Origin of the sequence: Flavobacterium frigidarium DSM 17623 (assembly GCF_000425505.1) — a bacterium.
GTDB classification, from domain to species: domain Bacteria; phylum Bacteroidota; class Bacteroidia; order Flavobacteriales; family Flavobacteriaceae; genus Flavobacterium; species Flavobacterium frigidarium.
The window spans coordinates 1-57,671 of the sequence record NZ_AUDO01000007.1; the positions used below are offsets into that span (position 1 = coordinate 1).

The window sequence follows — 57,671 nt, forward strand, 5'->3', positions numbered from 1 at the left end:
CTCTTTACATCTGAGGGATTGACAACTAGTACATTCCAACCCAAATTTAAAAAATATCGTGCTGCAGAGAAGCCACAGCAACCCGCTTCATAAACTAAATCAACGTCGTGATCTGGAAATGTTCGCTCCACATATAGATACAAATCCTCTGCATTTGAAGGCATAGAATAAGTCTTGTGAAAAAACAAATCTGTTTGGATAGAAACTGTCCAGCTTTTTTTGTGAATATCTAAACCAATGAATATCTTTGGTTTAGAAAAGGCATCTTGTAATTGCATAATCTTCGTTTTTAGTACTCTCAAAGTTATGCTTTTACATTGATGCTTTGAGCTAGCTGGAACTTAGTGGAATTATCGTTTCGCATCCAGTTTTCGTTAAGCCGAAAATTGAAGGGTTATAAACTTCCAGCCATCTGAAATAAGAAACGCATAAAATACAAAATATCAAACAAGGATAAAAAATACCATGGCTTGCAATTTATAGTATTCTAAGTGGTTGTAAGATGTCATAGTTTCTTGGCAAAGCACATGTTATGCATTCGACTTAGAAACGTTATTAAAACCTAAAACTTAATATAAGCTCCAGATTATGATGAAAAGTACCAGTTTAAAAATTAAAATGATCCTATTTACTATATTAGCGGCTGTGTTATCTTGCAAAGAGAAGCCGGCACAGGAGCATAAGAATCTAAAAGAAGTGAAGAGTCTTTCTAACAAACAAGTTGAAACAACAATACTTCCCACAGTAAATATTAAAGACAATGACAAGCTACTATCTCCCGCATTAATCAAAGTGAATTCTCAGGGAGTATGGTTTGCTAACGAAGGCTCCCTAGGTTACATAAAGTTGTTAGATGAGCTGGGTAACGAAATTGCAACTACCTTTTTATCGACAAATGAAAATTGGATGAAGGAAGGGTCGGTTAACTTTTCTGCCAACTTGATATTTGATGCCAAAGGTAGCAAGGTTGGTACACTCGTAATTCACAACGACCCCGGTTCAGGAGATGGCGATGAAGCTGGCGAGAAAATTAGTTTTACAATTCCAGTAACTTTTTAAATCATAACAGTTTCAAAAAGTCTTTTAGCAAAGGATTCCCATTTTTTTTATTCCATATTATAGAAAGTTTTGTTTTTTGAACTATTGTATCTAATTCTATAAACTTAATTCTGTAACCCGATTTTTTCGCCAGAGATTTTGGAACAATCGAAATACCAAAATTATTCTCTACCAGCTTAAAAATAGAGCTTGAATGTATGGTGTTGTGAGAAATTATGGGAGTGAAATTACAATCATCAAAAATCTGCATTACTTTTTCATAATATGAGGCGCTATATTTAGCGTCAAATAGTATAAAAGACTCTTCTCTAAATTGAGCTATGCTTTCAAAATTGTGCTCATTAATAGGATGATGTTTTGGTAAAACCAAGCAAAAATTCTCATCTAATATTGTCTTTATTTCTAAGGTGAGAGGCACTCTTTCTAATCTAACAAAACCAATATCTAAAGACAGTGACACTAAGTCTTCAATCTGCTTTTGATTGTCAATTTCTTTCAAATCAAATAGAATATCTGGATTTTTATCTTCAAATTTCAATAGCAAATTCGGAATCACATCTTGCATGGCTGAACCTACATAACCTATCTTCAACTCCCCTTTTTTGCCATCATGAATTAATTTGGCATTAGTTAAGGTGCTGTCTATAACCCTCAGTTGTTGTGTGAATTCAGTTTTCAAATATTCCCCTACAGTAGTCAATACTACCTTTCTATTGTGCCTTTCAAAAAGTATAATGCCTAGCTCCTCCTCAAGCAGCTTTATTTGCCTGCTCAATCCTGGCTGCGAAATAAATAATTTCTCGGCTGCTTTTCTAAAATGCAACTCTTCTGCAACAGCAAGAAAGTAACGCATGTGCCTTAACTCTATTTGATAACTCATAGTTCTTAATTGGTTATGTAATTGATATCATAAAGCATCAAAAGTAACCATAACTTTGATAAAACTAAAATTACTACAAGAGATGTTTAAATACGGAATAGATATACTGACATTAAAAAGCGTCAACGAGATAGCAAACGGCACTTTAAAAGCAATAATTAATGATGAAGCTAGAGCTAAAATCAATTCTTGTCGAAATAAAGTAGAGACAATTATTAAAAGTGACAAAGTGGTTTATGGAATCAATACAGGTTTTGGTCCCTTGTGCGATGTCCAAATCACCGAAAGCGAAACGAGCTTATTACAAAAAAACCTTTTAATTACTCACGCTGTGGGTGTGGGTGAAAATATTGACAAGCAGCTTTCTAAGATTATGATGATTTGTAAGGTACATGCTCTCTGTCAAGGATTTTCTGGCGTTAGATTTGAGCTTATCGAACGCATTATTTATTTTATAGAAAATGATTTATTACCCACAGTTCCCAAGCAAGGATCTGTAGGTGCCTCTGGAGATTTGGCACCGCTATCCCATTTATTTTTACCTTTAATTGGTGAAGGAGATTTCTGGATTAATGACGAAATCGTTCCTGCAAAAGGAGTACTGCTACAGCACAAAATTAAGCCGCTTGAACTGCAAGCTAAAGAAGGTTTAGGTTTAATTAATGGAACGCAGTTCATACTCGCTCACACAATTACCGGGCTTCTCAAAATGAACTATTTACTTGATTTAGCTGATGTTGCAGGTGCTATGAGTATCGAAGGGTACAAAGGAAGCTCCTCCCCTTTTAGAGAAGAATTACATCAAATACGACCGTTTAAAGGAAGTATTCACGTAGCATCAAGAATGCGAGCGTTATTTGAAGGTTCTCAAAATATTGCTTCTCACGAAAATTGCGAACGTGTTCAAGATCCTTATTCTATGCGTTGTATACCGCAAGTTCATGGTGCTTCTAGAAACGCTTTTTACCATTTATTAGAATTAGCTGAGATCGAAATGAACTCGGTGACAGACAATCCAATAGTGCTAAGTGAAACCGAAGCTATATCTGGTGGAAATTTTCATGGCCAGCCGCTAGCAATGGCATTAGATTATTGTTCGATTGCCGCTTCAGAACTTGGAAATATAGCCGACAGGCGTTGTTATTTATTAATCGAAGGTAAATACGGTTTACCCCGTTTATTAACAAAGGCTGGTGGATTGAATTCGGGATTTATGATTCCGCAATATACGACTGCAGCCTTAGTGACAGAAAACAAGTCCCTCTGCTTCCCTCCTTCTGCAGACAGTATTCCCACTTCTTTAGGTCAAGAAGATCACGTTTCTATGGGGAGTATTTCTGGTCGAAAACTAAACCAAATCTTAGAAAATTTAGAAAAAATACTGGCCATAGAGTTAATGTATGCTGCTCAGGCAATGGAATTTAGACGTCCTAACACCTTTTCTGAAATAATCGAAAAAAATCATGCTATCATAAGAGATAAAGTGGATAAGCTAGAAGATGACAGACTCCTAAAAGACGATATAAATAACATGATTCAATTAGTAAAAAACGAAAAATTAATTGTAAAAGTAAATTAGTTATGACTTTTAAAGAACAAATCTTACAAGGCATTCCAAGCACTTTGCCTGCAGTAAAAGGCTATCCTGAAGATGCAAATAGAGCGCCTAAAAGAAAAGATATTTTATCTCTTGAAGAAAAACAGCTAGCTATTAGAAACGCATTACGCTATTTTCCCAAAGAATGGCATCCAGAGTTAGCTACCGAATTTGCTAATGAGTTAAAGGAATTTGGTCGAATATACATGTATCGATTCAAACCAGACTATGACATATATGCTAGAGGAATTGCAGAGTATCCTGCAATAACACAACAAGCAGCAGCACTAATGTTGATGATTCAAAACAACTTGAATCCAGTAGTGGCCCAACATCCAGAAGAATTAATAACCTACGGTGGTAATGGTGCTGTTTTTCAAAATTGGGCACAATACCTAATTGTTATGCAGTATCTAGCCATCATGACAGAAGAGCAAACTTTGCATTTATATTCTGGACATCCTATGGGGCTGTTTCCTTCTAGTAAAAATGCACCAAGAGTTGTAGTGACTAACGGAATGATGATTCCTAATTACTCCAAGCCTAATGACTGGGAAAAATTCAATGCTCTTGGAGTAACACAATACGGGCAAATGACAGCAGGTTCTTTCATGTACATTGGACCACAAGGAATTGTTCATGGAACTACAATTACAGTGATGAACGCATTCAGGAAAATCTTGAAAAAAGACGAAAACCCGAATGGAAAAATATTCTTAACGGCAGGTTTGGGTGGTATGAGTGGCGCCCAACCAAAAGCGGGTAATATTGCTGGCTGTATCACCATTTGTGCAGAGGTGAATGCAAAAGCGGCTACAAAAAGACACGAACAAGGTTGGGTCGATGTTCTAATTGAGGATATCGATGAATTAGTAAAACGAACGCTAGAAGCCAAGAAAAACAATGAAGTAGTTTCAATCGCATTTATAGGAAATGTGATTGATGTTTGGGAAAAATTTGATCAAGAGAAAATTTTTATCCACATTGGATCTGATCAGACCTCTCTTCATATTCCTTGGACCGGCGGCTATTATCCTGCAGGTTTGTCTTACGAAGAATCGAACGTACTGATTAAAGAGAATCCGGAATTATTCAAAGAGAAAGTCCAAGAATCTTTGAGGCGACACGCCAACTCTATTAATAATCACACTAAAAAAGGAACTTATTTTTTTGACTATGGTAACGCTTTTTTATTAGAAGCGTCTCGTGCAGGTGCAGCTGTTATGGCGGAAAATAACATTGATTTCAAATATCCTTCTTATGTACAGGATATTTTAGGTCCTATGTGCTTTGATTATGGTTTTGGACCGTTTAGATGGGTTTGTGCTTCGGGGAATAGTGATGATTTAGATAAAACAGATGCCATCGCTGCCACAGTTTTAAAAGAATTGATGCAAAAATCTCCTGAAGAAATCAAATTGCAAATGCAAGACAATATCACTTGGATTCAAGATGCAAAAGCGAATAAAATGGTTGTTGGATCGCAAGCAAGAATTCTCTATGCCGATGCAGAAGGTAGAATTGCAATTGCAAAAGCATTTAATGATGCTATAGCAAAAGGAGAAATTGGACCCGTGATTTTAGGTAGAGATCACCACGATGTCAGCGGAACAGATTCACCATTTAGAGAGACATCTAATATTTATGACGGAAGTAAATTTACTGCAGATATGGCTATTCACAATGTAATTGGGGACAGTTTTAGAGGTGCTACATGGGTTTCTATTCATAATGGTGGCGGTGTGGGCTGGGGTGAAGTGATCAATGGTGGTTTTGGTATGCTACTCGACGGAACAACCGAGGCGGAAGAAAAATTGAAAAACATGCTTTTTTATGATGTTAACAATGGACTCGCAAGAAGAAGCTGGGCTAGAAATGATGAGGCTATTTTTGCTATTAAAAGAGAAATGGCTCGAACACCTAACCTTAAAGTGACATTGCCTAATTTAGTAGAAGATAACCTTTTAAAAGACTTATTTTAATGAATGTATTATTTGTAAATATTAAGGAATTACTGCAGGTAAGAGAAAATACAGTAGGCTTTCTTTCAGGGAAAGAAATGGGTCAGTTACCTACTCTTAAAGATGCTTTTTTACTAGTTAAAGATGGGTTGATAGCTGACTTTGGAATAATGAAGGAATGCCCCAAAGTAGATATAGAAACAGTTGATGCCACTGGCAGAATGTTGCTTCCTTCTTGGTGTGACTCACACACCCACTTAGTTTATGCTGGGAACAGAGAGAATGAATTTGTAGATAGAATAAACGGACTCTCCTATGCTGAGATTGCTGATAACGGTGGTGGTATTTTAAATTCGGCTAAAAGGTTACAGGAAATTACCGAAAGCGAATTGTATAATCAAAGTAAAAAACGCTTAGAGGAAATTATTCATTTGGGTACTGGCGCTGTTGAAATTAAGTCAGGCTATGGTTTAACTAAAGACGCCGAGCTAAAAATGCTACGTGTCATTAAAAAGTTGAAGGAAAATTATCCTATCGAAATAAAAGCTACATTTCTTGGTGCACATGCGGTACCTGCTGAATATAAAAATGATAAGGAAGGGTATTTGCACATGCTGATCACTGATATTTTACCTACAATTGAAAAAGAAAATTTAGCTGATTTTATAGATGTTTTTTGTGAAACTGGATATTTTTCAGTGGATGATACGCAGTTGATTTTAGAGGCTGGTAAAAAACACGGACTTCAAGGTAAAATTCACGTGAATCAATTTAACGCTATTGGTGGAATTCAAGTTGGAGTTGCTAACGAAGTTTTATCTGTAGACCACTTAGAAGTAATGAGAAACGAAGATATTGAAGATTTGAAGAACACCCGTACAATGCCGGTCGCATTACCTAGCTGCTCTTACTTTTTAAGTATTCCTTACACACCGGCTAGAAAAATGATTGATGCAGGATTACCGCTGGCATTAGCCACTGATTATAACCCAGGCTCTACTCCTTCTGGTAATATGAATTTTGTTATTGCTACCGCCTGTGTAAAAATGAAAATGACTCCTGAGGAAGCTATTAATGCAGCAACAATTAACGGCGCATATGCAATGAATGTACTAGATAAAGTGGGATCTATAACTAAGGGGAAATTAGCAAACTTAATACTGACTAAAGAAATAAACTCGTATAATTTTATACCATATTCTTTCGGTAATCATTGTATCGAAAAAGTATACTTAAAAGGACAAGAATTTGAAAAATGATACTATAAAAAAAATTGTAACCAATTGATATAATTACAATTGAAACAAAATATATAAAGTAATTATTTGAGTTTAAAATGAAATTTATTATTGCGAATTAAAATTGAGTTTCGAAGTTTAATTAAAAGACTATTAGTAAAAATCCAAATGCTTTTTGCACCTTTATTTCAATCGAAGTATACTATGTTTTAATCTAAATTAATGTGAGTTTGTGATGTTGTTTTGAGAGCTTTGGCTACAACGTGAAGCTACTTTATTGCATACGTTAAAGGTTTGCTTATATCTGCAATTTTGCTTTTGTTATGCTTTAAATTTGTGTGATAAACATTAAATAAAAAATCATGAGTAAAGCATTAATTATAATAGATATACAAAATGACTATTTCGAAAATGGTGCAATGGAGTTGGTACAGCCACTTCAAGCAAGTGAAAACGCAAAGCTTATTTTAACTAATTTTAGAGAAAAAGGATTAGAGGTTGTACACGTTCAGCACCTATCTTTATCACCTCAAGCCACTTTTTTTCTTCCTAATACAAAAGGTCAAGAAATACATGAAAGTGTAGTACCGTTACCATCTGAAAAACTAATCGTGAAGAATTACCCGAATAGTTTTAGAGATACTGATTTATTCTCTTATTTAAAATCTAAAGAGATTACTGAGATTGTATTTGTTGGTATGATGACGCACATGTGCATTGATGCCACCGTGAGAGCGGCAAAAGATTACGGATTTGACTGTACCGTTATCGCAGATGCTACAGCAACACGAGCACTAGAAATTTATGGTCAAAGTGTTGACGCCGCAAGTGTTCAAACAAGTTTTTTAGCTGGTCTTAGCTTTTTCTATTCTAAAATTATAAGTACTGCTGAATCTCTCAAATAAATCAACAAAAAAAAAACCACAGCTATAAACTTTAATTCATAGCCGTGGTTTTTTTATGCAACTTACTTTTTAAAATTGCGCTTCTTATTTCTCTTATACCTTAAATTTGATTTAACGCCCCAGAAATGAAGCGGCAGCCCCGATAATTTACTGGCTTATTTTTACTAATAGTAGAGAGCGACTGAAAGAAGCTCCTCTAGTATTTTGTAAAAATTGACTGGAAATAGAGGGCTATAGCAGAATACTGGAATAGGCGCCAAAAAACCATTCTAATTATTTAAAAGCACTAAATGTTATGTAATTTTCACGATTCTATTAATAGGAATTCCAACACCTTTTTTTAGCACTACGCTTTCATCGGTAAGCGCCCATACTGTAGTCTCGACCATTTTTTTAGAAATTTCATCTTCAAAATAGATTTGGATTTTCGAATGCTCTAAATTCCCCAATGATAAGGCTCTTTTTAATTCGGTTGTTCTTTGATCAATTGCTTTATCGTCATTTAAAATTTCGCTGTGAGGGAATTTTAAGTCGGCTATATTTTCTTTTTCTATGATTTGAAATTGAGTGTCCATACTGTAGTATTTAATATTAATTGAAACTATAAGAGTGATCAAAATTGCTTGTAAACGCCTATCATCACTCTAACAAATATAAAATAGATTTTTTATATTTATGATTTTTATTCAACATTTTAACAGCAATTTCACCTAACTAATTCCTAATCTTATTCTACATCAAGAATTTACTATTTAGTATGATAAAATCTATTCAGCAACGAATTAAATAGTTTGATTTTATTAAAAGCTACTACCTTTATAATCAACACACTTACTAATTCGATTCACTAGAAATGTACTTATATTTGAAAATCTCAGCTGATAAAATAGAAATACCAGCAATGAAAACTACTTCTTATTTATTTAAGCGTTTTTTTTAACTTGAATATAACACAATATCAAAGTGTATATTTTATTGCCTGACTTGCTTTTCTTATTTTTGGAACAATAAAAAAAACAAGTATGAAAATTAGAATATTTACAACAGCACTTATTGGACTTAGCATTATCTCTTGCAAAAATGACAAGAGCATGAATACTGCAGAAACTAGTACAGATACCATAACTGCAACGGTGCCAAAATTTGAAAATAAAGGGCATGAATTAGTTTATAATATGGTTCAAAAAGTAGGTGACTTGCGTAAATTATATGATAAAAAAGATGTTGTCTACACCTATACTTACCAAACGCCTGATGGTAAAACAGATGTTACTACGGAGAAATATATTTTTGATGGCGAACTTTCATACGGGGTTTATAAAAAACATGAGCGCACGCTACCTGAATCAAGCGGTGTAATTGAGCAAGGGTACGACGGGAAGGAATACTGGTTAAAAAATGACGGAAAAAGTATCGAAGATGAAAAGCTTTTAAAGATGGTGGCTTTTAACAGACCTACGAATTTTTACTGGTTTGCCATGATGCAAAAATTAATGGATGATGGTGTAAATTATGAATATTTGAATGAGAAAAATATAGGCGACGCAACTTATGATGTAGTTAAAGTCACATTTGATAGTCTTGATAATTCACCTAAAGATATTTACCAATTGTATATTAACAAGAGTACTGGATTAGTTGATCAGTTCTTGTTTACCGTAATGGATTTTGATAAAGCAGACCCGTTATTAATGCAGTTAGAATATGAAACAATTGACGGTTTAATGATTCCTACAAAGCGCAAATACAAAGCTTCTAATTGGGATGCTGAGGTTACAAACGAACCTTGGATCAATGTAAACTGGACAGATATCAAATTCAACAACGGATTAAAAGCTGCTGATTTTAAAAAATAAATTCAGAATAAATTTTAATATAGAGAAACCCAGCATAGCGCTATAGAACGCTACTGCTGGGTTTCTTGTTTACAGAGGTGTCACACTATTATTAATACTTATTTGTTAAAAAACAGCACTGTGGGGAAATCATAGAACGCTCTAGTTTTTTAGCAATTTAAATGATTAACATTTCATTGTGCTTTTTAAATTCGATAACTAACACATAATTCATAACTTAGCTAGACAAACATATGAATTCATCGTAAACATTTCGTAGTAAACAGATTAACTTATTTTAGAATTAATTAAATCTGTTATATAGCTTATAAATTTGTTTTTTATCGAAAGATTAAATCGCGAATAAAAATAGCGACTGTAGATGAGTCCTAAATACTTGTTTGTTTCTGAAAAAAGTCTAAAAAAGTGTTGTCACACTTACAAAATTTAAAATTATGTCAAAAAAAGTAGCCGATCAAATAGTAGAAATGCTAGTAAGTAATAACGTAAAAAGAATCTATGCTGTTACAGGTGATAGTTTGAACGAGTTGAATGATGCTGTAAGGAGAAGCGGAAAAATAGATTGGATTCACGTGCGTCACGAAGAAGTAGGTGCTTATGCAGCTGCTGCTGAGGCAGAACTAGACGGTCTAGCTTGTTGCGCAGGAAGTAGCGGACCCGGACACGTGCATTTAATCAATGGTTTGTATGATGCAAACCGTTCAGGAGTGCCTATGATTGCGATTGCCTCTACGATTAATACACCCGAATTTGGAGTCGATTATTTTCAATCGACAAATACCTATAAGTTATTTGATGACTGTAGTGTTTATAACGAAATTGCTACCACTCCCAACCAAGTTCCTAGAATGTTACAGGCAGCAATGCAAAATGCCATTCATAAAAAAGGTGTTGCTGTTTTTGGGTTACCAGGAGATGTATCTTCAATGCAAGCGGTAGAAAGTACAACGGCTATGTATAATTTTCATTCTCAAACAGTGAATAGGCCTGCAGATGAAGATTTGCAAGCCCTAGCCGATTTGGTCAATAAACATCCTAAGATTTCTATTTTTTGCGGAATTGGAGCTGGCGAAGCCCATGAAGATATTTTAAAATTAGCCTCTCTACTTAAAGCGCCTATTGGATACTCTTTTAGAGGTAAAATGAGCATGCAATATAATAATCCTTATGAGGTTGGAATGACCGGACTACTAGGCGTACCATCGGCGTATCATGCTATGCACGAATCTGATGTGGTGATTTTATTGGGAACCGATTTCCCGTACGAACATTTTATGCCAGTAGATAATAAAATAGTTCAGGTCGATGAAAAGCCTGAGCGATTGGGCAGAAGAGCGAAACTCGAAATGGGTTTAGCAGGTAAAATTGGAGATACAGTGGCGGCACTTTTACCATTAATAAAAAATAAAGAAGATGATAGTTTCTTAAAAGCACAACTAGAATTTTATGAAAAAGTAAAAGAAAATTTAAATGTGTACGTGAAGGACTCCGGTTCTCACGATCATATTAGCCCAGAATATGTCGCTTCTACCATTAATAAAATGGCACACAATGACACCATTTTCACTGTCGATACAGGTATGTGCTGTGTCTGGGGAGCACGTTATATAGAAGGAACTGGAAAACGAAAAATGCTAGGATCGTTTAACCACGGCTCTATGGCGAATGCAATGCCCATGGCGATAGGTGCGCAACTAGCTTACCCAGACAGACAAGTAATTGCATTTTGTGGAGATGGAGGATTATCAATGTTACTAGGAGATCTTGCTACTATAAAACAGTATAACTTACCTATTAAATTAATCGTTTTCAATAATAGATCACTGGGTATGGTACAATTGGAGATGCAAGTAGAAGGTTTACCTAATAATGAAACTGATATGGTAAATCCTGATTTTGCTATGGTTGCTCAAGCAATGGGATTCAAAGGAATTACCGTTACTGATCCTGCAAAGGTAGAAAATGCATTAGAGGAAGCTTTTATTCACGATGGCCCTGTTTTGGTTAGTGTATTTACTAATCCGCAAGCCTTGGCGATGCCACCTAAAATGGAATTTGACCAGATGAAAGGATATGCACTTTCTATTAGTAAAATGATTCTAGGTGGACGAATGGACGAAGTGCTCGAAATGGTAAAAACTAATTACAAACACATGAAAGAGGTTTTATAATTTTCGAAAAAAAATAATGAAGAGCAATGGCATTTTCCTGGAGAGTGTCATTGCTTCTTTATTTAGAATTAGCTACCAAAAAAGTAAAAAAGTTGAACAACAATTAAAATTGCAAAAATTGCTGTGATGGTTTTCTGCCAAAATAAATTAGCTATAAACAAACCTACGATTAACAGTAATGGTTCGCTGGTATTTCCTTGAATAGTACCTTTTCGAAAAGAACCACTGTAAGCAATCTTGATTCCGGACTCATTTGTGACTTGCCAATTGTCGCGCATTTTATCTGTATATTCAAAGGTGTAAGAATCTCCTTGAAATGAGATCGCAGCTTTAGTCAAGCTGTCGTAATAAATAATGTTTCCTATTTCTGTATCACTTTCCACATCAAACATCTTCGTCTCACGACTCCAGAAACCGTTTGTGATAAAACTGAAATTCCTGTTTTTTAACCTGCTTTTTGCAAGCAAAGAGGACATGTTGTGACTTAGATAGCCTACATCTTGGTGGTTTGAAAAAAGCTTGTATTGGCTAGAAAAAATACTTTTCTGCCATTTTATATTTGTTTGCATAATTAGTGGTCTATCTCAAATGGAATGATAAGCGTCTAATATTTAAACAATTACCCTTTTATATTATTTAATTGAAATTTTGAATCCTTATTTTCAAAGCTTTTTAATTTGCTATTGTTGTATAAAAATGCTATAATAAGGAAGAATAAGACTGCAATTTAGAAAATTAAAAAAAAGGATCTGTCAAAGTTTTTGAAAAAAGAATTACTTTAGTATCCTGGATGTAACTTTAAATATTTGGTGCTTTTAAAATTCTTTTTGATGTACTACACGACGGCGCGGTTGGCGTGATTATTAAATTACTCCACTATTAATGATTAAAATAAATAAAAAATGAGATTAGAAGATTTTGACAATGATGAGGATAAAATAATCCAAGACAGATTAAAGCAGAAAACTTGGAATGAAATAAGAACAAATGACAGTTGGGCCATATTTAAAATCATGGCAGAATTTGTGAATGGATATGAGACAATGGGACGTATTGGTCCTTGTGTATCTATTTTTGGATCAGCGCGCACAAAACCCGATCATGAAAACTACCTACTTGCTGAAAAAATCGCTTACAAAATCAGTAAAGCGGGATACGGAGTCATTACTGGAGGTGGACCTGGAATAATGGAAGCCGGAAATAAAGGAGCGCACCTAGGTGGCGGTACTTCGGTAGGTTTAAACATTGTTTTGCCATTCGAACAACATTTCAACCCATATATTGACACAGATAAAAACTTGAATTTTGATTATTTCTTTGTTCGAAAAGTAATGTTTGTGAAATACTCACAAGGTTTTGTAGTTATGCCAGGAGGTTTTGGTACAATGGATGAACTCTTTGAAGCAATGACATTAATTCAAACGAAAAAGATAGCTAAGTTCCCTATTATATTAGTAGGATCTAGCTTTTGGTCAGGATTAATGGACTGGGTTAAAACGGTATTAATTGAACGTTTTGAAACCGTAAGTCCTGACGATTTAAAATTAATCAAGATAGTTGACACCGAGGACGAAGTAGTTACCGTTCTTGATAATTTCTATAAGAAATACAATTTGAAACCAAACTTTTAACCACCAAGCTGTTTTTTAATTAAAACAGCTTTTTTTTTGTTTAAATTTCAATAATTCCCTTAATAACTGTATCTTAGAAAAGCATTTTAAAACTAGCCCTGTTTGAAATATCTTTACTTTTATCTTAATATTTTAGCGCTATTGCTGCTACCGATTCACCTTACTGCACAACATCAATCTTCGATAGTTGCTCAAGTTGATATGGAGCAAAAGATAATTAAGGTCGAACAAGAATTAATCTACAATAATGAATCAGCTATGGCTATTGATTTATTAGTTTTGAACGACTGGAACAATGCCTACTCCTCTAATGACACGCCGCTAGCCAAACGATTTTCTGACGAATTCTATAGAGGATTTCATCTAGCGAACAATGAAGAGCGCGGTTCTACCACGTTATTTTCTATTACTGATGACACTAGCTCTGTAGTGCAATGGCGCCGTCCCGCTGCTCAACCAGATTTAATATATGTTGATTTAAAAAAAGCAATCGAACCCCACCAAAAATTAAAACTTAAACTGATATATGAGGTGAAAATTCCGAGTGCTGCTTTTACGAAGTACGGTTATACCGAAGAAAATGGTATGATCCTAAAGAACTGGTACCTTACTCCTGCCCGATTCAAGAACAATCATTTTGTAACCTACAGCAATGAAAACTTAGATGACATAGCAAATGCCATTAGTGATTTTTCAATCTTATTGAAAATCCCTAACAATCAAACGGTGACTACGGATTTAAATATGATGCTACTTTCTACAGAAGCCGCCATGAAAATATATTCGTTATCAGCCAAAAATATTTTAAATTTCAATTTACTGTTAAGTCCGGAAACTCGTTTTGATAGTTATGAGGTACAAAACCAAGAGATTCTCACTGATTTGAAAGAAGATAAATTAACTAAAATTGAGCAAGAAAAACTTATTGCAGGCATTGTGAGTTTTGTTGCAAATGAGATTGGCCGCTACCCTCATCAAAAAATCGTGATCACTCAGGTTGACTACGACCGCAACCCTTTTTATGGATTGAACCAATTACCCGCTTTTATCAGTCCGTTTTCAGATGCATTTACTTATGAGTTGCGCTTTTTAAAAAGCTATTTAAATGCTTATTTAAAAAATAGTCTGCAATTAGACAACCGCAAAGAAAGTTGGATTTATGATGGGATTCAGGTTTATACGATGATGAAGTACATCGAGACAGTGCACCCCAACAGTAAAATGTTAGGAAGTACTTCTAAGTTTAAACTCTTAAAAAGTTACAATCTTACTAACTTGGACTTTAACGAACAATATAGTTACTTCTATATGTTAATGGCTAGAAAAAATCTAGATCAGCCGCTGGAAAATACTAAGAGTTCGCTAATAAAATTTAATGAGCAAATCGCTAGTAAGTATCGTGCAGGACTGAGCTTGCGTTTTTTGAATAACTATTTAGAAAAGAATATTGTTGCAAAAAGCATACAAGAATTTTACAGCGCCAATTTAAAAGAACAACAAAGCGCAGCCACATTTGAAGCAATTTTAAAATCCCAAAGTGATAAAAATATAGATTGGTTTTTTAAAACGATTATTCGATCAAGAGATTTAGTAGATTATAAATTTGGATCCGCGTCAAAAACTACTGATAGTGTATCATTTACCATTAAAAATCGCACGGCAGTAGCAGTACCCATTCCGTTGTATGGGCTAAAAAACAATAAAGTAGTTTTTAAAGAATGGCTGGAACCCATAAATACAGATAGTGTGTTTACGGTTGCCAGACGAACAGCTGACAAATTAGTATTGAATTATAAAAATGAAGTACCAGAGTACAATTTGAGAAACAACTGGAAATCGCTAAATGGCTTCTTTCCTAACAACAGACCGATCAAATTTGTTTTTATGAAAGATCTCGAAGATCCTTATTACAATCAAGTTTTGTATGTTCCTACAATTAGCTATAATCTCTACGACGGTTTGACTCCAGGCTTGCGTTTGCACAACAAAACTATATTAGAAAAACCTTTTACATTTGATGTTAATCCATCTTATTCAACAAAAGCAAAAACAATTTCAGGTTCGGGATCTATTGTGGTGAATCAAAATTACCGCAACAGCAATCTTTTCAATGTACGCTATTCGTTGAGTGGGTCCTACTTTCATTACGCTCCAGATGCTACTTATTTAAAAATAAATCCTACCGTATTGCTGCGCTTTCGCGAAGACGACTACCGAGACAATAAAAAGCAGGGCGTAGTTTTAAGACAAGTAATTGTCAACAAAGAGCAAAGTGCCATCGTTAGCAATCAAATTGCTGAAAACTATTCTGTTTTTAATGCGCGTTATTTTAATAGCCGAACAGAGATTATAAACCATGTAAGTTTGTCAACTGACTTACAGCTAGCTGGTAAATTTGGTAAACTTGCCGCTGAGGTTGAATATAGAAAATTATTCGAAAACAACCATCAAATCAATTTGCGCTTCTATGCAGGGAAATTTTTGTATAATCGAACAAATTCTGATTATTATAGCTTTGCCTTAGACCGCCCTACTGACTATTTATTTGATTACAATTATTACGGTAGATCAGAAGACAGTGGGTTTTTCAGTCAGCAGCTAATTGTTGCAGAGGGTGGTTTTAAATCTAAACTTAATGCTCCATTCGCCAATGATTGGATTACTAGCATTAATGGAAGTTATAACCTGTTTAATTGGTTCGAAATCTACGCAGATGCTGCTATTGTGAAAAATAAAAAATTTGAAGAACGCTTTTTATACGATAGTGGGATACGATTGAATTTTGTTCCCGATTATTTTGAAGTATATCTGCCTGTATATTCCTCAAATGGATGGGAAATAGGACAAAATAGATATAATGAAAAAATTAGATTTATAATTACATTATCTCCTAAAATACTTATCAATTTATTTAATCGCAAATGGTTTTAAATCCATTAATATGACGCAATAATTTTAGATAATAACCAATAATAAGCAGTTAAAATTACACATTAAACAAAAAATGATATTTATACTGAAAATTATCTAGTATTATTATATTTTATTTTGTCGTTTGAATTATGAAAATAGCTACTTTTTAAGTAAATTTGCACCTTAAAGTTATACTACTTAATTATGATAAAAGAAAAAGCTAATACTACCTTGACATTTGAAGACTTTAAAACGGAAGTTTTAAACGATTACAAGACTGCTATGATTAGTAGAGAATGTAGTTTGTTAGGACGTAGAGAGGTTTTAACTGGTAAAGCAAAATTTGGAATCTTTGGTGACGGAAAAGAAGTTCCGCAGCTAGCGATGGCCAAGTTTTTCAAAAATGGTGATTTCCGCTCTGGGTATTATCGTGATCAAACTTTTATGATGGCTATTGGGGAATTAACTATTGAACAGTTTTTTGCCGGTTTATATGGTAGCACTAGTATAGAAAAAGATCCTATGTCTGCAGGGAGACAAATGGGTGGGCATTTTGCCACTCATAGTTTGAATGAAGACGGTTCTTGGAAAAACTTAACACAACAAAAAAACTCAAGTGCAGACATCTCTCCTACTGCTGGGCAAATGCCTCGACTTTTAGGGTTAGCACAAGCTTCTAAAGTATACCGTCAAGTAGACGGAATCAAAAATAAAGAAAACTTTACTGTTAACGGAAACGAAGTGGCGTGGGGAACAATAGGAAATGCCAGTACTTCAGAGGGGTTGTTTTTTGAAACAATTAATGCAGCTGGAGTTTTACAAGTTCCTATGTTAATTAGCGTTTGGGATGATGAATACGGAATTTCGGTTCATGCAAAACACCAAACAACAAAAGAAAACATCTCAGAAATCTTAAAAGGATACCAACGTGATGAAAATGCAAAGGGATACGAAATTCTAAGAGTAAAAGGTTGGGATTATACTGATTTGATTGCAACTTATGAGAAAGCTTCGGCAATTGCTCGTGAGCAACACGTTCCTGTATTAGTGCATGTTAATGAATTAACGCAACCCCAAGGGCATTCAACTTCTGGATCTCATGAGAGATATAAAGATGGTGATCGTTTGGCATGGGAAAGAGAATTTGATTGTATCAGACAAATGAGACTTTGGATGATTGCTATAAATATTGCCTCTGCTCAAGAATTGAACGAGATTGATGCTGATGCAAAAAAACAAGTTCTTGAAGGTAAGAAAGCGGCTTGGGCTGCCTTTATCAACCCTATAGTTGCTGAGCAAAAAGAATTAATAAGCTTAATTGAGAAATTAGCTCCTACAAGTACTAATAAAGAAGCAATTTTAAATTTAGTATCTCAATTAAAAGGAACGAAAGATCCTTTGAAAAAAGAATTATTAATTACAGCACGTAAATCGTTGCGATTATTGCTTAACGAAAACGGTCAAGCAGAATTAGCACAATGGATCACAGAATATATTGAGAAAACACAACCTAATTTTAGCAGCCATTTACATTCAGAGTCTGATTTGAATGTATACTCTGTTGCTGAAGTGTTGCCTACATACAATGAAAATTCACAAGACGATGCGGATGGTCGCATGATTTTGCGTGATAACTTCGATGCAATATTCACAAAATATCCTGAAGCACTTATTTTTGGTGAAGATTCAGGAAACATTGGTGATGTAAATCAAGGTTTAGAAGGAATGCAAGAAAAGTATGGAGAACTTCGTGTTGCTGATGTTGGTATTCGTGAAGCTACAATTATTGGTCAAGGAATAGGAATGGCCATGCGTGGATTAAGACCAATCGCTGAAATTCAATATTTGGACTACTTGCTTTATGCAATCCAAATCATGAGTGATGATTTGGCTACACTTCAATATAGAACTTTAGGAAAGCAAAAAGCGCCGCTTATCATTCGTACACGTGGACACCGTCTAGAAGGAATCTGGCATTCAGGTTCACCTATGGGGATGATTATTAATGCTATTAGAGGTATTCACGTTTTAGTTCCCAGAAATATGATGAAGGCAGCAGGATTTTACAACACTTTATTAGAGTGTGACGAACCTGCCTTAGTAATCGAATGTTTAAATGGATACCGATTAAAAGAAAAAACACCCACTAATTACGGTGAATTTAAAACACCAATTGGAGTTGTAGAAACAATCAAAGAAGGTAAAGACATCACATTAGTCTCTTACGGATCTACATTAAGATTAGTAGAGCAAGCGGCCAGAGAATTACAAGAAGTAGGTATTGATTGTGAGGTTATCGATTTACAATCATTATTACCATTTGACATCAAACATGATTTGGTAAAAAGTGTAATGAAAACGAACCGTTTATTAGTAATCGACGAAGATGTTCCTGGTGGTGCTTCAGCATATATCATGCAACAAATAGTTGAGCAACAAGATGCTTATAAATATTTAGATAGTAAACCACAAACATTAGCAGCAAAGGCACACCGTCCTTCATATGGTACAGATGGTGATTACTTCTCTAAACCTTCAACCGAAGATATTTACGAAAAAGTATATGAAATGATGAATGAAGCAAATCCTGCTAAATTCCCTAAGTTATACTAATAACATATTATTTATCATCAAATCCCAAACAGCACTTGTTTGGGATTTTTTGTTTCAGGCAACTCCCCTTTTAAACCATTCTAATTCCTGTTGTGATTATTTTATGATGAACAAACGTTAAACTAAATTGTAGCGAATACAATAAAGCGTAATTTTAGTATTCGAAAAAAAAAAACACTATGGAAAAATATGCCTTATTAGGAAGATTAGAAGCTAAACCTGGAAAAGAACAAGAAGTTGCAGCATTTTTAAAAAGTGCGCTTCCAATTGCTGAAAATGAAAACGCTACCGTAAAATGGTATGGTCTACAATTTGGACCATCTTCTTTTGGAATCTTTGACACTTTCGAAACAGAAGCAGGTAGAAAAGAACATTTAGAAGGTGAAATTGCAGCCTCATTAATGAAACATGCTGGAGAATTACTATCGCAAGATCCAATAATCGAATTTGTTGAGTTGCTCGCAGTGAAATAGTATCACATCCTTATTTAAATTTAGCGATGTATTAAGCACATAACAGCTACCGTTAATTTAAATGAGCTAAAAATGATTTTTTAAAGCCAACATATATTTTTTATGTTGGCTTTAATTTTTTTATTTTAGCAATCTAAACTACATTAAATAATGACCTTATTAGAAAACATACTACATACTATTGAAGATGCATCAGTAATACCCACTGAAGTATCTCTTAATAAATACACTTCTTTAGATTTATCTGTAACTAATGAAGAGTTAAAAACAGCTTCTCTAAACAACGCAATTGATTTCGAACTTTTTATCGAAAATAAATTAGCTGAGAATAATGCAAAAGTAGCCTACGGAGGATACAATGAAGAGCGTAACTTATATAAAAGAAGTACAATCTTTAGAGATGATGCAACAGAGGAACGCAATATGCATATTGGACTTGATTTATGGATAAAAGCTGGAACCGAAATTATATGTCCGGTAGATGGCACCATTCATAGTTTTAATGACAATGCTGGTTTAGGCGATTATGGTCCTACAATTATAATGAAACACGAACTTAACAAGGAAATTTTTTATACCTTGTATGGACATTTGTCTAGAGCAAGTTTAGAAGGATTAATTATTGGAGCCACATACAAAAAAGGCCAGCAATTAGGAACCTTAGGAGATGCAGCAGTAAACGGAGACTATGCCCCTCACCTGCATTTCCAAATTATAAGCGATATACAAAAATACTCGGGCGATTATCCTGGAGTATGTAGTAAAAAAGAATTAGCTTACTACTTAGAGAATTGCCCTGATCCAAATATATTATTAAAACTTAATGCATAATCATCATGAAAAAATTTATCATCCTTCTTAGTTTAATGGTTTTAGCAAGTTGTAAAACAAATAAAATTGTAACTACTAGTTCAAGTACTAGCATTAGCGAACCAGCAAAAACAGGTATCCAGCAGTTGCCACTTACATCTGTAGATTTAGCACATAAAACCAGAGCATACGAATTAGGAAAAAGAATATTGAATACATGTAATACTTCAAAATTCAAGCCTTTTACATCAGATGAAGCAACGCAAAGTATTATCAATAACATTACTTTAGAAAAATTATCTAAGACATGTAACCGATACCGACAATCTTACGGAGACTTCAAAGATTTACAATTGGCTGAAATTTATCAAGATTACGATGATTCCACTACAGTGTTTAGATACAAAGCTTTGTACACAAAAGAAGTTGCTAATAAAGAACTACGTGTGTATATGAATAATGAAAATAAAGTATCAGGAATAAAATCAATGGATTGGGAAACCACCTTCGAACGTAAAAAATAAACAACAGTGTCAATATATTTAAAGCCAGTATAAGAAGTAACATTCTTTTACTGGCTTTTTTTGTTCCGATTAGCTTATGACAAAAAACATACCAAAGAAGGAATTTCAAAAAAATTAACTACAGCCTTTATCAGTAGTTATTGGTAAACACTAGATTCACAGTTAAAACGCTACATATAAATATTTTACGGGTATATAAATGTTAAATTTTAGCATTATATTAATAGATTTAAGATTGGATTTTAACTTAAAATTGGAACAAGCACGTTCAAGTTAACTGTACCTTTATAAAACAAAATTTAATCAGCTAGTGCTGCCACTTTAAATTGATTTACTATTTAAAGTTATTTTAAGGCTAATGCGAAATAGATTAAATTATTTATTAATTAAAATTTTACATATATATGTCTATTAAAACAACAAACCCCGCTACAAATAAGGTCGAAAAATCATTTGATGAAATGACCGATAAACAAGTTGATAATGCAATTGAATTATCAAATAAAACGTTCCAAGATTGGAAAAAAACCAGTTATAAAGAACGCGCAACCCTACTTCATAAGGTAGCAGATTTAATGCGTGAGAAGAAAACAGAATTAGCCAAATTGATTACTCTAGAGATGGGAAAAGTTATTGCCCAATCTGAAGGAGAAATTGATTTGAGCGCAAGCATATTAGATTATTATGCAGATAATGCAGAAAAATTCTTGGCAGATAAAAAATTGAGTCCTGAAGAAGGAAAAGCCTTCGTAAGAAGCAGTCCAATTGGAGTGTTATTTGGAGTAATGCCATGGAATTTCCCATTCTATCAGGTTGTGCGTTTTGCAGCTCCTAATATTATGGTAGGAAACACCATTTTATTAAAACACGCTTCAATCGTACCACAATGTGCTATTGCAATTGACGAATTATTTAAAGAAGCAGGAGCTCCTGAGGGATTATACACTAACTTGATGATTTCAGGAAAGAGAAGTACTGCCCTAGTTGATGATACAAGAATTAAAGGAGTGTCATTAACAGGTAGTGAAGGTGCAGGTGCTAGTATGGCCGCAGCTGCCGGTAAAAATTTAAAAAGATCTGTATTGGAGTTAGGAGGTAGTGATGCTTTTATCGTTCTAGCAGATGCAGATATTGATCAAACAGTTGATTTGGCTATTTTTGGTCGAATGAACAATAATGGACAAAGTTGTGTCGCTTCAAAACGATTTATCGCTGTTGAAGAAGTAGCAGATGAGTTCTTAGAAAAATTCACAGCAAAAATTAAAGCGCTGAAAGTTGGTGACCCTATGGATCCAAGTACAGATGTGGGACCATTAAGTAGTCAAGAAGCACTAGACAACATTTTAGATCAAGTTAAAAGATTTGAAGCTGCCGGTGCAAAAATTGTAGTTGGTGGAAAAAGAGCTCTAGATGAAGGTGCTTTTATGCAACCAACATTATTGACTAATTTAAATAGAGACGAAGAAACATTCAAAGAAGAATTATTTGGACCAGTTGCTTCATTCTATAAAGTTAAGAACGAACAAGAAGCTATTGACTTAGCTAATGATTCACCATTTGGTTTAGGAGGATCTATCTACACTAAAGATATCGAAAAAGCCATTAAAATTGCTGATCAAATTGATTCAGGAATGGTTTTTATTAACTCTCCTACTTGGACGCAAGCTGATTTACCATTTGGTGGGACTAAAAGATCAGGTTATGGTAGAGAGTTATCAGAACAAGGAATACACGAATTTGTAAATAAAAAATTAATACGTGTAAGCTAGTTTGTAAGGTTACTAATTTACAACTTATTAATTATTTAAAGAGCGGTAGCTGTCATTAGACAACTACCGCTCTTTTGCGTTTATTACGTTTCAAAATAGGCATCCGTAAATACTGTAACTTTTGAAAGCAATTCCATAAATAGAAAAGCCTACTGCTGTTTTATCTTTGTAAATGTAATTACTGCAGTAATAACAAGCACTAAAACAAAATAAAGATGAACTTAAAAAGAATATTTGGAGCCTTACTAACCTTACTAGGATTAGCTGCTTTAATCTATACAGCAATAGCATTTACTAATGGCTCTAGTGAAGGACAAGATGTCAAAACGATGATCGTTTATGGTATTTTAGGTTTGGTCTTTTTTAGTTCAGGAATTAGCTTAGTCAAAGCCACAAAGGATGAATCTTAAGAGGCATCAATAATTGAATAACCAAAACCATTGTGATACGCTTTTAAATTTTCGAAAAGAAAAAAAAGTCATTCGCAATTTAAATTGAAATTATATGAAATCAAGATCAATAGGAATCGCAATAATAGTTATAGGAGCAATAATGGTGTTTTACACAGGATTTAACTACGTAACTAAAGAAAAGGTAGTAGATATTGGTCCGATAGAAATCAATAAAGAAGAAAATCACCCAGTACAATGGTCCCCTATTGTAGGTGTCGCGCTTCTTGTAGGAGGCATACTATTAGTAGTTGCTGATAAAAGAAAATAAACAATAATTGAATAAATAATAGAATCTAAATAAAAAATAATATTATGAAACCACATATTGGAATAGCAGATAAAAAATTAGATAGCAGTATAACCTTATTATCAGCGGTATTAGCTGATGCAGTAACACTGTACACAAAAACAAGAAAATTTCACTGGAATGTATCAGGAGAAAGTTTTATGGAAATCCACAAATTGTTTGAAAACCAATACAAGCAATTAGAGGTTAACATTGACGAAATAGCAGAGCGCATCAATAAATTAGGTGGGAAAACTATTGGGACAATGAAAGAATTCACAGATCTAACAAGATTGAAAGAATCTCCAAATGTGTACCCGTCACAAAAAGATATGATTAAAGAATTACTTGGAGATCATGAAACAGTAATCCAACAATTAAGAAAAGATATCGATACTGCTGAAGAGGAAAATAATGATGTAGGTACAGCAGATTTTCTAACTTCATTGTTACTAGGACATGAAACAATAGCTTGGATATTAAGAAGATATTTAAGCTAGAAAAATAGCGATTTTTCTTGAGTAAGTACTATTCAGGATAATTGGTATATAAATTGGTTTTTTGGTTTGTAAAAAGGGCTGTCTTTATATAAGGCAGCCCTTTTTCGGTGCTTTTCAATATGTAAATACCATAATATAATTGAATTGAAACGTAAATAATTTAAGCTTAAAATTCAGAAATTTACATCAGCTTATAATTGCTTATTTGCAATGAAAAAGCCAAGTTTAACCTTAACAATTGTAACATGAGTTTTAAATTAAAACATAGCTTTGAATTATTAAAAACTACTTTTAAAAGTTGGAATGACAAAGATCCTTTTAGACAAAGTGCTGTAATCGCCTACTACGCTATTTTTAGCATCCCAGGATTGTTAGTACTCATAATCACTGTTGCAGGATATTTCTATGGTACGACAAATGTTAACGACAATATTATGGGACAAATATCTGATACTATTGGTCCAGATGCTGCGCAACAAGTGAGCAACATGTTAGAAAAATCAACCGCCGAAAAATCAACTGTTTGGGGTAGTATAATAGGAGTTGCAGTATTGTTATTTGGTTCAACCGCAGTATTTGTTGAATTACAGAAAACGTTCAATCAAATTTGGAAAGTAGAACTTAAAGTTCAAAAAGAGGGCATAATGGCACTTGTAAGGGCTAGATTATTTTCTTTCGGTCTTATCTTGGCGATCGCTTTTTTACTTACTATTTCGTTAGTTATTTCGACCTTGCTTTCTTCAATGGGAACGTGGTTAAAAGTATACACCCATGATTCTACAATTATTTTATATAACATCATCAACTTCGTGTTTTCGCTAGCAATTATATCTGTGTTGTTTGCTTTGATGTTTAAAATACTTCCAGATGCCAAAATAAAATGGAAACACGTGTGGATGGGCGGTATTGTTACGGGATTGCTATTTACAATCGGTAAAACACTACTGGCTTATTATTTTAGTACTTCTGATCCAGGATCAATCTACGGAGTAGCCGGATCCCTAATTTTAATTTTATTATGGGTTTCTTATTCTTCGATGATTTTATTTTTTGGCGCTGAATTTACGGCTACTTATGCTCGAAAATATTCAGGTGATATAGAACCTACAGAAATTGCAGTTGCATCGCGAGAAGATCAAAAACTTATTGAAAGCAAGACTTCGAAATAGTAAGTGAGCGTGATTTTCGAAATAGAATAAAGCGAGAAGTAATCAATTAACAGTGCAATTCTTCATAAAAACTACCACGCCGATTTTCATAATATTAGTATAATTATATGTTAATATTATAATTTAATCTCAAAGTATTGATACATAAAATAGCTGCTTCTAATCGACCTTTACATTGTGATATAAGTTAAATATTTAATTACAAAATAGACAAAGATGAATACAGAATCAGCCATAAAATTACTAAACTCTTTTATCATTATTAATAATGATAGAATCGAAAGATACAAACTTGCAGCACAAGATATAGAAAGCTATAGTTTGAAAAATGCATTTCAAAATTTCCAAAAAACGAGTCAAAAATGTAATGCAGAATTGAGTAACGAAATCATTAAGTTAGGTGGTACTCCTTTAAGCACAGAAAGCAATTTTAACGGCATCAGTAAAATGTGGTTAGCAATAAAAAATAACTTTATATACAGAGATTTAAAAAAGTTGATTACGAGTATCGAATTTAGCGAAAATGAAATAATGCAAACGTACTACACGACTATTTCAAACAATCGTGATGCGCTAAGTGAAAATCAACAATTAATGTTGAGCGAACAATACTTTTCAATAAATACAGAGCATTATGAGATCAAATCTTTGAAATCACTTTTGTAAGCTGTACTATCAATTCAAAATAAAGGAAATCTTTAATAGAACAACAATACTTAATATTCATTTTAAATAAAAGTGCTTTGACTTCAGCCATAAAAAATTATTTTAACGATGTAGGTGTCTTGTCGTTATTCATCGCGAGGTTTTTTAAGGAGTTATTCATTCCTCGATATGAATTCAAGGAATTTCTTAAACAATGTTATAAGATAGGATACAAATCAATCCCGCTAGTAGCAATTACAGGATTTATCATGGGACTGGTACTTACATTGCAGTCACGTCCTACCCTAGTCAGTTTTGGTGCCGAGTCTTGGTTGCCAGGAATGGTTGCTTTATCTTTAATTAGAGAAATAGCACCTGTTATTACAGCCTTGATATGTGCCGGAAAAATAGCTTCTGGAATTGGAGCCGAATTGGGTTCGATGAAAGTAACAGAACAAATAGACGCTATGGAAGTAGCTGCTATAAATCCATTTAAATACTTGGTTGTTACTAGAGTATTAGCCACCACTTTGATGGTTCCTTTATTAGTTGTCTTAGCTGATGTAATAGGTGTTTTTGGTGGTTATATGGGAGTGAACATCCATGGAGATATGTCTCTTTACTTATATATAACTAAGGTGTTCGACATATTAACCTTTTCTGATTTACTGCCCGCAACGATTAAAACATTCTTCTTTGGTTTCTTTATAGGAATTATAGGTTGCTATAAAGGTTTTAACGCAAACAGCGGAACAGAAAGTGTGGGAGTTGCAGCAAACTCAGCAGTAGTGACTGCTTCACTAAGCATTTTCATAATCGATATGCTAGCTGTTCAATTAACCGATTTATTATTTTAATATGGTAGCACAACAAACTCTTAACAATAGTACCGAAGATAAAAATCCGGTAATCGAAATAAATAATTTACATAAAACCTTTGGCGCAGACAACCATGTTTTAAAAGGTATTAACCTTACACTTAATAAAGGAGAGGATCTTGTCGTATTAGGAAAATCAGGTACTGGAAAATCTATTACAATTAAATGTATTGTAGGATTGATTAAAGGAGACGAAGGTGAGATCAAAGTTCTAGGACAAGACATCATGAATCTCAATACTAAGGAACTCAATAAAATCAGAGTTAAAGTAGGATTCTTATTCCAAAGCGCTGCGCTTTACGACTCCATGTCGGTTAGAGAGAATCTTGATTTTACTTTACGCCGACATAATGCAGACATTTCTGAAGAGGAAATAACTTCAGAAATTGAAGAGGTTTTAGAAAGCGTAGGATTAGCGGAAGCGATAGATAAAATGCCTTCTGAATTATCCGGTGGAATGCGAAAAAGAATTGGTTTAGCCAGAACGTTAATCTTAAAACCTGAGATTATTTTGTATGACGAACCAACAACTGGTTTAGATACGGTAACTTCAAAGGAAATTAGCGAACTGATACTTAGCATTCAAAAAGAACGCAAAACTTCCTCAATAATTATCACGCATGATATGGCCTGTGCCAAATTAACTGCAGATAGAATTTTGATCTTAAAAGAAGGAGTCGTCTATACAGAAGGTACGTACGAAGAATTAGAAAAAAGTGAAGATGAATGGGTTCGTTCATTTTTTATATAAAACATAATAAATCAAGCAATCATGAATACGCAATCAAATCATACTTGGAAATTAGGAGCTTTTGTTGTAGGAGCACTACTTGTCTTTGCAGCGACCATTTTCTTTATTGGAAAACAGCAAAACCTTTTTGGCGATACCCTACGTATACAAGCCAACTTTAAAAATGTAAGTGGATTAATAGTGGGTAATAATGTTCGATTTTCTGGAATTACCGTAGGGACTGTTGATGAAGTGCAGCTAGTTTCAGATTCTACCGTGGTCGTAGTAATGTCTATTAAAAAGGAAGTTCAAAAATTTATTAAGACAGATGCAAAAGCAAGTATAGGATCAGACGGTTTAATGGGTGACAAAGTATTGACAATCTCTCCAGGGACCCATTCGAAAAAAATGATTGCCGAAAATGGAAGAATTGGATCTGTTGCAGCTGTAGAAATGGATGAAATTATGCAAAGCGCAAAAACCACTATGGAAAACGCAAGTGTTATTACAGATGAATTAGCACAGTTTAGCTATGATATGAATAATGGTAAAGGTGCTTTATCTAAATTATTGACTGACGAATCCTTTGCAAATAGCTTAGATAAAACGATGGATAACCTGCAAGAGGGAACTAAAGGTTTGAGCGAAAATATGGAAGCAGCAAAACACAATTTTCTTTTGAGAGGCTATTTTAAAAAGAAAGAGAAGGAAAAAGAAAAGAAAAAAGAAGCTACTGAAGAAGCTAGAGAAGAAGCTGCAAAAGCACAAGCAAAAAAAGACAAAAAATAATTGACATTATAATAAATCCTAGCCCCTCACTGTATAAGTGAGGGGCTTTTTTTATGTACAGTATATTCACAAATCTTGGTTATTATATTGTAAAGTATTGCTTTAAGTCAAAATATGTAAATACCGCAACTTATGAATGTAGTATTATAACACATTACCAGTATAATGTGATGATATTTGTATTAACAAAACGATTAAAAATTCAAACCACCAATTATGAAAAAATCAATTTACACACTAGCCACTGCCCTACTTATTACTGGGACAACATTAGTTTCTTGTAAAGAAAACACCGAAAACAAGGGTGAAGAAGTTGAGGTTATTACTAATGATGAAGGCAATTCCTTGATGGTAAAAAGTGCGACTCAAAATAAAGAGTGGGAAGCATTCAAAGTTAATACAGACAGCCTTATCAATAAAAACGATATGCGCATCGCAGAGCTTAAAGTAAAAATGAATAACACGGGCAAAGCAGCGGATTCTACCTATAAGAACAAAATTGCTCAATTAGAGGAGCGAAATGCAGCGATGAAAGTCAAAATTCAAAACTATAAGGACGATAGCTCTCAAAACTGGGATTCGTTTAAAACAGAATTTAACCACGATATGAACGAGCTAGGTTCTGCTTTAAAAGACCTTACTGTCGATAATAAAAAGTAGGAACATTTTTAATTATAACAGTGATTTTGCAACGAGGTTTCGAATATCAAAATTCTTTTTTAATCGAAAATGTAAATCCCATAACTTTTGAATAAAGTTATATAACACAAGCCCTCACAAAGATCACGACCTTTGAAATATCAAAAACAAACATTAACAAACAAAATTTACAAAATGAAAAAATCAGGAAAAATAGCTTTAGCTAGCTTCGCATTAAGCTGCATCGCATTCACTAACGTTCAAGCACAAAGTACAATTTCGAGACAACCTACTTTTGGAATTAAAGGGGGAGTTAATTTCTCAACTCTTTTTAGTGATGACAATGCAAATGAAGATAATATGCTAACTGGATTTAATGCTGGTTTATTTGCGAAATTCCCAATTTCTGATCAAGTAGCTATCCAACCAGAGGTGTATTACACAACAAAAGGGGCAAAAATGACTTACGATGGTTTAATAGATGGTGAATCAAAATTTAAATTAAACTACATCGAAGTACCAGTACTTGCAGTTATTAACTTAACTGACCATTTTAATGTACACGCTGGACCTTATGCAGCATATATGGTAAGTGGAAAAATTAGTAATGATACTAACGTAGGATCTTCAGATACTGATTTAGATACAAATGACTTTAAAAGATTTGAAGCTGGAATTGCTGCAGGTGTTGGAGTTGATCTAGAAGTATTAAGCTTTGGTGTTCGTTATAACTATGGATTAACCAAAGTAGGAAAAGAAAGAACTATTGGTGCATCTACTGTAACACTTCCAGATGCTAAAAATGGTACAATCAATGCTTACGTAGGATTCGCATTAAATTAAACCAAACAATAACTAACTGAAACAGTAATAATAAAAAACAAAGAAATTATGAGCAATCTACTATATACACTAGCAGTAATCTTAATTATTTTTTGGGCAATTGGATTCTTCGCTTATAGCGCTGGAGCAATTATTCACATACTTCTAGTAATTGCAATTATCGCAATTCTATTAAGATTAATTCAAGGAAGAAGCCTATAACTAGGTGAAATTAAAACAAATCAATTAACAACAAAATATCAATATTATGAAAACAGATAAAGTATTATTAGGAGTTTTAGGTGGATTAGCTGCAGGAGCAATATTAGGAATCTTGTACGCACCAGAAAAAGGAAACAAAACAAGGTTGAAAATCAAAGATAAAAGCACTGACTATGCTGACAACCTTAAAGAGAAGTTTGACACAGCACTTGACACTATTTCAAAAAAGTATGATGATTTAAAATCAGAAACGAAAACAGCTTACGCTGATGGAAAAGAGAAAGTTAAAGACGCTGCTAAACAAGCTGAAAACGAAACAGAGCGTTACAAAGCGCAGGTATAATTTGCATAAAAAATTAAATTATGAGTAACAATGCATCATCAATAGAAGTTCTGTTAGAAAATGTACAGGACTATGTAAAAACAACTTTAAAGCTTACTAAGCTTAATGCTATTGCACAATCCTCAGATGTAATTTCATCTGTAATTTCAAAAATAGTAATTTCTATTGCTGCTGCAATGTTCATTTTGCTTCTAAGTTTTGGCCTTGCCTTCTTGATTGGAGATTTAATGGGTAATGCTTATTGGGGATTCTTTATAGTTGCTGCATTTTATTTGCTGCTAGCTGTACTAATCTATTCGTTCAAAGATCAATGGATTAAAGTACCCGTGAGTAACAAAATTATTACAAAACTTTTAAAAAATATGGAGTAATGAAAGAGTTAAATCCCACCGCCAGTCTAGATAGACAAATTATAGCCTTAAAAGAGCAGCAAAGAGAAGAGCATTTAGCGCTAAATCAACAAGTCAAAATTGTTTATGAGAGCTTCAAGCCTTCTAATTTAATCAATTCAGCAGTAAATGAAATGGTGCAAACACCTAATTTAAGAAATAACATGTTGAACAACTTGATAGGTTTATCAACAGGTTACCTTTCTAAAAGGATAATGGTAGCAGGTTCTACCAATCCTCTTAAAAAAATCTTAGGAACTGTAGCACAGTTTTTAATTACAAATGTAGTTTCTAAACATTCAGATGCTATTACCAATAAGTTTTAAGAGACTTGTACCATAAAAACAAATCAAAATCGAGAGACCTTAGTTTCTCGATTTTTTTTATGATCAAAAATTTATGAGGATTTTTGGAGAGTAGTCTGCTAAAAATAAATACATTTAGCCATATACTTAAAGTCATGAACGAAAATCAAAAAACACTTCATAAATTCTACGCTGCCTTTGCGACGAGCAATTATCAGGATATGATTTCTTGTTATCATCCTAATATAGTATTTACAGATCCCATTTTTCACACTCTTGAAGCTAAAGATGCTTTAAACATGTGGAAAATGTTGTTAGAGAAAGGTGAAGGTAAGACGGTAATTGAGTATTCTAACATTAGTGCAAACGAGAATGAAGGTACGGCAAACTGGATTGCTACCTATTTATTTTCTGCTACAAATCGAAGAGTGGTCAACCGTGTCAGAGCTAAATTTATATTTCAGGACGGACTCATTATCAAACATACTGATACATTTGATCTTTATAAATGGTCGCAACAAGCTTTTGGATTCAAAGGATACTTGATGGGATGGACTGGATTTATGAAAGAGAAAATTCATGAGAACGCTGTAGCATCTCTTGCTTCGTATTCTAAAGAGGTGTTGTAGTCAATTTGCATTTGGCTATTGATAGCTGTATTGCAAATTATCAGTGATGCATTAAATTATCTAATATGAAACAAAATTCAATACAAATCATTTAGAGGTAATACACAAGACACGCTCTAAATATCTATAAAACAACCCGATACCTTTTTTTAAGCGAAATCGCACAAAAGTAGTGTATTTGTTAGTACAGCATTAGCAACAATAAGTAATGGTTAAACCTGAGAAGTATTTTGGGATTGTGTAGCATAATTGCTACCTTGCAATGCTAAAAAAATGTTAAAATAACAGAAAATAGAGTTTTAAAATGAAAGAAGTTGTGCACAAGAAATTGAACGAATTACAAGCAACAGCAATTTGCGGTAATGATATTAGTTCTTCCTGCTTATATGTTTCGGCGTTAACAATTATGTATGCTGGTCAATATGCCTGGATATCATTATTATTTGTAGCCGTAGTTTTATTTTTATTTAGAAAAATATATGGTGAAGTTGTAGGTGCATTACCCCTTAATGGTGGTGCTTACAATGTATTACTAAATACTTCATCAAAAAGATTAGCTTCAATTGCCGCAACACTAACCGTATTATCATATATGGCGACTGCAGTAATATCAGCTTCAGAAGGAGTACATTACTTAAGTAACATTATTCCTCAAATACACCATTCATTTAGCTTATTTTATATTGATATTAGCTTTATCACCATTGCTACCGTCATTATTTTACTAATTTTCACCACGCTAGCCATCATAGGTATCGGTGAATCAGCTATTGTAGCTGTGGTGATATTTATCACACATTTATCTACGTTAACTTTATTAGTTCTAGCTTCTGTATGGTTCATTTTCATGAATGGTTTTGATGTATTCAGTGTAAACTGGAGTCTACCTATTACATCAGGGACGATAGTAAATGCTTTATTTTTAGGTTTTTCTGCAGCAATGTTAGGAATTTCTGGTTTCGAAAGTTCAGCTAACTTTGTCGAAGAGCAAGAAATAGGCGTGTTTCCTAAGACACTTCGTAATATGTGGGCAATTGTGAGCTTTTTCAATCCTGTAATTGCCTTGTTGTTGATTTGTATTATCCCATTAGCTGAAGTTGGTGAACATCAAGAATCATTACTGGCATTTTTGGGAAAGAAAACGGGCGGATCTTGGTTAGCATACCTGATTTCGATTGATGCTGTTTTAGTACTTTGTGGTGCTGTACTTACTTCATTTGTGGGAGTATCTGGATTATTAAATCGTATGACCCTAGATAGAATTTTGCCTAACTACTTTTTGAAACAAAATAAAAGAGGTTCAAATTACAGAATCATTATTAGCTTTTTAGTTTTATGCGTTTCTGTATTATTTGTTACAAAAGGGGACATTATTGCTCTTGCTGGAGTTTATACTTTCTCATTTTTAGCGGTAATGGGATTATTCGGAATCGGAAATTTACTTTTGAAATTTAAAAGAAAGAAATTACCACGACCTGAAAAAGCGAGAGGAATATCAGTTATTGTTGCAGTAGCTTTGATTGTTACCGCTTTTATAGGTAACATGAAATTGAACTTGACATCATTTTATACATTCTTACAGTATTTGGTGCCAGCATTTGGTTTTGTTGCTATAATGCTAAACCGTTCGCTGCTAATTAGATTATTGATCGAAGGTTTAGAATATTTCTATACACCTTTACGTAAGATTGTAATTTTTAGTAACCGTTATTTATTAAAAATGAACTTAAAAATAAACTCTCAAGAGTTTGTATTCTTTACTAAAGGAGATGATGTTGCCATCATTAATAAGGTAATGCAGTATGTTCAAAATAACGAAACTACTAAGAAATTAAAAATTGTAAATATCAATAAAGATCATTACGATAACGAATTATTAATCAAAGATTTAAAAGTACTTGATCGTGCTTATCCAGAGATTGATATTGAATTTATCGAATTAGAAGGTGTATTTGGGCCTGATATCATCGATGAATTGTCAACCAAATGGAATATCCCTAAGAATTTTATGTTCATTGGCTCACCTGGAGATCGATTCTCTTATCGCGTGTCTGAACTAGGTGGTGTGCGTTTAATTATGTAATAACCCGTCCTAGTAAAAGTTTAAAAATGTTTAGCTTTAGTATTCTGATAATTACAGCAGGTACTAAAGCTTTACTTTTTATATAAAAGCTGTTAGTCTTAGCAAAATCAATTTTATTTTCGAATGATAAAACAAATTAACCTTTTTAAGAACCACACTAATAAATAGTCATTTATGGAAGAACAAATACAAAGTTACCTCTACAATCCTACGGTGGGCAAGATTGTTACTTTTTTAATTGGAGTCGCCATTATTTGGATTTTGATAAATCTCTTACAAAAAAGATTGTTTACTAAAATTAAGAGTAACGATAACAGATACAAGGCAAAAAAAATAAGTAGTTTTATAGGTTATGTATTAACCATCATCTTTTTAACTATCGTTTTCAGTGACAAATTAGGCGGTTTCACGGTTGCACTTGGTGTTGCTGGTGCAGGAATAGCCTTTGCATTGCAAGAAGTAATCGCATCCTTTGCAGGTTGGCTAGCCATCATGTTTGGTGGTTTTTACAACACTGGAGATCGTGTACAATTAGGCGGAATCAAAGGTGATGTCATGGATATAGGTGTTTTGCGAACAACCATTATGGAAACGGGTCAATGGGTTGATGGCGATTTATATAACGGTCGCATTGTACTTATTGCCAACAGCTACGTTTTTAAAGAGCCTGTCTTTAATTACTCGGGAGATTTTCCTTTTTTATGGGACGAAATTAAAATTCCAATCCAGTATGGGAGCAATTATGAGATAGCGCAAGAAATTATCATGAATGCTGGAGATTCCATCGCCGAAGAACTCACCGAAGCATCAAAGCAGCAATGGCACAGTTTACAAAATAAATACCGTTTAGAAGAAGCACAAACTGAACCTATGGTTTCGCTTGTAGCAAATGATAATTGGGCCGAATATACTTTGCGTTATGTAGTGGGCTACAAAAAAAGACGTGTAACTAAGACTATCTTGTTTACTAAAATCATGAAAGACATCGAAGCTACAAACGGAAAAGTAAGCATGGCTTCAGCAACGTTTCAGCTTGTTCAAGCACCCGACTTTAACATTAATATTAAAAAATAATACATGGATTTCTTTCACCTTTTTTCGATTCTTATCGTACTATCAGCAGGATTTGCTTATATCAATTTTCGTTTTTTGAGATTACCTAATGCTATCGGTTTAATGTTTGTATCGCTACTTTTTTCTTTAGTAGTACTTGTTTTAGGACACTACTTTCCCGCTTTTAAAGAAAGTATCGCACAACAAATGGAAAGCATCAATTTTAGTGAATTATTACTAGAGGGAATGCTAAGTTTCATGCTTTTTGCCGGAGCAATTCATATAAAATTTAAGGATTTAAATAACGAGAAGCTAAGTATCCTACTATTCTCAACAATAAGTGTCCTGATAAGCACATTTGTAATAGGTTTTGTTAGTTTCTATTTACTTAATTTTATGGGTATCAAAGTTGATTTGATTCACGCTATGCTTTTTGGAGCACTGATCTCCCCTACTGACCCTATTGCCGTTTTAAGCATTTTAAAAACAGCAGGAGTAACCAAATCACTAGAAACTAAGATTGCTGGAGAATCACTTTTTAATGACGGTGTAGCAGTAGTTGTCTTTATAACAATTCTAAAACTCGCTAAACCGGGTACCGATTTTGACATTCAAAAAATAGCCATGCTTTTTGGACAAGAAGCTATAGGTGGTATTGTTCTAGGACTAGCAATAGGATATATAGGTTTTAAACTAATCGCAAGTATAAACAATTACCAAGTAGAAGTTTTAATCACTCTAGCCATAGTAATGGGTGGATATACTTTAGCGCATTATACACATGTTTCAGGGCCATTAGCCATGGTAGTTGCCGGTTTGATTACAGGTAATCAAGGAAGGCGTTTGGGGATGTCTGATGTGACTGCTGAATACGTAGATAAATTCTGGGAGTTAATTGACGAAATTTTAAATGCCGTTCTATTTGTCTTAATAGGTTTAGAATTACTAATAATACAAACTAGTCAAAAAGTACTTTTTGCTGCAGTAATATTACTATTTGTCACATTAATTACAAGATATATCTCTGTTTATATTCCTTCAATTGCAGTTCGATTGAAAGAAAAAATTACTCAAAAAACAATTCTAATTCTTACTTGGGGTGGTTTACGAGGTGGTATCTCAATCGCACTTGCTCTATCAATCGCTCCAGAATACAACAAAGATGTTTGGGTAACTATTACGTATGTAATCGTTTGTTTTTCTATCCTAGTTCAAGGAATGACTATTGGTAAATTTGCAAAAAAAATGCAGTAGTACACTACTTTAGTTTTAGATAAAAAATACAAAAAAGCGCTTTTTACTAGTATGTAAAAAGCGCTTTTTTATGCAATTTAATTTCAGGTTTATCGAGCATCAATCAAGTTAAATCGTAGCAAAATCAAAGTCCCAATTCACCTTTTCATTGTACCACAATTGTCCCTGAGAAACCGTTAATGGGCAATCAAAATTATTAGTGTAAAGTGCTCCAGTCCCTAAACCTTGAGGCATCGTATTTTGCTTTAAAAATGTCCATTGTGCGATGGCATTTAATCCTATATTACTTTCTAATGCTGAGGTGATCCACCATCCAATCCCATGCTTTTCAGCTAGCGAAATCCATTCGTCTGTTCCTTTAAAACCTCCTATAAAATTAGGCTTTAAAATGATGTATTGTGGCTTCACTTTTAGCAATAGCGCTTCCTTATCTTCGTAATTAAAGACTCCAATCAACTCTTCATCTAAAGCAATTGGCAAAGGCGTCATTTTACACAACTCTGCCATACTGTCAGTCTGATTTTTTTGAATAGGTTGCTCGATACTATGTAATTCAAAACCAGATAGTTGTGATAATTTATTTAAAGCTTCATTTAAACCAAAAGCGCCATTGGCATCTACTCTGATTTCAACTTTTTCTGGGCTAAAATTCTCTCTAATAAATCGCAAAAGCTCCAATTCTTTATCGAAATCAATGGCACCAATTTTCAATTTTATACAGTGGAAGCCCTGCGCTAGTTTTTCTTCGATTTGGTGCTTCATATATTCGGGTTCACCCATCCAAACCAAACCGTTGATCACTATCGATTTTTCATTGCTTGTAAAAGCTGACGGAAACAGTAAAAAAGGCGTTTCACTAGCAAGAGATTTGAATGCCATTTCGACTCCAAATTGTATCGATGGAAACTCGATTAAAGCATCCCAAAGTTGGCTTTCGCCCAAATGAATATTATCACAAGTCCATTGTAATTTCGCCTCATAATCTTCTCGATCATCAACGCTTAAACCACGTAAAATTCCGCACTCTCCTACTCCTTTTTTGCCCTCATTTTCCAGAACAATAAACCAAGTTTCTTTTTGAGTTAAAACACCTCTTGAAGTTCCTGACGGTCTTTTAAAATCAAGGATATATTTATGATATGTTGCTTTCATTTTCTGCTGTCTTTGTTTTACTTTTTTTTCAATAATTTCAATTAAGAAATCGTGATTTTTAGATAAAGTCCATTTTTTAGATTCATCATAATTACTATTAGAATTGAGCAAATAGTAAATATCTTTCTATTAATTTCCTACTTCATCAATTTTAATATTTTTTCAAAATCTTCAGAAGGCAAACCCAATTTTTTGAAAAGCTCAAAGTCTGCTTTTGTTTTTTCTACCCAACTAATCGTATCACTTATATTTTGATTGAAATATTCTTTGTACAAATTTCTAGCCGATCTAAAATCGTTGTTTAACAAATAAGCGTGAGCCAAATTAAGTTTAATAGCTAAATCCGTGTCGTCCAAACTTTCCCCTTCTTTCAAAAATTTAATCGCTTTTACATACTGCTTGGTCACAATCAGATCAAATCCAATTGCACTAAAATCAGCCACAGTCGCCTTGTTATCATTAATGATCAAGTTATACTGCGCTATAGCATTGCTATAATCGGCCTTTTTTTCAAAAACTGAAGCCTTAGTCCGGTACCCATCAATTAATGCCTTAGAACCGCCCGTTTCCTCAAAACAGATTGCTCCAAAATCTTTATAATTTTTTGCTTGTTCAATTGCTAGTAATTTTTGAAACTCTTGATACTTAAATTTCTTTTGTATTTTCTCCTCTACGCAGATACAAAAGTCATCTGAATCTGCCATTCTTCTAGCTAAGGCAGATGTTTTACACTGATTGATTACGGTCTTTCTATTTTCAAGAGTCCAACCTCTATTTAATTTTGAATCAATCCATGGCACAATTTCGAGAACAATTTTTTGCTTCATGATCCAGTTCGAACTTTGAAACCCAAAATAGAGTCCGTTTTTAAGACCTTGGACACAAAGTGACTTCTCAATCGACAATCGCTTTGCTTCTTTACTTAAAGCTGTATTTTGAACAAAACAAGCTTGATCAGTTTTTCCCGTCTTTAAATATGTTGCTGCCACATCACTTGCAGTAAAAATGGCGTACTTACATTTGTCCTGACCAGAAATTTTAGACATTAAAAAAACAGCTCCTGCAGAACCTTGACTAATTCCTGTGGGATCTGGAATTGCTTTTAGCAGCGAGACTAAACTAGTTGCCAGCTGTTGATTATCATCTAAAAGTGTGATTCTATAAATCAACTCTGTGGTTCCTATTGGGAAATCGTCTGCTTTAAAAACCACACGCTCGCCGGCAGAAACAATTAATTCTTGAGTGATAGCTCTGTCTTTGTCCCAATAACCGTCTTGCTGAGCCTGAACTTTTGGACAAAATATACTAATCAATACTATTGCAATTATCTTTTTCACGTACACCTCTTGTTTACAATTAATACTAGCCCAGATGGAAGTAGAAATCCTTTATTATATCTCGCTGATAAGCGGGAGACAATAAAGATTGCAACGTACAGCTGGAAATAGCTCCTAAAAAATTAAAGACCACTATTGTTTAAACATAAAATACCATTAAGAAAGACTAAAAAGCCTGTTTTCTTAATGGTATTTTAAGGAATATTACAACTCGATACTTGTTCCGATTTCAAGCAAAGTCAATTCTTTTCCTGCATTTGAGAATTTCTCAACAGCCTCTTTATGATCGATCTCGATGTAACCAAAAGTATCGTAGTGATATCCTAAAACCTTATTACACGCAACAAAATTTGAAGCTATAATCGCATCTTCGATATCCATAGTGAAGTTGTCTCCAACAGGAAGGATGGCCAAATCTAATTTGGTTCTCATAGGAATCAATTGCATGTCCATTGTCAAAGCCGTATCTCCAGCGATGTATATGTTTTTATGCGCAGTTTCTACGACAAATCCTCCTGGGTTACCACCGTAAGCACCATCAGGGAATGAACTTGAATGAATTGCATTTACATATTTTACTTTACCAAAGTCAAATTTCCAGCTACCGCCGTGGTTCATTGGGTGTGCCGTCAAACCTTTTGTACCGTAGTAACCAGCAATTTCAGCATTAGAGACAATCGTTGCGCCAGTTCTTTTAGCAATTGCTTCGACATCACCTACGTGATCTCCGTGAGCGTGAGTTACCAAAATATAATCGGCTTTTAAAGTCTCGATATTAATATGTGCTGCTTTTGGGTTTCCTGTAATAAATGGATCCACAAGAATATTTTTGCCTCCTACTTCGATACCTAGAGAAGCGTGTCCGTAAAATGTGATTTTCATCGTTTGAAATTTAAAAAAATTAATAATTATCTTCCACCAAGAAAGGTGTTCACAACAACATCAGAAAAAAAGTAAATCATACTCAGCGCTAGTAATATTGATAGCGCAAAGGTACTTAAAGCTAATTTTTTTAATTCTGGGTCTAATGCTCTTTTTTCTTGATTTTTATATACGTTGACTAAGTGTTTAGTTAAAGGGAAATAAGCCAGTAAAAACAAGTATTGATCTATTTGGAAATTGCTAATAACTGCGAAGATTAACACCAAAACCATTGCAGTAATCACCAATGCAAAATGGTATTTTTTAGCATTTTCCGATCCCATTTTTACCACTAATGTATTTTTACCCACTGCTTTATCAGAATCTTCATCGCGCATGTTGTTCAAATTTAAAACTCCCACGCTCAGTAAACCAATTGCTGCAGCTGGTAAGAAAAGTTCAAAATCCAACTCTTGAGAATATAAAAAATTAACTCCTAGAGTACTTACAAGTCCGAAAAATACAAATACAAATATATCTCCAAATCCTTTATACCCATAAGCTGAACTCCCCACAGTATAACGAATAGCCGATGCAATTGCAACGATTCCTAATATCAAGAAGAATAGCGAGTAGAATAAATTAGTATCAGCAAATGCGTAGTAAATCAATAACATCGCAGAAAGCAACGTGAGCAACGAAGTAATTATAATTGCACGTTTCATTTGTGCAGGTGTTATCACACCACTTTGAATGGCGCGCATAGGGCCTACTCGATTAGCATTGTCGGTCCCTTTTACTCCATCGCCATAATCGTTAGCAAAATTGGATAGCACTTGTAATCCCAAAGTTGTTAAAATAGCAAACCCAAAGATTTTCCAGTTAAAAACCTCAGTTGGCGTCAATATATCTGCTGTAGGGTGTGCTAGCGCATAGATGCTTCCTACGATAATACCAGAAACTGATAATGGTAATGTTCGTAATCGCGCAGCTTCAATCCAATGTTTCATTTTAATTTATTTAATTTATTATCTGTCTTATTGTTATAAATGGCTTTAGAGTGCACTAAAGTAATGCTCTAAAATTTGTTTTATCTTGATCTAGATTATCTTAATACTATTTTTTAAAATCTTGATACTTTTCTCTTTTTCGAAAGAAAAAATTACATCCAGTTGCTATTTGAAATCTCAATTTTGTACAACCAAAGGTTTACGTAATCTTTAATCTTTGCGTAATCTCCTAACTGAAAAGACAAATCTCCTCCAGCAGTGTGAATTGTAACAGAACCAATATTGGCTTTTTTATGCCAAAATAATTGCGATGTTGTAATTGCCTGAATTTTCAGAGGTTCAATAATACTATTATCAACATCCCAAGCACCGCTTTGCTTAATGATAAAATCATCTGAAACATAAAGTCTGTTGTTTCTAAATCCAAAAACTAGAATTAGCAATAAAAACAAGCTATAAATTACCATCACATATTTATAGTCGAACACCTCCGGATCTACATAATAAGCAAAGCTCCAGAAAGCAGTGCATGGTAAAAAGATGAATAGGAAGAGAGAGAAAACTAACTTTCTGTAATTTGGTTTTAACATTAGCCCTTTTTCTGGTGCTTTATCAAACAACATTTTTAGAACGGCTTCCTTCTCAACTTCGTTACAACCCGGAATTTCGATTAAAGCCTTTTTTTCTTGTTTTACTCCACTGCTTGCCTGCTTGATTTTAAGCTCCAGTATGTTCATCTTCTTCTGGAAATAATTGCGAGTAATTGTCACAATTTGAACTCTTTCTGGTTTTATTATAGTACTCTTAGTGCTAAGCAAACCAAATGATAATAGTAAATTATCATGCTGCTTTTTTATTTGATAATCAAAATATTTGAAAATTACGCGAACAAGATTAACGACTAAAATAAGGACGATTACTATAAAAACCAATGCCGCAATATCTGAACTTCTAGTAAAAAAATGATCTAAATTTTTATTCTGCTTGTCTAAATCTTGCTCAGAGAAAATGTGTTTTCCGTTTTCATAGATTGTTGTAAAAAAAGCTAAAATTAGCGTAAATGTTTTTACATAGTTAGAAGTGATTCCAACTTTAAACAAGCTTCTAAAACTGATTTTCAAAAACAGTTGAGACTCACTTTCCATGCTAGATTCATCAACTAGAATATCCTCATCTGCCACAGTTGTACCAAGAAAATCTTTCTGCTGAGATTTTACTTCCAGCAATCTTGCTTTTAAGGCTAAAGCCAATTTGTGATCGACAGCTTTTATCTCGCCTTCCTTAGCATCGCTTCCTGCCGTATCAACATTTACTTCATAGACATTAATAAGTCTTTGCAATAAAGATTGATTAATGTTTACTTGCTGGATTTTATCCAACTGAATAATTGTTTTGGTCTTATTGAAAATTCCTTCTTGAATAATAAATTCTCTATTTTCATCATCAAGATAAAAAGTAAAATTTCTATATTTTAAATAAGCAATTAATACCGTTAAAAAAAGTACTACTGCAATAGCTGCATATCCGTATTGTTTAAATTCGGAGTCGTATTTAACAACAAACACTAGAAATAAAGGTCCCAAACCCCTAAGCATTTTTTGCAGTGTATTGAAAAACATAATTAAAACCCCAATAGCTGATTGCCTTTGCGGTAGGCTAAATTGTGGCTCCATTACAATTTCTTTTGAATTTTACCCATCAATAATTGCTTGATATCCTCTGCTTGCTCTAAAGCAATTCCCGGAATCGCTATATCACTTGAGCTACCTCCAGCTGTAAAAATATCTATTCGAGCCAAACCAAAAATTCTTGCTACAAAGCCTTCATGTAAGGCAACATGTTGCACTCTATTGTAAGGAATTACGATAGTATTTGTGGCGATTATTCCATGTTGATATATTACATCGTGCTCCCTAAAAGCGTAGGCTTTCTTGCGTAAGCTTATAAAAGAAAGTGTTACAAATACAGCAAAAAAAACAGCAAAACCAATCAACAATTGCGTGGAAAAAACTAGCAACTCTGGATTGAAATATAAAACTGCTCCAAGACCTGAACCGAAAATCAAAAAAGTAATAAGAATTGTAATTCCTACCACTGTAGTGTACTTAGGATCTAAGTGCGTTAGCGATACAGTCTCATATTTTGGAAGCGCTGCTATATCAATTACTTCATTTGTAAAATTCTCCATTGCTTTTATTTGGTTTTCAAGAAAAGTAAAAGTTTAAAGAATTTATACTCTTTAAACTTTTACAAACTGATTTATTATTATGGCAACCATTTTTTTTCAAAATTTGGCTTGCGTTTTTCCAAGAATGCATTTCTACCTTCTTTAGCCTCTTCGGTCATGTAAGCAAGACGCGTTGCTTCTCCAGCAAATACTTGTTGCCCTACCATACCGTCATCAGTAAGATTCATTGCAAATTTCAGCATTTTGATAGCCATAGGCGATTTCCCAAGGATTTCTTGAGCCCATTCATAAGCAGTATCTTCTAATTCTGCATGAGGAATCACTGCATTCACCATTCCCATATCCATAGCTTCTTGAGCTGAATAATTGCGACCTAAAAAGAAAATCTCTCTTGCTTTCTTTTGACCCACCATTTTAGCCAAGTAAGCTGATCCATAACCACCATCAAAGCTAGTCACATCAGCATCTGTTTGCTTGAATATTGCATGCTCTTTACTTGCAAGAGTCATATCACATACAACATGTAAACTATGTCCTCCACCTACAGCCCATCCAGGAACCACCGCAATAACAACCTTAGGCATAAAACGAATTAATCGCTGCACTTCTAATATATTTAAGCGGTGTTGCCCATCTTCTCCCACATATCCCTGATGCCCGCGTGCGTTCTGATCTCCACCACTACAAAAAGAATAAACTCCGTCCTTAGATGAAGGTCCTTCTGCTGAAAGCAAAACAACTCCTATCGAAGTATCTTCTTGAGCGTCATAAAAAGCTTGGTATAATTCGGCTGTTGTTTTAGGCCTGAAAGCATTGCGCACATCAGGTCTATTGAACGCAATTCGTGCCACACCATTACACTTTTTATACGTTATATCTTCAAATTCTCTAGCAGTTATCCAATCCATAGTATGAGTTTTTAATTTAATAGTGTAAAAATAAATCATTTTTTACAGTTTACAACGTTCCACATTAGCTAAACCTTAACTAAATGAAATAGTAGCAAGAACAAAATTTTCCTTTTCGAAAAAAAAACAAATATTTAACAGCTACCAATACTATTTTTTACTAATTTTATAACTGTTAATCAATGCAATACCTTTTGATTACAGAAATTTAACTGAATTATTAACCTAAAAAAAGAATGCTTTTGAAAAATTTAAAAAGTTTTACCACTCTTTTTTGTACGGTGTTCAAATTAAAAATCGAAGAAAAAGAGCCTAAAAGGAAATTATTAAATGAAATAAGGATATTTCAATAGTAACACCTAAGGTTAAAAGAGTAGATTACTATACTTGATTAAAGATTAATCTATAAAATGAAAAAGTAAAATCTACAGCAATAGATCAAACCAACGGTTCCGAATGTGAATTTGAGCCTCAATTGAATTTAATAGTTAAAAAACGGTAAATACAACATCGCAAAACAGCACATACACGGTTTTGCAATTACAATTTTATAATACCGCATTTTATTCAGGTATTTAAACGAGAAAGACTAATCATTACGATTAGTCTTTCTTTTTTATGGGGTAGTGAAATAATTTATTCTGTGATTAAATAGATTCCATCTTCTTTAATTTCGATTAATTTTTCTCTATATAAAGCACCTATTGCTTTTTTAAATGTTTTTTTACTCATTTTTAAAACCGTCTTAATATCCTCTGGATGTGAGTTATCAGTCAATCTTAAAAAACCACGACTGGCACGCAGTTCGTTCATGATTAAATCAGCATTGGGTTCGATACTTTGGTACCCTTGAATTTGCAGAGCAACATCAATTTTATTATCAGGACGTATATTTTTAATGTATCCACGCATGCGGTCTCCCGTGCGTATTGCATCATCATAGACTTCATCTTTATACAACAACCCTTTATGACGCTCGTTTATAATCACATTAATTCCTATTTCGGTAATGTGCGAAACGATTAATTCAACTTCCTCTCCTTTTTCAACAGTCAATTCCTCATTTTTCAAGAATTGATTCGTTTTACTCGAAGCGACTAAACGATTGGTTTTTTCATCCATATACAGGTAGACCAAGTAGCGTTTTCCTTTTTCCATAGGACGCGCTTGCTCTTTAAACGGAACTAGAATATCTTTTTCCATTCCCCAATCCATAAAAGCACCTACTTGATTCACATAATTCACACGTAAAAGTGCAAACTCATTTAGTAAAATATAAGGTTCAAGCGTAGTAGCCACTGGACGTTGTTCATGATCTAAATAAACAAAAACAATAAGCTCCTCTCCTATTTCAAATTCGTTTGGAACATATTTATTAGGTAAAAGCACATCGTGAATTCCTACAGGATCTGTTTCTGGAGTTCCCAAAAATAATCCAACTTGAGTATCTCGAAGTATTGTAAGTGTATTGTATTTTCCTATTTCAATCATTTTATTCAATTTTCTAAGCCGCAAAGGTACGAAGTTTGAAAATACTTCTATCATGCTTCTATATAATAACTAATCTTTTTATGTAGCAATAACATACACTGCTCTCAAGAAACCATTGTCCTGCTGTACGCAGTATCTTTTTGGCTGAACGCCAGCCAAAAAAGGATACACGCTTCCATCAGGGCTAGTTACAACAATCACAATATTATAGGACTTTCACAACTCAAATCGTTCAGAAGTTTATAAACATCATTCGCTTAAACAAGTATTAAAACTGTTGACGATGCACTATAATTTCACTTTTTTACTTATTTTTAAACTTTTAATAATTGAATGTGCACTAATCACTCCCTTATATTGGACGTCATTAGACTACAGCACCATATTATTAGGTTTAATACAATAATAAATAACACCAAAAAATGAAACCAAATCCTATTATTTGCCTACTGGCCTTGCTTTTTTTCTCACAGCAGTCAATAGCACAACGCACAATCGAAGATCCCGAAATCTCAAAAATGATTTCAGAAATTAAAGCTGACAATCTAGAAACTACCGTTAAAAAATTAGTTTCTTTTGGAACGCGCCATACCTTAAGTGACACAAAGAGCAACAGTCGCGGAATAGGCGCTGCTCAAAGATGGGTAAAATCAGAATTTGACAAATATGCTACCGCTTCAAATGGCAGATTAACAGCAAACATTGATTTTTTTGATGTAAAAGCAGATGGTCGTCGCATCGCAAATGATAGCAAGCTAGCTAATGTGATGGGGACTTTAAAAGGAACAGATGCTAATGATAACCGCGTTTTAATCGTTAGTGGTCACATCGACTCTAGAGTTACAGATGTAATGGATGCCAAGTCTGACGCACCTGGTGCAAACGATGACGGATCAGGTGTAGCAGCGGTGATGGAATTAGCAAAGATCATGAGTAAAAGAAGTTATCCTTTTACCATTATATTCGTTGCTCTTACAGGAGAAGAACAAGGATTGTATGGTGCAAAACATTTAGCTGAAAAAGCAAAAAGTGAAAATTGGAATATTGTTGCCATGCTTAACAATGACATGATTGGTAATAGCCTTTCTAGTGGAACCAATCTAAGAGACAATACTAAATTTAGAATTTTCAGCGAAGCTACTCCCTACTTAGAGACAGCCGATGAAGCTAAAATGCGAAAACTTACAAATCGCGATAACGATAGTCCGTCACGATTATTAGCACGCTATATTAAGTCGGTTACGGAGCAATATGTACCGCAACTTGAAGTAAATTTGGTTTACCGTAATGATCGTTTTCTACGTGGTGGTGATCACACACCTTTTAGTCAAAATGGTTTTACTGCGGTGCGTTTTTGTGAAATGAATGAGAATTTTGATCATCAGCATCAAGATTTACGAACAGAAAATGCCGTAAAATATGGCGATTTGCCTGAATTCATGGATTTTGATTATTTAAGAAAAATAACAGCTTCAAATTTGGTTACTCTTGCAAATCTTGCTTGGTCTCCAAACGCACCCACAGCTGTAGGTATTGAAGTAAAAGATTTAACTAATTTCTCAAATTTAGTTTGGAAAGCACCAGAAGGAAAAGCTCCTTATGGTTACCAAGTTCTCATTAGAGAAACATCTGATGCAGGATGGCAAAAATCAATTTTTGTAACTGATACTAAAGCAACCATTCCATATTCTAAAGACAACTTTTTATTTGCAGTTCAAGCAGTAGATGAATTAGGGCATAGTAGTTTACCTGTATTTCCTGTTCCCGTGAGATAATGCGTTGATTAAAAAATTATATGACACATATAATTTTTTAATCGAATTGCAAATTACTGATGAAATGTTTATTCATAGAAAAAGCGCCTTAAAAGGCGCTTTTTTTTATTTGTGCTAACTATTAACTAGTTGTAAACACTTTCTTTTTTAAAGTGAACTGCTAGTAAATAATATACTACAGCTCTATGTTTAGTTTTATTAGAACGACCATACTTTTCCATAACAGCATCGATTCCAGCATCTAGATCTTTACTATCTGTTAATCCTAACTTCTTGATTAAAAAGTTATTTTTCACCGTATCCAATTCAGATTGCTGGCTACCTGCAACTGTAGAAGAATCGGTGTTGTAAATTGATGGACCGCATCCAATTGTTACTTTGGTTAATAAATCCATATCTGGAGTAACTCCACATTTGTCTTTAAGATCAGCTGCATACTTTACAATCAATTCGTCTCTCTTACTCATAATTTTAAGTTTTTATTTGTAGTTATTATTTTCCCAAATTTAACTAAATATTATCCCTAAAAAATACGAAATTAAATTATTATCGTAAAAATAGACGAACTACTATTAAATCCGATGAAATTAACCCAAAAAGAAGTTCTAAATTTTAAAAATAGCCTTTTTATTACGATTTAATCATTTCGTTAACTAGTGAACAGTCCTAAATTAGGTTTTTAAAAAAGCTTAATAGTATTTTATCATTAACAATCATGGGGGTAAAAACTTCTAAAATTGTAGGAGCATCATTAGTTTCATACAATAATTTCAATGCAATTTTTAAACTTTCTTCATCACTTGCTACGCTGTAATTTAGTTTATACATCGCTGCCATATGTTCTGCAGTTAGACTGTGTGCCGTCTCAAAAAAGGTATTAAAAACAGGCGTTTCTTTATGACCAGGCAAAATTCTAAAAATACCACCACCTCCATTATTAATAAGGATGATTTTAAAATTTTTAGGAATATAATTGTTCCATAGCGCGTTACTGTCATATAAGAAACCAACATCACCAGTAATAAATACTGTTGGTTTTACTGACGCAACCCCCGCCCCTATTGCAGTTGATGTGCTTCCGTCAATTCCACTCGTTCCGCGGTTACAAAAAACCTCAATTGACGGATCAATATCGATTAATTGTGCATATCTAATGGCCGAACTGTTGCTTACTTGCAATTGAGAGTTTGCAGGTAGTGACGCGATTACTTTTTCGAATGCTTTAAAGTCTGAAAACGGAATAGTTTCTAAATAGTTTGCAGTTCTTATTTTTCGCAAAGCCACGACAGCTGCCATTTTATTCGAATAGTCACTAGTAATAGATTGATCTAGCAACGGAATAAATTTTTCAAAAAAGTCATTCGGACAAACTTCGAAATGTTTTGATAAGGCACCGAAAGTATCATAAGCGCGCAAAGGATCGATGTGCCAATGCTGCTGTGGTTTATAATTTCGAAAAAATGCTTTAATACGCTTTGAAACAATCATTCCTCCAAAAGTCAATAGAATGTTAGGTTGGAACGTTTCAAAATCATCCTTAGTAAATGGAGTTATTATCGTATCAATATTGTTTATAAAAGCAGGGTGGTGTAAGTTAGATGTTGTTTCTGTTAAAACAATTACTGTGGGATCATTTGCTAAATAATCACTGATGAATTGCTTTACAAATTCTGGAGGATTTACCCCTACTAAAACCATTTTTCTACTGGAGTTATTCCATATTTCAGCATATTCCACTAAATCAGTCGAAGTTAGAGTAACTTTTTGATTTTCATAACTGCTCATTTTTGGACTTATAGAAAGAGTATTTACCGTTTCATATAAGGGTTCTTCAAAAGGAATATTAATATGTACAGGACCATACTGATATTTTGCAGTATCAATAGCCCTATTTATCTCGTAATCATTTTTCTCTGAAGCTTCTTCGGTTAGATTGGCATTGTACAAACTATGATTTGCATATACATTTTCTTGACGAATCGTTTGACCATCACCAATATCGATTTTGTTTTGAGGTCGGTCTGCAGAAAGCACTATAAGCGGAATCTGACTATAAAACGCTTCTGCAAAGGCTGGGTAATAATTTAATAAGGCTGACCCTGAACTACAAACTAAAGCTACAGGCGTTTGTTTTTGCTGTGCAATTCCTAAAGCAAAGAAAGCTGCTGAGCGTTCATCGGCAATGCTATAACAATCAAATTCTGAGCGACTCGAAAAGCCTATTGTTAATGGTGCATTTCTTGATCCTGGAGAGATTACTACGGTGGTAATTCCTTTGGCTAAGCATATTTCGATTACACTTTGTGCTAAAGGTATTTTTGGATAAATCATTACTATTTAGTTTAGATTTTAATGCTTGAAACACTTGAAAATGGCTCTAACATCAATTACTACAAAGTTACAAACTTGCTTCCTCTTTTCGGTTTATTTTAACTGATTTTTGCTAAATTTGGAAACAAAATAAAACCTCATGGACATCAATATCAGAAACTATAAAACCGAAGACACACAAGCGATTTTGGACATTTTAAATTACAATATTCTGCACTCAACGGCGCTGTACGATTACAATGTTAGAACATATGAGGTTCAATTGGCCATGCTTGAGGATAAGGTAAAAAAAGGGTTTCCCATAATTATCGCTGAAGTTAATGGTGCTGTAGCCGGTTTTGGAATGTATGGGGAATTTAGATTCAAAGAAGCGTATAAATTCACTGTGGAGCACTCCGTTTATGTTAGTAATGATTTTCAGGGTAAAGGAATAGGCAAATTGCTGTTGAAAGAATTAATTGCCGCTGCAAAAGAGCAAGGAATTCACACCATGATTGCAGTAATCGATTCTGAAAATCAGAGTAGTGTTGATTTTCACGAAAAGTTCGGATTTGAAACTGTAGGACTCATAAAAGAATCTGGATGGAAATTTGAGCGCTGGTTGCACTCGGTTTTTATGCAATTGATTTTAAAATAATTATAAAACTTAAATTTTGAAACAGAAAGAAATCACCACTTATAAATTTGAGACTATATCGGTATTGGCTGTAGTCCTTTGTTGGTTTATATTGATGCTTTCATTTGTACTACTCTTTAATTTTGGTCAAAATTTATTTTTGTAACTCTTTTTTTTTGTCCTAGGTTTTATTTCAGGGTATGCTCTGTGCAAATATTTTACAGGAACATTTGAAATTATCATTAATGACCAACAAAAAACAGCAATTGTACGCTGGGAGAAAAAGGTAATTTTAACATTCATCAAGGAACAAACCATTGATTTAACTTCTCTAAGAGACTGTAAAGAATGGTCTGGACGGGTTAATGATCGTGTAAATTTGTATTTTATAGATGCAGAAACTGCCTTCTTAGATATTAGTAGCCTTTTTAACGCAAGTAAAAATCAGAAAGAACAAGCGGTACTAATCGCTCATATGAAAAGATATGTATATGAAAAATAAAAGAGCCACTTAAGGCTCTTTTATTCTTTAATATAGCTACGATTTTATCCAATCAGTAATTTCGGGATCTGTGGGTGATGTTTGTGGTGAAATAACTTTTTCTACTTCTCCATTTTCATTAATCAAGTATTTCTGGAAATTCCATTCAACGGTAGAATCTACAACACCGTTTTTTTCTTTCTTGGTCAAAAACTGGTAAACTTCACAAATACCTTCCCCTTTTACGGTAACCTTACTCATCATAGGAAAGGTGACACGATAATTGCGCTCACAAAAAGTAGCAATCTCTTCATTTGTACCCGGCTCCTGCCCTGCAAAATCATTTGAGGGAAATCCTATAATCGTGAATCCTTTACTTTGATATTCTTTATGAATTGCTTCCAATCCTTCAAATTGCGGAGTCAATCCACATTGAGATGCCGTATTCACAATCATCATTTTCTTGCCTTTAAGACTAGAAAAATCAAAGGTGTTTCCTGCTAAGTCAGTTGTCTTGAATTGGTATATTGTTTTATCTTCCATTTTTATGTTGTCGTTTTGTTATGTTATTTTATGATAAGGATTGAGCGTCGCTTTCGAAAAAAAAGCTTCTTAATTTCTAACTAAAAGTAATCAAATTTTCGCAACAGCGCATAAAAAAGCCCAGTAACAAACAAACAAAACTGGGCTTAGTAACAAAAACAAACAAATTATGAATTCTTTATTAGAACGTGTAGGTCACTTTTCCTTTCATGAAAAACGGTGTTCCAGGCGTGAAATGAATTTCTTCTACACTGGCAATCTCATTTTGCAAACGAGACTCTGTTGCAAATTGTGTTTCATTCCATTCTGTGTCAAATAAATTTTCCACTGAAATACCAAAAGTGACATTCTTAATTTTGTAATTTATATTAAAATCGGCTATCGCATATCCCTTTGCGACTATTGAATTATCTTCATTTGCAGGACGACTTTTTAATATGCGGTAACGCAAACCTCCTGAAAACCCTTTCCATTTTTGAAAACTCAAACCGGTAGTAGCGGTAAAATCAGGTGCTAACGGAATATAATCTTCTCCTTTTACTTCGTCAATACTGCGGGCATAAGTATAGTTTGCATCAGCGTCAAAATAAATATAGTCATTTAATTGGTAACGAAGTCCAAGATCTACTCCCATTCTTCTTGTTTTTCCACTTGGTTCAATTATTCCAGCGTCACCCACGTACGCAAACTCCTGCTGCAGGTATAAATACCATAACGCTGAATTAATTAATAATTTAGGAAACGGCTTCCAGATTGTTCCAAGGTCAGCTCCAATAGCTGTAGGCAAAATTTCCTTACCATTATTTTCAACCACAACGCGAGTGTCATTCGAGTGAAATCCTATTCCGCTTTTTAAGTAAAATTGTAAATCATTGCGGTGTGAATATATGAAATTTAATTTTGGTGACAACTTAACTTCCGTTTCTGTTTGCGTTTTATACCCATCTTGCAATTTATCCTGGTAGTTAAATTTAAAATAATCAATTCTGATTGCAGGGTTAATCATCAGTTTACCAAATTTGAACTCACTATTTACGTAACTAAAACCATTTGTTTGATCAATATCACCCAGCTTTATATTATCTAAAACTGTTGTTCTATTTAAGGTATGAGACAACTCAGTATCTACTGTAGCATCAGATCTAAACCCTATTCCAACTTGCAATAAAACGTCCCAATCGTCAGTTTTCAAACTCTTGTTCAACTCCGCGTGCATTCCGTAGATAGAGCGGTTGTCTTTTTGCTTGATTTGATCGCCATTTATAGGATCGTCTAAGAAGAAAGTGAAATTTGAATATAACTCAAAATCATATTTTGAATAATATGCATTTGCTTTTACAAAAGTGTTTTCGTCGATTGACTTGCTTAAAACCGCATTGATATTTGTTCGAGAAGTCTTCCCACCTTCTGTATCATCGACAGCTCCAAACCTTGAAATAAAACCAGCATCTACTAAGCGTTGCGGAATTTGTCCTGAAGCATCCCACTTACTCGAAAAATGGGAGGCCGTTATTGAAAATTTACTATTGTCATTTAGCAAAGCCGAATATTTACCCAACAGATTGACTCTATTAAAATTTTGGGGGGAATCAAAAGGTCCGTCTGATAGGATATATTCTGAGGCAATGTAAGCAGATTGCTTGTCATTTTTACCCAGTAAATCTAATAAAGCAACTGTTCTTAACGTATTGAATTGTCCAGCTTCTACACTGATACTACTTTTTTCAATTTTATCCTTAGTTTGGAAAGCAACATATCCTGCAGTTGCAAAATCACCTTTGCTCGCTGTGTACGGACCTTTACCAAAATCAATCTTATCAACTGTTTCTGGAATTACAAAGTGCAAATCAGCATAACCCTGACCGTGTGCATGTGATACCATATTTACTGGCATCCCATCTACATTAATAGCAATATCTGTCCCGTGATCAATATCAAAACCTCTTAAAAATATTTGTTCGGCTTTACCTCCACCGGCATGTTGTCCTATAAATAATCCAGGAACCTTTCTTAAAATTTCTTGCGAAGAATTCACCGGAGTGGTTTCTAAATCAATTTTTGAGACGATATTCATAGCATCTAACTTAGGTTGGATAACAATTTCATTCAACCTAAAAATGTCATCGTTCAAAACTATTATACTGTTGTTGCTTTCGACTAAAAAACTAATTCTTTTATAGCCAAGAGCTGTGATTTTCAAGGATTGATTCGATTCGGTTTTATCAATCGTAAATATTCCTAGTTCATTTGTATGAGCATGGGTATTTGTCGTTTCATTAACTACATAAGCATGATCAATTGGGTTTCCGTATGAATCGATAATCTTACCATTATGATGTTGCCCATTCATTACGATAAAGAAAAAGGAAGTCATTATAATAGTGAGGTAGCGCATATTATAAGGTTTTTATTCTCTGCTCAAAATTAGGGCCTAATTCGTACAAACTTCCTAATAATTCTTCTTTTATTGGAACAATTTTATCGTTCATTTTGTTGGCTTTGTAAATCATAGCCAAATGGTATTGCACTTTTGGCTCGAAAGATTTTCCAATAACATGCTCTTTGGCAATAGCCAAGGCTTTTTGGTTTTCGCCAACATTTAAATAAGACCAAGCTAATAGAGAATAGGAATCTGGCGTAGGACGATGATCCACTTCAATTTTAGCAATCTCTAGTGCTTGCGCTGCATTTTGTTTGGCATCTGCATAAATTAAAACGTTGTATTTATTGTACATTGCTCCATAATCATGTGTTTTCAGCATTGTAAAATAAGCATTTTCATCTTTTAAAGCCTCATCTTTATTCCCCTCAAATTGAGCTATTTGTGATTTCAATAAATAAAAGTCCGGTGTATTGTGTGCGACTTCAATAGCTTCGACAATTCTCTTTGCTTCTTTAGTATTGCGCTCATGCGAAAAAACTATCCAAGCAATTCCTTTTAAAGCATAGGAATAATTGGGATCTATTTTTAATGTTTTTAGGTAACAATCATAGGAATCTTGAACTCTTCCGGCGTGACCGTAAAAATCACCTAGATTTGAATAAGACCATATTTTTAATGTTTTATTATTTTCTTTTTCAGCGATATCTCTCGCTTTCTCCATGAAACCAATAGCAGTGTCTAAATCTCCTTTGTGATCATTCCATTTTGCAAGACGAATAAGATAATCATAATCATTCATATCTTTAATTGCATTCAAGTTTGCTAGCGCAAGATCAAAGTCGCCTAATTCCATTTGTACATCAAATAGCAATTTTTGAGTTTCGGCTTTGCCTTCACCTATTAGTAAAGCTTTATTTGCAAGTACAAGCGCTTCTTTAAAACGGTGTTGTGCAATATAATTGCGCGCTAATGAACGGAGTGTGTTTACTTTTGAATAATTATTTTCTTGGTTAGATTGTTCTAATAATTTTTCAGTTTTATATAAATAATCAATATTTCCAGTGTAGTCAAATAATGTCGCATATTTTGCGGCTATAATTCCCAAGTAGCTCGATTGATTAGGGGCTTTATCATATTTTGTTTGCCAAAAATTTATCTCGCTATTTGCAAAATCTACTGATGGGTTTTTATCCGTTGAAAGGTATTGCTCATAGTCAGCAACCTTGGTAATTTGTTCTGTTTTTTTCTCACAACCAAAAATAAATACAATTGTAAATAGTAGTGCGGGTATTATTTTGTACTGCTTCATAATCTTGGTGATTTACTTGTTTATTTGTTTGTTTTAATAATTTGCTTGTGATGTAAAAAGTAAACAGAGGCTTATTATATAAGCACTCTGTTAACTTGTACTTATTTTACCAAGCTGCTCCCATATAAGGAAAAGCAACTGTAAATGCTTTATCATTAGCATCAACGTGATCTGATGTTAACTGTGGATTGTCTGCTCCTTGAGGTCCACCAAAAATCAGTAGTAATTCTGTGTCAATTACATCATCTGCAAGTGCTCTTCCTGTAAGTACATTTGTACCATCGAAGAACGTTGTTTTACCTGTTGTAGCAACTCCTAAGATATCAGTCGCAAGTACTCCTGTAAATTGATCTGCTGTTAATGTCAAAGCGTTTGTAGTATACGCAGGATTAAGCGCTAACAAACGTGATTTAAAAATAGATTGGTAGGTAGCTCCCATTTGAGAAGGTATCGTACCATTGAAATCATCTTTTGGTTGGCCAGATGCTATAAACACAGTGTTTATCGCCGGGCGTGCCATTTGATCTTGTTGCACAAAAGTCCCTGAGAAATCTACGCTAGTAATTGGATCTACATTATTGTTATCATCATCATTACAACTTACTGTTGCTATTGCAACTAGTAAAACTGCTGCTATATTTTGTATCTTTATTGTTTTCATAGTTTTGCTATTTAAGAAGATTAATTATTGTTTTTTCTTAGTCTCTGACCATACGTTTATAGTTGCAGCATTCCCTAAACTACTTTTAGGCACTTCAACAACTACTGCAAGCACATTTGTACCAGCAAAAGTATCAGTCCCAGGATTATTGAATCCAGTAGCTGTTCCTCCTAATATTTTTTGGAACTGACCTAAATCAAAGAAAAAAGGATCGTCTCTAGGACCTGCAAAAAATTTCATTCCGTTTTCAGTCGATACATTTGCAGCAGCACCATACTTAGAAATAGCAACACTTCCTGATGCTTTACTCACATCAATAGTACTTGATAAACCTTTAGCAGCTGGAGCATACGGACCAAAGAAATACATCTTATCCCCTTTTCTAATGGCTTGAATTACTAAATCTTCTACATTGTCTCCTGTATTATCAATATTTACTTCGATAAGCATATTTTCACTAAACTCTGCAGCAGCTGTTCCTCCTGGACTAAGTAGCCCTTGCGTGTTGACTGCAAATACCATGTTATTAGTGTCCTGTCCTTGAAATGCATAAACATCTGTAATGTCTGCCGCATTTCCTGTTACTGATGGCGCATCAATATGGTCAGCTGCAACAAGAACTAATCCCGAAATAGCGACTAACGATAAGCCAATAATCATTTTTGTTTTTTTCATTTTGAAATAGTTTAAAAGGTTATATACAAGTAGTTACGGCAAATAGTTTGTTGTGGTTTTAGAAATAGTAAATAAAATCATAAAATTTCGACAATATAAACGCAATACGTTGATTACTAGTTGTTTAAAAACAAAATGAAATCTTAACTTTTTTCGTCTGCTGTTTTTTTACGTACAATTGTGATACTTAAATGATTTGTAGTTAAGTTTGTAACAACAAAACGACAAAATTATGAGCCAGGAAGAATTATTAGTCCTTATATATAAGAAGGACGAAAGAGCGTTTACACACTTGTATGATATGTATTCTAAAAGTTTGTTTTCGGTGATCAACGTTCTTGTAAAGAATCGAGAAGAGGCAGAAGATGTTTTACAAGATGTCTTTATTAAAATATGGAAAAACATCGACAGCTATAATGAAAGCAAAGGCCGATTTTATACTTGGATTTTAAATATAGCACGCAACACATCAATAGATAAATTGCGCTCTAAGGGCTTTAACAACAGTCAAAAAAACCTATCCTCAGATAATTTCGTATATCTACTTGACGACAGTAACAAACTGACGAATAAAGTAGACACGATTGGGATACAGGAATTTGTAAAAAAACTAAAACCTAAGTGTATACAAATTATTGATTTATTGTTCTTTAAAGGATACACACAGCAAGAAGCGTCAGAAGAGCTGGAAATCCCCCTTGGAACCGTGAAAACACATAATAGAAATTGTATAAATGATTTAAGAAACTATCTAAAAGTATAATGGAAAACGAAAACAGAGAATACATCGACTCCGGTATCTTAGAAATGTATGTTTATGGCTTATTAACTGAGAAAGAAAATGAAGAGATTGCAAATAAAGCCAAAGTAACTCCAGCAATTAACGAAGAAATAATTGCTATCGAAAAGGCAATTATTGCTTTGTCATCTAGCTTTTCACCTTTTCACTCAGTAGCAAACTACGAGAAGATTAAGGCCAAATTAGAATTGAAACATGCAGATGTTATCGAACTGCAACCTAGAAGTAATGTCGCACAATACTTAGGTTGGGCAGCCGCAATATTGTTACTAGTTGGTATTGGTTACCAATACAATGAATTAAATGTAACCAACAATCAAGTAGCCCTTACAGAGGTTCAAAAGACTAAATTAGAGCAAGAAAATAAAGCTTTGCAATTGCAAAATGCTACCACAGAAACTAACCTAGCAGTTGTTAGGGATGTCAACAACACTGTCGTGGAACTTGCTGGACAAGCAGCAGCGCCACAGTCATCTGCAAAGGTATACTGGAACAAACAAACAGAGGTTGTCTACATTGATGCTGCAAATTTACCTGAGCCACCAGAAGGCATGGTGTACCAAGTATGGGCTTTAAAATTGAGCCCACTTACTCCTACCAGCATTGGTCTACTAGACAATTTTGTTGCTAATAACCAACATATATTTGCAGTAGAAAAAACTGGAGATGCCGAAGCATTCGGAATCACATTAGAACCTAAAGGCGGAAGTTTGACTCCTACAATGGAACAACTATATACTTTAGGAAAAGTATAATATTTTTTTATTCGAAAAAAAGGCATTCACGTCACGACACGAATATTAGCATAAGTACCAGACTGTCTCACGATAGTCTGGTTTTTTTATGTTTTTCTTTAAATTACCACCGATCTTTTATTTTATAGAAATACGCATTTGCAACAATAGTGTTAAATGAATTCTTTGCACTATAAAGTATCTTATATTTGCATTTTTAAATATTAGATGAGCTATACCCTACTTTCCTCTCCTTTACAAGGATTTACAGATTTCCGATTTAGAAATGCACAAAACAAAATTTTTGGTGGAATTGATACATTCTATGCACCATACATTCGTTTAAACGGAAAAATGATTATCAAGAATTCGTATCAACGTGATTTACTGCCGGAAAACAACTCTGAATTAGAGGTGATTCCGCAAATTATCACTAACGACGCTGATGAGTTTTTATTTGTTTCTAAATATGTTCAAGAACTGGGATACAAAGAACTAAACTGGAATCTTGGTTGTCCCTATCCTATGGTTACCAAATGTGGTATGGGATCTGGACTTATAAGCAATACGGCAAAAATCGAGGAAATCTTACATAGAGTCAAAAACGAATCAGATGTTACAGTATCAATGAAAATGCGTTTGGGATATGATACCACCGAAGAAATTCTAGACGTACTGCCCATTTTAGAAAAATATGCTGTGAAAAATGTTGCAGTACATGCTCGATTAGGAAAACAATTATACAAAGGTGGCGTGCATTTAGACGCATTCCAAACCTGCATAGATCAAAGCAATGTAAAACTATATTACAATGGTGATATTACTACTG

At 33.9% G+C, this 57,671-nt stretch carries 53 protein-coding genes and 2 pseudogenes (1 of these 55 running past the window's edge); 37 read left to right on the forward strand and 18 right to left on the reverse strand.

From position 1 onward, the window contains the following. Nucleotides 1-278 (reverse strand): annotated as a pseudogene (locus H603_RS16415) (IS110 family transposase); the annotation flags it as partial. A 310-nt stretch (nt 279-588) separates the two neighbouring features. Between H603_RS16415 and H603_RS0103820 the strand changes: the two are divergent. Next, the gene (locus tag H603_RS0103820; RefSeq protein WP_026707335.1) at nt 589-1,059 is read left to right on the forward strand and encodes a hypothetical protein; all 471 of its coding nucleotides are present in this window, start codon (nt 589-591) and stop codon (nt 1,057-1,059) included. A gap of 1 nt (nt 1,060) precedes the next feature. Here H603_RS0103820 and H603_RS0103825 read toward each other — a convergent pair whose 3' ends face one another. Beyond that, complete coding sequence (locus tag H603_RS0103825; protein ID WP_026707336.1) at nt 1,061-1,939, reverse strand: LysR family transcriptional regulator; 879 nt, start codon at nt 1,937-1,939, stop codon at nt 1,061-1,063. A gap of 82 nt (nt 1,940-2,021) precedes the next feature. On the opposite strand from H603_RS0103825, the gene hutH reads away from it, so the two are divergent. From hutH to H603_RS0103845, 4 genes are all read left to right on the forward strand, one after another. Beyond that, entirely contained in the window at nt 2,022-3,518 is a 1,497-nt protein-coding gene (gene hutH, locus H603_RS0103830) for a histidine ammonia-lyase (protein WP_026707337.1), read from the forward strand. 2 nt (nt 3,519-3,520) lie between these two features. After that, nucleotides 3,521-5,518 carry a urocanate hydratase gene (locus tag H603_RS0103835; protein ID WP_026707338.1) on the forward strand — a complete coding sequence of 666 codons (1,998 nt, stop codon included), beginning with the start codon at nt 3,521-3,523 and terminating at the stop codon, nt 5,516-5,518. Continuing rightward, nucleotides 5,518-6,756 carry an imidazolonepropionase gene (gene hutI, locus H603_RS0103840; RefSeq protein ID WP_026707339.1) on the forward strand — a complete coding sequence of 413 codons (1,239 nt, stop codon included), beginning with the start codon at nt 5,518-5,520 and terminating at the stop codon, nt 6,754-6,756. The genes H603_RS0103835 and hutI overlap by 1 nt, the downstream gene beginning before the upstream one ends. A gap of 341 nt (nt 6,757-7,097) precedes the next feature. Next, entirely contained in the window at nt 7,098-7,640 is a 543-nt protein-coding gene (locus tag H603_RS0103845) for a cysteine hydrolase family protein (protein ID WP_026707340.1), read from the forward strand. Between the two features lie 293 nt (nt 7,641-7,933). On the opposite strand, the gene H603_RS0103850 is transcribed toward H603_RS0103845, so the two are convergent. Beyond that, nucleotides 7,934-8,215, reverse strand: coding sequence for a hypothetical protein (locus tag H603_RS0103850; RefSeq protein ID WP_026707341.1), 282 nt, complete (start codon nt 8,213-8,215; stop codon nt 7,934-7,936). Nucleotides 8,216-8,662: 447 nt separating this feature from the next. Here H603_RS0103850 and H603_RS0103855 point away from each other — a divergent pair, with 447 nt between their 5' ends. Both H603_RS0103855 and H603_RS0103860 read left to right on the forward strand, forming a co-directional pair. Beyond that, on the forward strand, nt 8,663-9,496 hold the full coding sequence (locus H603_RS0103855; protein ID WP_026707342.1) for a DUF6503 family protein: 834 nt from the start codon (nt 8,663-8,665) through the stop codon (nt 9,494-9,496). Nucleotides 9,497-9,930: 434 nt separating this feature from the next. Beyond that, complete coding sequence (locus tag H603_RS0103860) at nt 9,931-11,667, forward strand: thiamine pyrophosphate-dependent enzyme (RefSeq protein WP_026707343.1); 1,737 nt, start codon at nt 9,931-9,933, stop codon at nt 11,665-11,667. Nucleotides 11,668-11,735: 68 nt separating this feature from the next. On the opposite strand, the gene H603_RS0103865 is transcribed toward H603_RS0103860, so the two are convergent. Beyond that, nucleotides 11,736-12,236 (reverse strand): hypothetical protein, encoded by a 501-nt coding sequence (locus tag H603_RS0103865; RefSeq protein ID WP_026707344.1) that lies wholly within the window; start codon nt 12,234-12,236, stop codon nt 11,736-11,738. Between the two features lie 333 nt (nt 12,237-12,569). Here H603_RS0103865 and H603_RS0103870 point away from each other — a divergent pair, with 333 nt between their 5' ends. The 25 genes from H603_RS0103870 to H603_RS0103985 all read left to right on the forward strand — a co-directional run bounded on the left by H603_RS0103870 (nt 12,570) and on the right by H603_RS0103985 (nt 35,588). Beyond that, nucleotides 12,570-13,298, forward strand: a complete 729-nt coding sequence (locus H603_RS0103870) for an LOG family protein (RefSeq protein ID WP_026707345.1) — start codon at nt 12,570-12,572, stop codon at nt 13,296-13,298. Between the two features lie 102 nt (nt 13,299-13,400). Beyond that, nucleotides 13,401-16,229 (forward strand): aminopeptidase, encoded by a 2,829-nt coding sequence (locus H603_RS0103875; protein ID WP_316930249.1) that lies wholly within the window; start codon nt 13,401-13,403, stop codon nt 16,227-16,229. Nucleotides 16,230-16,415: 186 nt separating this feature from the next. Further along, nucleotides 16,416-18,824 carry an alpha-ketoacid dehydrogenase subunit alpha/beta gene (locus tag H603_RS0103880; RefSeq protein ID WP_026707347.1) on the forward strand — a complete coding sequence of 803 codons (2,409 nt, stop codon included), beginning with the start codon at nt 16,416-16,418 and terminating at the stop codon, nt 18,822-18,824. Nucleotides 18,825-19,003: 179 nt separating this feature from the next. Continuing rightward, nucleotides 19,004-19,297, forward strand: coding sequence for a putative quinol monooxygenase (locus H603_RS0103885; RefSeq protein WP_026707348.1), 294 nt, complete (start codon nt 19,004-19,006; stop codon nt 19,295-19,297). Between the two features lie 150 nt (nt 19,298-19,447). Further along, nucleotides 19,448-20,128 (forward strand): peptidoglycan DD-metalloendopeptidase family protein, encoded by a 681-nt coding sequence (locus tag H603_RS0103890; RefSeq protein WP_026707349.1) that lies wholly within the window; start codon nt 19,448-19,450, stop codon nt 20,126-20,128. Nucleotides 20,129-20,133: 5 nt separating this feature from the next. Next, nucleotides 20,134-20,631, forward strand: coding sequence for a hypothetical protein (locus tag H603_RS0103895; RefSeq protein ID WP_026707350.1), 498 nt, complete (start codon nt 20,134-20,136; stop codon nt 20,629-20,631). A 404-nt stretch (nt 20,632-21,035) separates the two neighbouring features. Further along, nucleotides 21,036-22,400 carry an NAD-dependent succinate-semialdehyde dehydrogenase gene (locus tag H603_RS0103900; RefSeq protein ID WP_026707351.1) on the forward strand — a complete coding sequence of 455 codons (1,365 nt, stop codon included), beginning with the start codon at nt 21,036-21,038 and terminating at the stop codon, nt 22,398-22,400. Nucleotides 22,401-22,615: 215 nt separating this feature from the next. Further along, the gene (locus H603_RS0103905) at nt 22,616-22,810 is read left to right on the forward strand and encodes a hypothetical protein (RefSeq protein ID WP_026707352.1); all 195 of its coding nucleotides are present in this window, start codon (nt 22,616-22,618) and stop codon (nt 22,808-22,810) included. Nucleotides 22,811-22,904: 94 nt separating this feature from the next. Then, on the forward strand, nt 22,905-23,120 hold the full coding sequence (locus H603_RS0103910) for a hypothetical protein (protein ID WP_026707353.1): 216 nt from the start codon (nt 22,905-22,907) through the stop codon (nt 23,118-23,120). A 44-nt stretch (nt 23,121-23,164) separates the two neighbouring features. Continuing rightward, nucleotides 23,165-23,638 (forward strand): Dps family protein, encoded by a 474-nt coding sequence (locus H603_RS0103915; RefSeq protein ID WP_026707354.1) that lies wholly within the window; start codon nt 23,165-23,167, stop codon nt 23,636-23,638. A gap of 245 nt (nt 23,639-23,883) precedes the next feature. Further along, on the forward strand, nt 23,884-24,807 hold the full coding sequence (locus tag H603_RS0103920; protein ID WP_026707355.1) for a YihY/virulence factor BrkB family protein: 924 nt from the start codon (nt 23,884-23,886) through the stop codon (nt 24,805-24,807). A 216-nt stretch (nt 24,808-25,023) separates the two neighbouring features. Continuing rightward, complete coding sequence (locus H603_RS0103925; RefSeq protein WP_026707356.1) at nt 25,024-25,473, forward strand: PA2169 family four-helix-bundle protein; 450 nt, start codon at nt 25,024-25,026, stop codon at nt 25,471-25,473. A 77-nt stretch (nt 25,474-25,550) separates the two neighbouring features. Beyond that, complete coding sequence (locus H603_RS0103930) at nt 25,551-26,309, forward strand: MlaE family ABC transporter permease (protein ID WP_026707357.1); 759 nt, start codon at nt 25,551-25,553, stop codon at nt 26,307-26,309. A 1-nt stretch (nt 26,310) separates the two neighbouring features. Then, nucleotides 26,311-27,081, forward strand: coding sequence for an ABC transporter ATP-binding protein (locus H603_RS0103935; protein ID WP_026707358.1), 771 nt, complete (start codon nt 26,311-26,313; stop codon nt 27,079-27,081). A gap of 21 nt (nt 27,082-27,102) precedes the next feature. Further along, entirely contained in the window at nt 27,103-27,849 is a 747-nt protein-coding gene (locus H603_RS16420; protein ID WP_035675386.1) for an MlaD family protein, read from the forward strand. A gap of 216 nt (nt 27,850-28,065) precedes the next feature. Beyond that, nucleotides 28,066-28,509, forward strand: a complete 444-nt coding sequence (locus H603_RS0103945) for a sll1863 family stress response protein (protein ID WP_026707359.1) — start codon at nt 28,066-28,068, stop codon at nt 28,507-28,509. A gap of 174 nt (nt 28,510-28,683) precedes the next feature. Then, entirely contained in the window at nt 28,684-29,331 is a 648-nt protein-coding gene (locus H603_RS0103950) for a porin family protein (RefSeq protein ID WP_157510394.1), read from the forward strand. 48 nt (nt 29,332-29,379) lie between these two features. Then, nucleotides 29,380-29,532, forward strand: a complete 153-nt coding sequence (locus tag H603_RS17420; RefSeq protein ID WP_157510395.1) for a lmo0937 family membrane protein — start codon at nt 29,380-29,382, stop codon at nt 29,530-29,532. 46 nt (nt 29,533-29,578) lie between these two features. Then, the gene (locus H603_RS0103955) at nt 29,579-29,875 is read left to right on the forward strand and encodes a YtxH domain-containing protein (RefSeq protein WP_026707361.1); all 297 of its coding nucleotides are present in this window, start codon (nt 29,579-29,581) and stop codon (nt 29,873-29,875) included. A gap of 20 nt (nt 29,876-29,895) precedes the next feature. After that, nucleotides 29,896-30,246 carry a phage holin family protein gene (locus H603_RS0103960; protein ID WP_026707362.1) on the forward strand — a complete coding sequence of 117 codons (351 nt, stop codon included), beginning with the start codon at nt 29,896-29,898 and terminating at the stop codon, nt 30,244-30,246. After that, on the forward strand, nt 30,246-30,590 hold the full coding sequence (locus H603_RS0103965; RefSeq protein ID WP_026707363.1) for a hypothetical protein: 345 nt from the start codon (nt 30,246-30,248) through the stop codon (nt 30,588-30,590). The genes H603_RS0103960 and H603_RS0103965 overlap by 1 nt, the downstream gene beginning before the upstream one ends. 134 nt (nt 30,591-30,724) lie before the next feature. Further along, entirely contained in the window at nt 30,725-31,198 is a 474-nt protein-coding gene (locus H603_RS0103970) for a nuclear transport factor 2 family protein (protein ID WP_026707364.1), read from the forward strand. A gap of 304 nt (nt 31,199-31,502) precedes the next feature. Next, a complete protein-coding gene (locus H603_RS0103975) occupies nt 31,503-33,281 on the forward strand; it encodes an APC family permease (RefSeq protein ID WP_026707365.1) in 1,779 nt (592 codons plus the stop codon). A 174-nt stretch (nt 33,282-33,455) separates the two neighbouring features. After that, nucleotides 33,456-34,355, forward strand: a complete 900-nt coding sequence (locus H603_RS0103980) for a mechanosensitive ion channel family protein (protein WP_026707366.1) — start codon at nt 33,456-33,458, stop codon at nt 34,353-34,355. A 3-nt stretch (nt 34,356-34,358) separates the two neighbouring features. Continuing rightward, nucleotides 34,359-35,588, forward strand: coding sequence for a cation:proton antiporter (locus H603_RS0103985; protein WP_026707367.1), 1,230 nt, complete (start codon nt 34,359-34,361; stop codon nt 35,586-35,588). 108 nt (nt 35,589-35,696) lie between these two features. Here the strand turns inward: H603_RS0103985 and menC are convergent, their stop codons facing one another. From menC to H603_RS0104025, 8 genes are all read right to left on the reverse strand, one after another. Next, nucleotides 35,697-36,740 (reverse strand): o-succinylbenzoate synthase, encoded by a 1,044-nt coding sequence (gene menC / locus H603_RS0103990; protein WP_026707368.1) that lies wholly within the window; start codon nt 36,738-36,740, stop codon nt 35,697-35,699. A gap of 137 nt (nt 36,741-36,877) precedes the next feature. Then, nucleotides 36,878-38,077 (reverse strand): tetratricopeptide repeat protein, encoded by a 1,200-nt coding sequence (locus tag H603_RS0103995; RefSeq protein WP_084157713.1) that lies wholly within the window; start codon nt 38,075-38,077, stop codon nt 36,878-36,880. A 204-nt stretch (nt 38,078-38,281) separates the two neighbouring features. Further along, nucleotides 38,282-38,959 (reverse strand): metal-dependent hydrolase, encoded by a 678-nt coding sequence (locus H603_RS0104000; protein WP_026707370.1) that lies wholly within the window; start codon nt 38,957-38,959, stop codon nt 38,282-38,284. A gap of 26 nt (nt 38,960-38,985) precedes the next feature. Then, complete coding sequence (gene menA, locus H603_RS0104005) at nt 38,986-39,948, reverse strand: 1,4-dihydroxy-2-naphthoate octaprenyltransferase (RefSeq protein ID WP_026707371.1); 963 nt, start codon at nt 39,946-39,948, stop codon at nt 38,986-38,988. 152 nt (nt 39,949-40,100) lie between these two features. After that, a complete protein-coding gene (locus H603_RS0104010; RefSeq protein WP_026707372.1) occupies nt 40,101-41,621 on the reverse strand; it encodes a PH domain-containing protein in 1,521 nt (506 codons plus the stop codon). Then, on the reverse strand, nt 41,621-42,136 hold the full coding sequence (locus H603_RS0104015) for a PH domain-containing protein (protein WP_026707373.1): 516 nt from the start codon (nt 42,134-42,136) through the stop codon (nt 41,621-41,623). Before H603_RS0104015 ends, H603_RS0104010 begins: the two co-directional genes overlap by 1 nt. A 77-nt stretch (nt 42,137-42,213) precedes the next feature. After that, a complete protein-coding gene (locus H603_RS0104020) occupies nt 42,214-43,044 on the reverse strand; it encodes a 1,4-dihydroxy-2-naphthoyl-CoA synthase (RefSeq protein WP_026707374.1) in 831 nt (276 codons plus the stop codon). A 636-nt stretch (nt 43,045-43,680) separates the two neighbouring features. After that, nucleotides 43,681-44,535: a CvfB family protein gene (locus H603_RS0104025; RefSeq protein ID WP_026707375.1), complete on the reverse strand. Its 855-nt coding sequence runs from the start codon at nt 44,533-44,535 to the stop codon at nt 43,681-43,683. Nucleotides 44,536-44,957: 422 nt separating this feature from the next. Between H603_RS0104025 and H603_RS0104030 the strand changes: the two genes are divergently transcribed. Then, nucleotides 44,958-46,310, forward strand: coding sequence for a M28 family metallopeptidase (locus H603_RS0104030; RefSeq protein WP_026707376.1), 1,353 nt, complete (start codon nt 44,958-44,960; stop codon nt 46,308-46,310). Between the two features lie 125 nt (nt 46,311-46,435). Here H603_RS0104030 and H603_RS0104035 read toward each other — a convergent pair whose 3' ends face one another. Both H603_RS0104035 and menD read right to left on the reverse strand, forming a co-directional pair. Then, on the reverse strand, nt 46,436-46,777 hold the full coding sequence (locus H603_RS0104035; RefSeq protein ID WP_026707377.1) for a DUF2853 family protein: 342 nt from the start codon (nt 46,775-46,777) through the stop codon (nt 46,436-46,438). A gap of 199 nt (nt 46,778-46,976) precedes the next feature. Next, complete coding sequence (gene menD, locus H603_RS0104040) at nt 46,977-48,641, reverse strand: 2-succinyl-5-enolpyruvyl-6-hydroxy-3-cyclohexene-1-carboxylic-acid synthase (protein ID WP_026707378.1); 1,665 nt, start codon at nt 48,639-48,641, stop codon at nt 46,977-46,979. Nucleotides 48,642-48,780: 139 nt separating this feature from the next. On the opposite strand from menD, the gene H603_RS0104045 reads away from it, so the two are divergent. Further along, nucleotides 48,781-49,278 (forward strand): GNAT family N-acetyltransferase, encoded by a 498-nt coding sequence (locus tag H603_RS0104045; protein WP_026707379.1) that lies wholly within the window; start codon nt 48,781-48,783, stop codon nt 49,276-49,278. Between the two features lie 517 nt (nt 49,279-49,795). Here the strand turns inward: H603_RS0104045 and H603_RS16425 are convergent. The 4 genes and pseudogenes from H603_RS16425 to H603_RS17645 all read right to left on the reverse strand — a co-directional run bounded on the left by H603_RS16425 (nt 49,796) and on the right by H603_RS17645 (nt 55,309). After that, entirely contained in the window at nt 49,796-50,287 is a 492-nt protein-coding gene (locus H603_RS16425; RefSeq protein ID WP_245576085.1) for a glutathione peroxidase, read from the reverse strand. Nucleotides 50,288-50,462: 175 nt separating this feature from the next. Beyond that, entirely contained in the window at nt 50,463-52,676 is a 2,214-nt protein-coding gene (locus H603_RS0104055; protein ID WP_026707380.1) for a TonB-dependent receptor, read from the reverse strand. A gap of 1 nt (nt 52,677) precedes the next feature. Next, nucleotides 52,678-53,973: a tetratricopeptide repeat protein gene (locus H603_RS0104060; RefSeq protein ID WP_035675394.1), complete on the reverse strand. Its 1,296-nt coding sequence runs from the start codon at nt 53,971-53,973 to the stop codon at nt 52,678-52,680. A gap of 106 nt (nt 53,974-54,079) precedes the next feature. Further along, nucleotides 54,080-55,309: pseudogene (locus H603_RS17645) on the reverse strand (DUF4331 family protein). 232 nt (nt 55,310-55,541) lie between these two features. Here H603_RS17645 and H603_RS0104075 point away from each other — a divergent pair. From H603_RS0104075 to H603_RS0104085, 3 genes are all read left to right on the forward strand, one after another. Beyond that, complete coding sequence (locus H603_RS0104075) at nt 55,542-56,072, forward strand: RNA polymerase sigma factor (protein WP_026707384.1); 531 nt, start codon at nt 55,542-55,544, stop codon at nt 56,070-56,072. Then, nucleotides 56,072-56,863 (forward strand): anti-sigma factor, encoded by a 792-nt coding sequence (locus tag H603_RS0104080; protein ID WP_035675395.1) that lies wholly within the window; start codon nt 56,072-56,074, stop codon nt 56,861-56,863. Before H603_RS0104075 ends, H603_RS0104080 begins: the two co-directional genes overlap by 1 nt. A gap of 207 nt (nt 56,864-57,070) precedes the next feature. Next, nucleotides 57,071-57,671: the 5' portion of a tRNA dihydrouridine synthase gene (locus H603_RS0104085; protein WP_026707386.1), read on the forward strand. It continues 350 nt past the right edge of the window; the window shows 601 of its 951 coding nt (coding positions 1-601); its start codon is at nt 57,071-57,073; its stop codon lies beyond the right edge, outside the window.

Bases quoted from the DNA above. Each gene is read 5' to 3' on its own strand.
- H603_RS0103820 (WP_026707335.1), top strand. From the start codon at position 589: ATGATGAAAAGTACCAGTTTAAAAATTAAAATGATCCTATTTACTATA.
- H603_RS0103825 (WP_026707336.1), bottom strand. From the start codon at position 1,939: ATGAGTTATCAAATAGAGTTAAGGCACATGCGTTACTTTCTTGCTGTT.
- hutH (WP_026707337.1), top strand. From the start codon at position 2,022: ATGTTTAAATACGGAATAGATATACTGACATTAAAAAGCGTCAACGAG.
- H603_RS0103835 (WP_026707338.1), top strand. From the start codon at position 3,521: ATGACTTTTAAAGAACAAATCTTACAAGGCATTCCAAGCACTTTGCCT.
- hutI (WP_026707339.1), top strand. From the start codon at position 5,518: ATGAATGTATTATTTGTAAATATTAAGGAATTACTGCAGGTAAGAGAA.
- H603_RS0103845 (WP_026707340.1), top strand. From the start codon at position 7,098: ATGAGTAAAGCATTAATTATAATAGATATACAAAATGACTATTTCGAA.
- H603_RS0103850 (WP_026707341.1), bottom strand. From the start codon at position 8,215: ATGGACACTCAATTTCAAATCATAGAAAAAGAAAATATAGCCGACTTA.
- H603_RS0103855 (WP_026707342.1), top strand. From the start codon at position 8,663: ATGAAAATTAGAATATTTACAACAGCACTTATTGGACTTAGCATTATC.
- H603_RS0103860 (WP_026707343.1), top strand. From the start codon at position 9,931: ATGTCAAAAAAAGTAGCCGATCAAATAGTAGAAATGCTAGTAAGTAAT.
- H603_RS0103865 (WP_026707344.1), bottom strand. From the start codon at position 12,236: ATGCAAACAAATATAAAATGGCAGAAAAGTATTTTTTCTAGCCAATAC.
- H603_RS0103870 (WP_026707345.1), top strand. From the start codon at position 12,570: ATGAGATTAGAAGATTTTGACAATGATGAGGATAAAATAATCCAAGAC.
- H603_RS0103880 (WP_026707347.1), top strand. From the start codon at position 16,416: ATGATAAAAGAAAAAGCTAATACTACCTTGACATTTGAAGACTTTAAA.
- H603_RS0103885 (WP_026707348.1), top strand. From the start codon at position 19,004: ATGGAAAAATATGCCTTATTAGGAAGATTAGAAGCTAAACCTGGAAAA.
- H603_RS0103890 (WP_026707349.1), top strand. From the start codon at position 19,448: ATGACCTTATTAGAAAACATACTACATACTATTGAAGATGCATCAGTA.
- H603_RS0103895 (WP_026707350.1), top strand. From the start codon at position 20,134: ATGAAAAAATTTATCATCCTTCTTAGTTTAATGGTTTTAGCAAGTTGT.
- H603_RS0103900 (WP_026707351.1), top strand. From the start codon at position 21,036: ATGTCTATTAAAACAACAAACCCCGCTACAAATAAGGTCGAAAAATCA.
- H603_RS0103905 (WP_026707352.1), top strand. From the start codon at position 22,616: ATGAACTTAAAAAGAATATTTGGAGCCTTACTAACCTTACTAGGATTA.
- H603_RS0103910 (WP_026707353.1), top strand. From the start codon at position 22,905: ATGAAATCAAGATCAATAGGAATCGCAATAATAGTTATAGGAGCAATA.
- H603_RS0103915 (WP_026707354.1), top strand. From the start codon at position 23,165: ATGAAACCACATATTGGAATAGCAGATAAAAAATTAGATAGCAGTATA.
- H603_RS0103920 (WP_026707355.1), top strand. From the start codon at position 23,884: ATGAGTTTTAAATTAAAACATAGCTTTGAATTATTAAAAACTACTTTT.
- H603_RS0103925 (WP_026707356.1), top strand. From the start codon at position 25,024: ATGAATACAGAATCAGCCATAAAATTACTAAACTCTTTTATCATTATT.
- H603_RS0103935 (WP_026707358.1), top strand. From the start codon at position 26,311: ATGGTAGCACAACAAACTCTTAACAATAGTACCGAAGATAAAAATCCG.
- H603_RS16420 (WP_035675386.1), top strand. From the start codon at position 27,103: ATGAATACGCAATCAAATCATACTTGGAAATTAGGAGCTTTTGTTGTA.
- H603_RS0103945 (WP_026707359.1), top strand. From the start codon at position 28,066: ATGAAAAAATCAATTTACACACTAGCCACTGCCCTACTTATTACTGGG.
- H603_RS0103950 (WP_157510394.1), top strand. From the start codon at position 28,684: ATGAAAAAATCAGGAAAAATAGCTTTAGCTAGCTTCGCATTAAGCTGC.
- H603_RS17420 (WP_157510395.1), top strand. From the start codon at position 29,380: ATGAGCAATCTACTATATACACTAGCAGTAATCTTAATTATTTTTTGG.
- H603_RS0103955 (WP_026707361.1), top strand. From the start codon at position 29,579: ATGAAAACAGATAAAGTATTATTAGGAGTTTTAGGTGGATTAGCTGCA.
- H603_RS0103960 (WP_026707362.1), top strand. From the start codon at position 29,896: ATGAGTAACAATGCATCATCAATAGAAGTTCTGTTAGAAAATGTACAG.
- H603_RS0103965 (WP_026707363.1), top strand. From the start codon at position 30,246: ATGAAAGAGTTAAATCCCACCGCCAGTCTAGATAGACAAATTATAGCC.
- H603_RS0103970 (WP_026707364.1), top strand. From the start codon at position 30,725: ATGAACGAAAATCAAAAAACACTTCATAAATTCTACGCTGCCTTTGCG.
- H603_RS0103975 (WP_026707365.1), top strand. From the start codon at position 31,503: ATGAAAGAAGTTGTGCACAAGAAATTGAACGAATTACAAGCAACAGCA.
- H603_RS0103980 (WP_026707366.1), top strand. From the start codon at position 33,456: ATGGAAGAACAAATACAAAGTTACCTCTACAATCCTACGGTGGGCAAG.
- H603_RS0103985 (WP_026707367.1), top strand. From the start codon at position 34,359: ATGGATTTCTTTCACCTTTTTTCGATTCTTATCGTACTATCAGCAGGA.
- menC (WP_026707368.1), bottom strand. From the start codon at position 36,740: ATGAAAGCAACATATCATAAATATATCCTTGATTTTAAAAGACCGTCA.
- H603_RS0104000 (WP_026707370.1), bottom strand. From the start codon at position 38,959: ATGAAAATCACATTTTACGGACACGCTTCTCTAGGTATCGAAGTAGGA.
- menA (WP_026707371.1), bottom strand. From the start codon at position 39,948: ATGAAACATTGGATTGAAGCTGCGCGATTACGAACATTACCATTATCA.
- H603_RS0104010 (WP_026707372.1), bottom strand. From the start codon at position 41,621: ATGGAGCCACAATTTAGCCTACCGCAAAGGCAATCAGCTATTGGGGTT.
- H603_RS0104015 (WP_026707373.1), bottom strand. From the start codon at position 42,136: ATGGAGAATTTTACAAATGAAGTAATTGATATAGCAGCGCTTCCAAAA.
- H603_RS0104020 (WP_026707374.1), bottom strand. From the start codon at position 43,044: ATGGATTGGATAACTGCTAGAGAATTTGAAGATATAACGTATAAAAAG.
- H603_RS0104025 (WP_026707375.1), bottom strand. From the start codon at position 44,535: ATGATTGAAATAGGAAAATACAATACACTTACAATACTTCGAGATACT.
- H603_RS0104030 (WP_026707376.1), top strand. From the start codon at position 44,958: ATGAAACCAAATCCTATTATTTGCCTACTGGCCTTGCTTTTTTTCTCA.
- H603_RS0104035 (WP_026707377.1), bottom strand. From the start codon at position 46,777: ATGAGTAAGAGAGACGAATTGATTGTAAAGTATGCAGCTGATCTTAAA.
- menD (WP_026707378.1), bottom strand. From the start codon at position 48,641: ATGATTTATCCAAAAATACCTTTAGCACAAAGTGTAATCGAAATATGC.
- H603_RS0104045 (WP_026707379.1), top strand. From the start codon at position 48,781: ATGGACATCAATATCAGAAACTATAAAACCGAAGACACACAAGCGATT.
- H603_RS0104055 (WP_026707380.1), bottom strand. From the start codon at position 52,676: ATGCGCTACCTCACTATTATAATGACTTCCTTTTTCTTTATCGTAATG.
- H603_RS0104060 (WP_035675394.1), bottom strand. From the start codon at position 53,973: ATGAAGCAGTACAAAATAATACCCGCACTACTATTTACAATTGTATTT.
- H603_RS0104075 (WP_026707384.1), top strand. From the start codon at position 55,542: ATGAGCCAGGAAGAATTATTAGTCCTTATATATAAGAAGGACGAAAGA.
- H603_RS0104080 (WP_035675395.1), top strand. From the start codon at position 56,072: ATGGAAAACGAAAACAGAGAATACATCGACTCCGGTATCTTAGAAATG.